The 57380-nt window shown below is 65.0% G+C and carries 51 protein-coding genes, 1 tRNA gene and 1 pseudogene (1 of these 53 running past the window's edge); 28 read left to right on the top strand and 25 right to left on the bottom strand.

Annotated elements, in window-relative coordinates; genetic code table 11:
- The 7 genes from QZ951_RS16630 to QZ951_RS16600 form a co-directional block, all read right to left on the bottom strand.
- A protein-coding gene (locus QZ951_RS16630; RefSeq protein ID WP_293002610.1) for a hypothetical protein crosses the window boundary here: on the bottom strand, positions 1-299 show its start. It extends 775 nt beyond the left edge of the window; 299 of the gene's 1074 nt are visible here — the first part of the coding sequence; it begins with the start codon at positions 297-299; its stop codon lies beyond the left edge, outside the window.
- 399 nt (positions 300-698) lie between these two features.
- Positions 699-1268, bottom strand: a complete 570-nt coding sequence (locus QZ951_RS16625) for a DUF3106 domain-containing protein (protein ID WP_293002608.1) — start codon at positions 1266-1268, stop codon at positions 699-701.
- Between the two features lie 274 nt (positions 1269-1542).
- Complete coding sequence (locus QZ951_RS16620; RefSeq protein WP_293002606.1) at positions 1543-1950, bottom strand: hypothetical protein; 408 nt, start codon at positions 1948-1950, stop codon at positions 1543-1545.
- Positions 1947-2501: an RNA polymerase sigma factor gene (locus tag QZ951_RS16615; protein WP_293002604.1), complete on the bottom strand. Its 555-nt coding sequence runs from the start codon at positions 2499-2501 to the stop codon at positions 1947-1949. The genes QZ951_RS16620 and QZ951_RS16615 overlap by 4 nt, the downstream gene beginning before the upstream one ends.
- Before the next feature lie 46 nt (positions 2502-2547).
- Positions 2548-3030 carry a hypothetical protein gene (locus tag QZ951_RS16610; RefSeq protein WP_366943965.1) on the bottom strand — a complete coding sequence of 161 codons (483 nt, stop codon included), beginning with the start codon at positions 3028-3030 and terminating at the stop codon, positions 2548-2550.
- A gap of 769 nt (positions 3031-3799) precedes the next feature.
- A complete protein-coding gene (locus tag QZ951_RS16605) occupies positions 3800-4633 on the bottom strand; it encodes a DNA methyltransferase (protein WP_293002600.1) in 834 nt (277 codons plus the stop codon).
- 329 nt (positions 4634-4962) lie between these two features.
- Entirely contained in the window at positions 4963-5169 is a 207-nt protein-coding gene (locus QZ951_RS16600; protein ID WP_293002598.1) for a helix-turn-helix transcriptional regulator, read from the bottom strand.
- Positions 5170-5365: 196 nt separating this feature from the next.
- On the opposite strand from QZ951_RS16600, the gene QZ951_RS16595 reads away from it, so the two are divergent.
- Entirely contained in the window at positions 5366-6313 is a 948-nt protein-coding gene (locus QZ951_RS16595) for an HD domain-containing protein (RefSeq protein ID WP_293002596.1), read from the top strand.
- On the opposite strand, the gene QZ951_RS16590 is transcribed toward QZ951_RS16595, so the two are convergent.
- Entirely contained in the window at positions 6301-6564 is a 264-nt protein-coding gene (locus QZ951_RS16590; protein ID WP_293002594.1) for a helix-turn-helix transcriptional regulator, read from the bottom strand. The genes QZ951_RS16595 and QZ951_RS16590 overlap by 13 nt on opposite strands.
- Positions 6565-6605: 41 nt before the next feature.
- On the opposite strand from QZ951_RS16590, the gene QZ951_RS16585 reads away from it, so the two are divergent.
- The 4 genes from QZ951_RS16585 (at position 6606) to QZ951_RS16570 (ending at position 9258) form a co-directional block, all read left to right on the top strand.
- Positions 6606-7418: a hypothetical protein gene (locus QZ951_RS16585; protein WP_293002592.1), complete on the top strand. Its 813-nt coding sequence runs from the start codon at positions 6606-6608 to the stop codon at positions 7416-7418.
- A 160-nt stretch (positions 7419-7578) separates the two neighbouring features.
- Positions 7579-8508 (top strand): hypothetical protein, encoded by a 930-nt coding sequence (locus tag QZ951_RS16580; protein ID WP_293002590.1) that lies wholly within the window; start codon positions 7579-7581, stop codon positions 8506-8508.
- A gap of 103 nt (positions 8509-8611) precedes the next feature.
- Complete coding sequence (locus QZ951_RS16575) at positions 8612-8962, top strand: hypothetical protein (RefSeq protein WP_293002588.1); 351 nt, start codon at positions 8612-8614, stop codon at positions 8960-8962.
- A complete protein-coding gene (locus QZ951_RS16570; protein WP_293002586.1) occupies positions 8959-9258 on the top strand; it encodes a hypothetical protein in 300 nt (99 codons plus the stop codon). Before QZ951_RS16575 ends, QZ951_RS16570 begins: the two co-directional genes overlap by 4 nt.
- Before the next feature lie 306 nt (positions 9259-9564).
- Here the strand turns inward: QZ951_RS16570 and QZ951_RS16565 are convergent, their stop codons facing one another.
- The gene (locus QZ951_RS16565) at positions 9565-10827 is read right to left on the bottom strand and encodes a hypothetical protein (protein ID WP_293002584.1); all 1263 of its coding nucleotides are present in this window, start codon (positions 10825-10827) and stop codon (positions 9565-9567) included.
- 1681 nt (positions 10828-12508) lie between these two features.
- On the opposite strand from QZ951_RS16565, the gene QZ951_RS16560 reads away from it, so the two are divergent.
- Genes QZ951_RS16560 through QZ951_RS16530 form a run of 7 tightly spaced genes read left to right on the top strand, consistent with a single transcriptional unit; the run spans position 12509 to position 21594 of the window.
- Positions 12509-13078, top strand: a complete 570-nt coding sequence (locus tag QZ951_RS16560; protein WP_293002582.1) for a restriction endonuclease subunit S — start codon at positions 12509-12511, stop codon at positions 13076-13078.
- Entirely contained in the window at positions 13075-14634 is a 1560-nt protein-coding gene (locus tag QZ951_RS16555; RefSeq protein WP_293002580.1) for a type I restriction-modification system subunit M, read from the top strand. Before QZ951_RS16560 ends, QZ951_RS16555 begins: the two co-directional genes overlap by 4 nt.
- Positions 14631-15644, top strand: coding sequence for a virulence RhuM family protein (locus tag QZ951_RS16550; RefSeq protein WP_293002578.1), 1014 nt, complete (start codon positions 14631-14633; stop codon positions 15642-15644). The genes QZ951_RS16555 and QZ951_RS16550 overlap by 4 nt, the downstream gene beginning before the upstream one ends.
- The gene (locus tag QZ951_RS16545) at positions 15641-16846 is read left to right on the top strand and encodes a restriction endonuclease subunit S (protein WP_293002576.1); all 1206 of its coding nucleotides are present in this window, start codon (positions 15641-15643) and stop codon (positions 16844-16846) included. Before QZ951_RS16550 ends, QZ951_RS16545 begins: the two co-directional genes overlap by 4 nt.
- Positions 16839-17669 (top strand): HAD family hydrolase, encoded by an 831-nt coding sequence (locus tag QZ951_RS16540; RefSeq protein ID WP_293002574.1) that lies wholly within the window; start codon positions 16839-16841, stop codon positions 17667-17669. Before QZ951_RS16545 ends, QZ951_RS16540 begins: the two co-directional genes overlap by 8 nt.
- A 2-nt stretch (positions 17670-17671) precedes the next feature.
- Positions 17672-20887 (top strand): type I restriction endonuclease subunit R, encoded by a 3216-nt coding sequence (locus tag QZ951_RS16535; RefSeq protein WP_293002572.1) that lies wholly within the window; start codon positions 17672-17674, stop codon positions 20885-20887.
- A 5-nt stretch (positions 20888-20892) separates the two neighbouring features.
- Complete coding sequence (locus QZ951_RS16530) at positions 20893-21594, top strand: SprT family zinc-dependent metalloprotease (protein WP_293002626.1); 702 nt, start codon at positions 20893-20895, stop codon at positions 21592-21594.
- Positions 21595-22111: 517 nt separating this feature from the next.
- On the opposite strand, the gene QZ951_RS16525 is transcribed toward QZ951_RS16530, so the two are convergent.
- The 5 genes and pseudogenes from QZ951_RS16525 to QZ951_RS16505 all read right to left on the bottom strand — a co-directional run bounded on the left by QZ951_RS16525 (position 22112) and on the right by QZ951_RS16505 (position 27697).
- Positions 22112-23458 (bottom strand): site-specific integrase, encoded by a 1347-nt coding sequence (locus tag QZ951_RS16525; protein ID WP_293002571.1) that lies wholly within the window; start codon positions 23456-23458, stop codon positions 22112-22114.
- A 151-nt stretch (positions 23459-23609) separates the two neighbouring features.
- A tRNA-Phe gene (locus tag QZ951_RS16520) sits at positions 23610-23685 on the bottom strand.
- A gap of 141 nt (positions 23686-23826) precedes the next feature.
- Entirely contained in the window at positions 23827-24102 is a 276-nt protein-coding gene (locus QZ951_RS16515; protein ID WP_293002569.1) for an oxidative damage protection protein, read from the bottom strand.
- An 86-nt stretch (positions 24103-24188) separates the two neighbouring features.
- Positions 24189-25217, bottom strand: a pseudogene (mutY, locus tag QZ951_RS16510) (A/G-specific adenine glycosylase); the annotation flags it as partial.
- A gap of 11 nt (positions 25218-25228) precedes the next feature.
- Positions 25229-27697, bottom strand: coding sequence for an AsmA family protein (locus QZ951_RS16505; protein ID WP_293002567.1), 2469 nt, complete (start codon positions 27695-27697; stop codon positions 25229-25231).
- A gap of 202 nt (positions 27698-27899) precedes the next feature.
- Here QZ951_RS16505 and rimO point away from each other — a divergent pair, with 202 nt between their 5' ends.
- The 10 genes from rimO (at position 27900) to QZ951_RS16455 (ending at position 37233) form a co-directional block, all read left to right on the top strand.
- A complete protein-coding gene (gene rimO, locus QZ951_RS16500; protein WP_293002565.1) occupies positions 27900-29309 on the top strand; it encodes a 30S ribosomal protein S12 methylthiotransferase RimO in 1410 nt (469 codons plus the stop codon).
- 12 nt (positions 29310-29321) lie between these two features.
- Entirely contained in the window at positions 29322-29600 is a 279-nt protein-coding gene (locus tag QZ951_RS16495; protein ID WP_293002563.1) for a hypothetical protein, read from the top strand.
- A gap of 67 nt (positions 29601-29667) precedes the next feature.
- Positions 29668-30369 carry a pseudouridine synthase gene (locus tag QZ951_RS16490; protein WP_293002561.1) on the top strand — a complete coding sequence of 234 codons (702 nt, stop codon included), beginning with the start codon at positions 29668-29670 and terminating at the stop codon, positions 30367-30369.
- Positions 30366-31553: an NAD(P)/FAD-dependent oxidoreductase gene (locus QZ951_RS16485; RefSeq protein WP_293002559.1), complete on the top strand. Its 1188-nt coding sequence runs from the start codon at positions 30366-30368 to the stop codon at positions 31551-31553. The genes QZ951_RS16490 and QZ951_RS16485 overlap by 4 nt, the downstream gene beginning before the upstream one ends.
- Before the next feature lie 94 nt (positions 31554-31647).
- Positions 31648-32535 carry an acyl-CoA thioesterase II gene (gene tesB / locus QZ951_RS16480; protein ID WP_293002557.1) on the top strand — a complete coding sequence of 296 codons (888 nt, stop codon included), beginning with the start codon at positions 31648-31650 and terminating at the stop codon, positions 32533-32535.
- A gap of 365 nt (positions 32536-32900) precedes the next feature.
- Positions 32901-33563, top strand: coding sequence for a TetR/AcrR family transcriptional regulator (locus QZ951_RS16475; RefSeq protein WP_293002555.1), 663 nt, complete (start codon positions 32901-32903; stop codon positions 33561-33563).
- Positions 33564-33661: 98 nt separating this feature from the next.
- A complete protein-coding gene (locus QZ951_RS16470; RefSeq protein ID WP_293002553.1) occupies positions 33662-33964 on the top strand; it encodes a hypothetical protein in 303 nt (100 codons plus the stop codon).
- A 1-nt stretch (position 33965) separates the two neighbouring features.
- Positions 33966-34931 (top strand): alpha/beta fold hydrolase, encoded by a 966-nt coding sequence (locus QZ951_RS16465; RefSeq protein ID WP_293002551.1) that lies wholly within the window; start codon positions 33966-33968, stop codon positions 34929-34931.
- 150 nt (positions 34932-35081) lie between these two features.
- Positions 35082-36170, top strand: a complete 1089-nt coding sequence (locus QZ951_RS16460) for a hypothetical protein (protein ID WP_293002549.1) — start codon at positions 35082-35084, stop codon at positions 36168-36170.
- 109 nt (positions 36171-36279) lie between these two features.
- Entirely contained in the window at positions 36280-37233 is a 954-nt protein-coding gene (locus QZ951_RS16455; RefSeq protein WP_293002546.1) for an alpha/beta fold hydrolase, read from the top strand.
- Between the two features lie 61 nt (positions 37234-37294).
- Here the strand turns inward: QZ951_RS16455 and QZ951_RS16450 are convergent, their stop codons facing one another.
- The 3 genes from QZ951_RS16450 to QZ951_RS16440 form a co-directional block, all read right to left on the bottom strand.
- On the bottom strand, positions 37295-37981 hold the full coding sequence (locus tag QZ951_RS16450; RefSeq protein WP_293002544.1) for a hypothetical protein: 687 nt from the start codon (positions 37979-37981) through the stop codon (positions 37295-37297).
- A gap of 121 nt (positions 37982-38102) precedes the next feature.
- Positions 38103-39335, bottom strand: a complete 1233-nt coding sequence (locus QZ951_RS16445; protein ID WP_293002542.1) for an FAD-binding domain-containing protein — start codon at positions 39333-39335, stop codon at positions 38103-38105.
- 85 nt (positions 39336-39420) lie between these two features.
- Positions 39421-40593: a benzoate/H(+) symporter BenE family transporter gene (locus tag QZ951_RS16440; RefSeq protein ID WP_293002540.1), complete on the bottom strand. Its 1173-nt coding sequence runs from the start codon at positions 40591-40593 to the stop codon at positions 39421-39423.
- Between the two features lie 216 nt (positions 40594-40809).
- On the opposite strand from QZ951_RS16440, the gene QZ951_RS16435 reads away from it, so the two are divergent.
- A complete protein-coding gene (locus QZ951_RS16435) occupies positions 40810-42639 on the top strand; it encodes an ABC transporter transmembrane domain-containing protein (RefSeq protein ID WP_293002538.1) in 1830 nt (609 codons plus the stop codon).
- A 110-nt stretch (positions 42640-42749) separates the two neighbouring features.
- Complete coding sequence (locus tag QZ951_RS16430) at positions 42750-43577, top strand: hypothetical protein (protein ID WP_293002536.1); 828 nt, start codon at positions 42750-42752, stop codon at positions 43575-43577.
- A 45-nt stretch (positions 43578-43622) separates the two neighbouring features.
- Here QZ951_RS16430 and QZ951_RS16425 read toward each other — a convergent pair whose 3' ends face one another.
- Together QZ951_RS16425 and QZ951_RS16420 are read right to left on the bottom strand one after the other, a co-directional pair.
- Entirely contained in the window at positions 43623-43958 is a 336-nt protein-coding gene (locus tag QZ951_RS16425; protein WP_293002534.1) for a YciI family protein, read from the bottom strand.
- Between the two features lie 155 nt (positions 43959-44113).
- Positions 44114-44503: a hypothetical protein gene (locus QZ951_RS16420; RefSeq protein ID WP_293002532.1), complete on the bottom strand. Its 390-nt coding sequence runs from the start codon at positions 44501-44503 to the stop codon at positions 44114-44116.
- A gap of 423 nt (positions 44504-44926) precedes the next feature.
- Here QZ951_RS16420 and QZ951_RS16415 point away from each other — a divergent pair, with 423 nt between their 5' ends.
- Entirely contained in the window at positions 44927-46129 is a 1203-nt protein-coding gene (locus tag QZ951_RS16415) for an ammonium transporter (protein ID WP_293002530.1), read from the top strand.
- A gap of 14 nt (positions 46130-46143) precedes the next feature.
- Here QZ951_RS16415 and QZ951_RS16410 read toward each other — a convergent pair whose 3' ends face one another.
- The 3 genes from QZ951_RS16410 to QZ951_RS16400 are packed head-to-tail and all read right to left on the bottom strand — an operon-like array spanning position 46144 to position 49461.
- Complete coding sequence (locus tag QZ951_RS16410; RefSeq protein WP_293002528.1) at positions 46144-46875, bottom strand: Crp/Fnr family transcriptional regulator; 732 nt, start codon at positions 46873-46875, stop codon at positions 46144-46146.
- A gap of 13 nt (positions 46876-46888) precedes the next feature.
- Complete coding sequence (locus QZ951_RS16405; protein WP_293002526.1) at positions 46889-47755, bottom strand: response regulator; 867 nt, start codon at positions 47753-47755, stop codon at positions 46889-46891.
- Positions 47752-49461, bottom strand: a complete 1710-nt coding sequence (locus QZ951_RS16400; RefSeq protein ID WP_293002524.1) for an ATP-binding protein — start codon at positions 49459-49461, stop codon at positions 47752-47754. The genes QZ951_RS16405 and QZ951_RS16400 overlap by 4 nt, the downstream gene beginning before the upstream one ends.
- 302 nt (positions 49462-49763) lie before the next feature.
- On the opposite strand from QZ951_RS16400, the gene QZ951_RS16395 reads away from it, so the two are divergent.
- Positions 49764-50240: a BLUF domain-containing protein gene (locus QZ951_RS16395; protein ID WP_293002522.1), complete on the top strand. Its 477-nt coding sequence runs from the start codon at positions 49764-49766 to the stop codon at positions 50238-50240.
- A 124-nt stretch (positions 50241-50364) separates the two neighbouring features.
- On the opposite strand, the gene QZ951_RS16390 is transcribed toward QZ951_RS16395, so the two are convergent.
- The gene (locus QZ951_RS16390) at positions 50365-52923 is read right to left on the bottom strand and encodes a TonB-dependent receptor (protein WP_293002520.1); all 2559 of its coding nucleotides are present in this window, start codon (positions 52921-52923) and stop codon (positions 50365-50367) included.
- 270 nt (positions 52924-53193) lie between these two features.
- On the opposite strand from QZ951_RS16390, the gene QZ951_RS16385 reads away from it, so the two are divergent.
- A complete protein-coding gene (locus QZ951_RS16385) occupies positions 53194-54615 on the top strand; it encodes a M20/M25/M40 family metallo-hydrolase (RefSeq protein ID WP_293002518.1) in 1422 nt (473 codons plus the stop codon).
- 12 nt (positions 54616-54627) lie between these two features.
- Here the strand turns inward: QZ951_RS16385 and QZ951_RS16380 are convergent, their stop codons facing one another.
- The gene (locus tag QZ951_RS16380) at positions 54628-55461 is read right to left on the bottom strand and encodes an ADYC domain-containing protein (protein WP_293002516.1); all 834 of its coding nucleotides are present in this window, start codon (positions 55459-55461) and stop codon (positions 54628-54630) included.
- A gap of 102 nt (positions 55462-55563) precedes the next feature.
- Complete coding sequence (locus QZ951_RS16375; protein WP_293002514.1) at positions 55564-55881, bottom strand: hypothetical protein; 318 nt, start codon at positions 55879-55881, stop codon at positions 55564-55566.
- A gap of 280 nt (positions 55882-56161) precedes the next feature.
- Here QZ951_RS16375 and QZ951_RS16370 point away from each other — a divergent pair.
- Positions 56162-57380, top strand: a 1219-nt coding sequence (locus tag QZ951_RS16370; protein ID WP_293002511.1) for a S8 family serine peptidase, incomplete at its 3' end; no start/stop codon positions are given.

Here is a 57380-nt window from a genome sequence, read left to right as displayed (position 1 = left end):
CTACAGGGATCCCGCGGCCCGCCGCCGTGTGAGAACACAATGATTGGACGGCGAGTCGACGACGCCTGCGGCACGCGTATCTGCACCGTGATTTCACGAGAACGCGTAGCGTCCAGGATTCGTCCGCAAGTGTCACCTGCCGACGAAGCCAGCGCAGCATTGAAGTGATTGCCCACGTAAAGGGCGGCAGCCTGTGCTGGTGGAGGCGTGGTGATTGTGGTTCCGCCTCCTCCACAAGCAGCCAGCAGTACAGCGGAAATGGCTGCTAGAACACCTCTAGCAATAGAAGTCAGTGACATGACGAATCTAGCTCTCGTAATTGACAAGTCAGTGCATGATCGAACTCGCGAGAGACATGGCTGCACGCTGCCATAAGCTCTTTCGCAGTTCATCGAATTGAAAAAATTCGCCACCGAATGGCGCAATATTCATGTCATCAGCGCCAGTTTCCATTGGTGCGGATAGAGTTGCCTTCACAACGGTCCCTCCGCTCGATTCATCGTCGTCCACTCCTGCAACCTAGTTGACATCATCTTTCTGACCTTCGGCCCTCAGCGATAGTGGCCTCTACCGGCCGCTCACGATGCAAACTGTTCTCTACAAAAGCCCAAACCTTTCTGGGAGTAGCAGTCAGCCCGCAGTGCACCGGTAGACATCACACGGATTGGAACTGCCATCGACCATGATTTAGTGGCGGCTTAGGGCGGCAGACAGGCAGCAGCCTGCTCAATCGGCTTGCCCTCGGCGCAGGCGCGGATGGCTTTTCTCTGCTCAGGGGGCAGCTCGCGCAGAGCCTTGAAGCGGCTTCGAATCGCCTCGCGCTCTTCAGGAGGCAAGGCCCGAAACTGTTCTCGCCTAGCCTTGAGCTTGGCCTTCTGTTCCGGTGTGAGGTCCCGGTAACGATGCTTGAGCTTTTCCTGCTGTTCCGGCGGCAGGTTCTGCCACTGGCTAAGGCGCGTCTTCGCGCGCTCACGTTCCTCTGGCGAGAGGTTCCTCCAACTTTCGGCCTTGGCACGCGCCTTGGCCTGCTGCTCGGGCGTCATCTGCTGCCAGCGCGCGGCACCTTGCATCAGCTTGTCGCGACGCGCCTGCGGTAGCGTCGGCCACTGGTTTTCGAAGGGCGCGAGCACCGCACGCTGTTCGGGGGTGAGGCTGGAGAAATCCTGCGCCAGCGCCAACCCGCAATAGAACAGAAAGCCGAGCGCGAGCAGCGTGCGGGCACGGGCGCGGCCAAGGCCTGTGGGTCTGGAGCGGAGGGCAGTCTTCATGGGCGTTTCCGGAGAGCGGGTCGAGGGTCGGCGGGGTTGGTCGTCACGGGCGCTTTGCCCCGAGGCGTGCTGTCCGCTGTTGGAGCATCGAGCAACTGCAGTAACGGGTCGTCGGCTGCGGGGTCATCCTCATCAGACGGCCAGTCCGCGAGGTACTCGAGCGTGGCGGCGTCCGGCGGCGCTGCGGGCTTCAGCAGTGGGCGGGCCTCAGCCTGAGACTGGGCATGGCCCACGCAGGCCAGTGCAATCAGACCCGCGGTGGCGTGGCGCAACTTCATGCCGCATCGGTCCCATCAAGCCAGAGATAAAGCTCCAGATCGCTATCGAGTCCCTCGTGCAGCAGTTCGTCGTCGGCATCGCCGAAGTCAGCCACGTATTCGGCAACGACCGGCGCAGCAAGCGAGGCAGCATCCGTCGGCCGGGCCGATGAGGGTCCGCGCTGCATGGCAGGCCAGAGGCTCACGCCGATGACGAGTGCCAGACTGGCCGCCACCGCACCGCCCGCCCAAACAGGCCAGGCGGTGGCCTGCTCAGGCGACAGCGCCCGTCGCCGGGCAGCCGCGAGGTGCGCGCGCTGAACGGTGTCCACATCGTCTTCCCACTGCTTGAGCGCAGTGACGGCGCGGCGGATGGCAGGGTCTTGCGTGACGGCGGTATCGTGATTGTCGGGTGAGTGGCTCATGGGCGGAGTCCTTGTTCGAGCATTAACGGTTGCAGGGCCGCACAGGCACGCGAGAGATGCGTCTTCACGCTGCCCTCGCTGCAGGCCATTGCCTGCGCGGTATCGGCGGTGGAGAGTCCCTCCCAGTGCCGCAGGACGAAGGCCTGGCGCTGGCGGGAAGGTAATTTTTCGAGCGCGCTCCGCACCCTGCTCAAGGTCTCGGCGCTTTCAGTGGCTTGATCGGGTCGGTCGCCGTCGGGCGCGGGCATAGCGTCAAATGGGTCATCGCCTTCGTTGTTGGCGGAAAGGCGCGAGCCCAGCCAGCGGCCGCGAAGCACCATCTTGAACCGCCACTTTCGCAGTCGGTTGTCGAGGATTCGATAGAACAGCGGCGGCCATTCGGCGGGGTCGCGCTGGGCATAGTGGCGGGCGAGCTGGATCATGGCGTCTTGCACACAGTCCATCGCCTCGTCGACGTCGGAGATACTGAGTTGAGCAATGCGCAGTGCCCTTCGCTCGACGCTGGCGAGAAAGCCGTCGAGCGAGGTGGCACCTTCGACAGGGCCGATCACGCAGATTCAGGCGCAGGCAGACGTGGAAACCGGTCCCGCGCGGCCCTTACTGCGCGCGGCGCGTCTGGCGACGCTCAGCGCGGTTGACCACCCTGTCGCCCTTTCGATCCAGCCGGTTCTCGCGGCGGTCACCCTTGTTGTCCAAGCTGTTGTCAACGCGATCACCCTTATTGTCCAGACGGTTGTTGATCCGGTCGCCCTTATTGTCGAGACGGGTCGCGGCACGCTCGCCGGCTTTCTCAACACGGTTGGCGCGGTTCTCGTGGCCGGCAGCTTCGAGACGATCGCTGCGATTCTCGGCGCGGTTTTCAATGCGCTCGCCCTTGTTGTCCAGACGGGTGTCGATGCGATCACCCTTGTTATCGAGCCGGGTATCGATGCGATCACCCCGGTTGTCGAGACGGGTGTCGATGCGTTCGCCTCGGTTATCGAGACGCTGATTGATGGCATCGGCCCGTGGCGTTTCCTGAGCCTGAGCGAAGGGGGAGGCGCTGATGCCGGAAATCAACAGGGCAACGGTGAAGGTCATCAGTTTCACGGCGAATCTCCTTGGGTGGTGGTTCGGCCTTGGTACAAGTCCGACCCATACACAAGTCGCGCAGGCGCCGTTCGGTTGACAGCGCAGAGGGCAGATCGCCAGCGGCGCTCCGGGAAGAAACCCGCGCATCAGGCGCAGTTGCGGATGACCCGACTCACGCAGATTGTAGTAATCGACCAGCACGTCTTGGTCCATCACCCGCGTCTTCGGATCGATACGGCGCTCCTCCGGAGCACCACTGGTGTGGGCGAGCCGTCTGCTGGGCTGATGGGGTTCCGTAACAAAAGGATACCGCTAAGACGATCCTCCCCACGATCGCCACGGTTCAAACCATGCGTCCGTCTTCCTTTGTGTTGCCCTTGCCTTCCCCGGCCGCTGTTCAGACCTCCGACATGCTGTTGGACGCGGAGCAGTTGGGCCGATTTTTCAACCTCGGAACTGCCAAGCCAGGCTCAGCCCGTGCGGCGATCAACATGCGTATTGGTCGCGGTCACCCCATGCCACCGTCTGTCATGTTGCCCGGAATGTCCGGGCGGCGATGGCTTTTGAGCTCGGTGATTACTTGGCTGAAGGCCTACGAGAAGTCGGACATCCGTGCGACGGTCGGCACTGGCTTGCCTGCCACGACGCCAGCGCCAACCGTTTTGGTCCCACGCCGTCGTCGAGGCCGGCCGACCAAGGCTGAGACCATCGCGCGACGCGCTGCAGCCCAAGCCGCTTTTGATTCCCCGCCCAGATTCGAAAGGCGGTGATGGGCCGGTCAATCGCGTAATCGCATTCGCGCGGTTTTCAGGGCGGTCGCGTTTCCGTCGGACAGGATCACAGCACAACCCAGCTTGATCGCCACAGCCCCGGTGGTGCCGCTGCCGGCGGTCGGGTCAATCACCAGATCGCCCGGCTTCGTCGTCATGCGCAGCAGTGGTGCTATCACCGATTCAGGTTTCTGCCAGCGGAATCCCGTCTGCTCGCTGCGCTTGATGAAGCCGCTGAGCAGCGCTTCCTCGAAGACGCTGTACGGAGTCATCTTGAACTCAAGTCGGTTGTGCCGTGCCGGTTCGCGATGCCGCTCGGCGTAGAAGTGCTCCGGGTACATCGGTGCTTTCGGGTGGCGCAGATGCAGACAGGCTTGCTGCGATGGTCGCCATGACTTCGATCGCGATGGTGCGTTCTTGAAGTACCAAGTCAGCCAGCCTTCGAGTTTCAGACTCGGTGGCGTGTGGTCGATCAGCCTGGCCACCGCTTCGGGAAATCCCCAGATGAATACGTGGCCTGCGACCCGGCTTGCCGCTTCGATCAATGGCACCGTTTCAGTGAGGTAGGCCACCCGGCCTCGAGCGTCCTTGTCGCGATACCAGGGGTCGAGCACGACAGTTGTCGCCTTGATGCCTTGGTCAGCCAGACGATTGAGCATCGAGACGGCGTTGATTGGTCCGACGATGGATGCAGTACCTGGCTGCGGGACTGCCAAGGACACATCCGAATCCTGTTTCCGGCCATCAAAAAGTCGCTTTTCGACCGCGGCGACGGCTGCAGCGCGCTGATGCTCGGCCAACAGTTCCGACACCTGACCGACCAGGCCAAGGGGAATATCCATTCGGCGCGTCGGTTCGCCAAAGCGCCCAGACCCGTGTGGCCTCCCCGCCCCTTCGCGTCTTCCCCCGCGCGGCATGTCGTTCTCCCTGAACCGTACCGCTCAAGACTTGAAGGCCAACAGACCTGGCATCTCTTCAACCGCGCCAGCTTTGATTGAAAGGGACCTGCCCTCGCGCTCCCGGCTGGCCTCGCCGGCCTGGCCGCCTTGCCGGCGGGGCTTTTCGGAACTGATGTTCCGAAAATGTTGAAGACGAGGACAAAAACGCATCGTTGAAATCTGACACAACAGCGGCAAAACAAAAGCTGCACACCGCTGGACGTTGCCCGGCCTTAGTCGGCCTTGGCGTCCCCGTCCGGGACGTAGACAAAAAGATCCTCGACCTTGCAGCCGAAGTATCGACAGAGCGCGTTGACCGATTCGAGGTCGATGCGCTGCGTGGTCTCGTAGTACATGGCCGTGAGCGTGCTGCGATTCAGCCCGGTGTCCCGAGATACATCTGCGATCTTCAGCTTTCTCTCCGCGAGGAGGAACGCCAAGCGACACCGAATCATGGGCTGCGCCTCACTGAAATGACGTGCAGCGTAGCAATATGCTTGACAAGCGATTATCTGCGTACCAATATGATGTAGTGCACGTCATTTCCTTGTCCCGCGCATCATTTTCTATGCGGAGACGCGTAAAGACGCTTTGGGCGGACCCGGTCGGCACAAACCGCGTCCTGTGAGGCTGAAGATGAACAAGCATCAACAGTTGCGCGTGGATCTCCACGACATCGACCGGCTGGTCAACCACGACTTCCGGATCATGTCGTCCCTTGTCGATGCGAAGGAGCCACCCTTCCTCGATCTGGTGATCGAAGACGCCTACGGCCCGTACAAGGCCCGGTTCATGCCGGAAGGGCCGATCAAGCCGTCGAGCCTGATTGGCAACGTCCATCAGATGTGGGGCTTCCCGATGGATCACGAGCATCCGGAATTCGGTTTGCTGATCGACTTCATGGAGCGGCCCGAAAACAAGGACCCCAACCTGCTGGTGGTCCCGCGGTCGGCCTGTGCCGATGAGGCCGTTCCGGCGCTGCACGGGCTGATCGACATCCTCGAGCAGATGCCGAGCCGGCCGATCGCCCGCTTCGTGCATCGGGTGCTGGGTTCAGACAACGTCTACCCGTACTTCTTCAAGGCTCGGGCATCTCGGGAAGCGCATCACGCCTTTCCCGGTGGGTTAGCGATCCACAGCCATGAGTGCGCGGTCATCGTGGCCGGACTGAGTGCCGCGACCTTCGCCAACCAGGAGTCGAAGGACACGGCGATTGCCGCAGCGATCCTGCATGACCTCGGCAAGATCGAATGGATACGCTCGGCCTACAACAACCCGCTGATCATGCACGAGACGCGATCGGTCATCGAAATCGCGACCGAGTTGCCGCGCCTGCGTGCCGAAACCCATGCCGCCTGCGCCGACATGCTGACCTACCTGATCAGCAAGGAAGCACGCTGCGAGCATGCCGCCTGTCCGGAAGCCGTGGCGGTGGCGATGGCGGACCGGCTCAGTGCCACGCGGGATGGGCAGATCGCGGCCTTCAAAGCCTCGCCCCGCCATTACGCGACGGCAGATCGTCGGCTCAACGGGCAGCTGAAGCGCTACATCCGGATTCAGGACCGGGACGGCTATCCGTCCTGACGGGGGCGGCGTTTACGGTCCTTCTGCAAGGTCGTCATTTCCGGGAACAGCTCGCCCACTTCCACACCAAGGGCCGCGGCAATCCGGATCAGGTTCAAGGCGGCGACGTTGCGCAGGCCACGCTCGATGGCGCCGTAGTAGCTCCTCGCGATGCCGGCTTCCAGAGCGAAGTTTTCCTGACTGAGGCCACGCGCTTCCCGCAGCGCCCGAAGGCGCTGCCCCACCAACAACAACTGCGGATGCGACGGCATTCACAGAACGTACGGAGACCTGCTTTATGAAGCCACGCTCTATGAGTAACAATCAGGACAGTTGCTGCGGTTTGATCAGAACCCTCCGCTGGGTCAGCCCCGTTGCTGCCCATCGGACTGCGGGCACTACCGAATCACCCACACGGAGAAACACTGCGATGGATCGACACAACATCACACTTCCCTTTCTGCCCCTCTTCATCACGCAGGCCCAATGGCTTTCGATGATCATCGTCGGCGTGCTGCTGTCCGGTTGTGCAGCGGTCGACACCGCGCAGTCCGCCATCGGCCTGTATGACTCGGCCCGCTCGGTCACGACCGGTTATCACGCGGTGACCTCGGTCAAGGATCTTCAGAACGCCAAGCCGCTGTTCCGGGAAATCGACAGCGTGCTGGTGCTGGCGGACATCCAGCCTCGGGATGCGGTGCCGGAACTGCCGGCGGCATTTGCCGAGAATCTCGCGAGTTACACGACCGCTGTTGCGGCATCGGTCAAGGCGCCGATTCAGGTCTGCCGGGTCATGGTGGAGTGTAGCGGACGGATTCTGATCCTGAACTTCGTCGAGGACGCCTATGACCGCAACCTGATCCAGCGCCTGACCGTCGGCGACAAGATTCGCGGCAAGCTGGTGTTTACCGATGCCGTCAGCGGCCAGATCCTCGACGAGAAGCGGGCCGAGATTGCCGAGGACTACGCCGGACTTGCGCGACAGGTGTCCGGCTTCGTGATGGGCAGCTTGTACAAGAGCTTCCCGCCCACCACGGACGCGGATGGCGAGCGCGTTGGCAAAGCCATCAGCCAGATTCCGGTCGTGGCGCCGGAGTACGAGCGCGTGCTGGGCAAAGCCCGATGAGCTGATCGCTCAGCCAGAAGCACCCCTCCCTCTTTCTTTATTGACGGCCTGACGGGCGCGGCTGCCCGTCGTTCTGGCTAACCCTGCGTCTCGGTACATCTGCCCTGCCGGGCGATGTGCCGTGTCGCTTCCTGACAGATGTCTGATTGGAGGTCACACCATGCAAACCCGCAACCTGTTGATCCTGCTGTTCACGCTGCTGCTCTCCGGCTGCGGCGGCGGTAGTGGCACCCCCGATCGTCGCTCGAATCTCGCCGATGTCGAAGCAGCCCGGTCGGCTGCAGTTTACCGCTACATGCAGGGACTCGGGTCGCTGATGCTTGCGAACCTGACGGAGGTCGACATCGGCGAGCGACGCGCTGGTGCGGTTACTTGCACTGGTGGTGGAACTGCCACCTATGCCGATACCACCCCCACGGCTGGTGCTGACCCGAGTGCTTCGATCCAGTTTTCCAACTGTGCCGAAGCCATCGGACGCGTCAATGGGACGATGCAGGTCCGCCAGTTCCTGATCCGGCTGAATGGCGACGGAACCGGGACGTTCAACATCAGCTGGTCTGCGGATGTCGTGATCGATGGCTATTCGATGCGCTATGAGAACAGCGCCGGGCTGACAACGCTGTCGCCGGGTGGGGCCGTTCAGGTCGAGTCGTTTGGCGGGAACGACGTCGCCTTGGTACTGACGGCGCCGAATGGTCAGAGCGTGCAGTTCTCGGATGCCCGGATCAATGTCGCTTTCGATCCGGCAACGGGTAATGCCAATTTCGGGGGCTCGAACGTCCGGTCGCGGGCTTTGTCGGATGGCAATCTTGGAGTGATGTTGTTGCCTTCAGATCTGAGGGCAGCAGTTGCTGCCGCGGTCGCAGTACGAAGCATCGGTGCACCAGTCAGCGGATCGTTTCGTTATGCCCGGAGCTTCGGACCGACCGCCACCGATGTCATCGGAACCGGGGTGACGAATGCAGGACTGCTAACCCTGACCATCGACCCGATCGGCGGGCAGATTAACTTCCCGGGGTCGGCGGGTCAGTACGCCTGGTCGTCGCTGCTGGCGGCACCGGACCTGTCGTTGCCGAACACGGCACCCTGAGCTGATCGGTTGATGTCAAGGGTGTGACTACCTGTGCTGCGGGCAGGTCGCTATACGCCTCGGCCACCGGCATCGGTGGCCGAGGCTCTTCAGGAGGAGCCGAATGAAGATCGTTCGATCAATGGCGGTCGTGAACCCCGTTGCGGTCGGGGTCGTATGCGACTGGTGCGGCGAGGTCAGCCTGCGCGATCCGTGGCCAAGACGGAAAAAAGTGGCTTTCCGGACGATGACGCTCGGCGGTGGCGATGGAAGCTCCATCTCTGGCGATATCTGCAGCGAATGCGCTGATCGACCGGTCGAAAGACCGAGGGCCTTACTTGCCAAGCTCGTTCGTGAAGCCCGGTCGGCGCGCGCCAAGCCTTATGCGGTCTACCGGTTCGCAGCCTTCGACATCGACACAAACCGGATCGTCCGCGTGCAGTCCCTGCTGCCCTTCTGCGAGCCGACCCCATGACCCCGCTAGAACGGAACATGAAGGTCATGCGTTTCATGCGGTGGAAACGCGAGTGCCTGCCGCGCGTGGTGATCTCGGCGATCTCGTTCGCTATCGCCGCAACGATACTGCTCGATGCGGCGAACGACCGGTTCCGACTGACGGGCTGGAGCGCTTTCTTGGCGTCCTTTTACCTAAACCAAAGCTTTCGGTTTTGGCGTACTGCGCGCGCACTAGAAAAACTTTATCGCCGCATGCAGGCAGAGCACTTCGCCGCGTACCTCCGAGAAAAGGAAGAACGCATGCGTCGCCAGTGAGCTTGCAGTGGTATGTGCTTCAATCTGAATCACGGAGGATTCTTCATGCTGATACTGAAGCGACACACCAGTGAAGCGGATGCGCAAGTTGACCAAGGGTGTGGACGTGCTCTTGGTGCGCGGCGTCGCTGCTCAATATGCCGCTACCGACAACCGACTGAGGACTTCGCAACAGCATCAATGCGATTTCCCTAGTAAATTATCCCGAGACCCCGCCAATCATTCCGCGAGATTTCACCGAATGAAAATGATTGATCGCGATTATTCGAAATATCGCAATATTTCATCGATTTTCTGCCAAGGCCGTCATCGACGATCTGGCTCCTCTGCGCCCTGATCTAATTCCATATCCCGGTCACCCAAACCGGAATCGACGTCATCACGAATGTCGTCATACACCGAGAGGCCGCCGGTGACACTTCGATAGGGATTCCAAAAGCTGAGCCAAGTAGCATTACTTATGCCTCCCGACCGATCACCTCCGGCGACATCACCAGTACTCGTTGTAAGGAACGGATTGGTGATCGGCAATACGAGCTTGTCGTATACCTGTACTGACCTGCTCGGGTACACCAAGGATGGCACTGTGGCGGTGATGCTCTTGGCGACCCGACTACCGACAATGTGATTGAATTCCTGGAGTGCTACCAGACTACCTGTGGCGTATCGGTGTGTCGTCAAAAAGCGATGTACGAACTTGGTGATTGCAGCGAACCTTCGGCGAGGATGGCTGTGCGCCTTATCGAGTTGCTTGATCTCACGCAACGCCGAGGTGATGACCTTGTGGTCAAGACGGATACGAAGGTGGTTATCCTTGTTGATCCACTCAATGACGTAATCTTGCCAAAGCAGCGGTGTGACGCGGATGTCATTCCACCGAAACCGTCCGGATGCACTCGCACGTGCAGTTTCTGCGTCCGCGATCAGTACTGCGCGTTCTCCCTTCCTGAGGTAACTGGCCACCCACCGCCCGCTTGCACGCAGTTTGCGCCGAATGGGTGAAGAAGCTCGGACATTGAAAAGGTCATCAATGGAAATATCGAGGGAAGCCGCAGCGAACGGATCAAGTACCTGTCGAGCTGCTTCGGATTTTCGCCCGCCGCTGCACGCAAGATTACACAGGGCTTCTACCGCGCCGTCGACAAACAAGGTGTCACGAATATGCACCACCTTGGTGAATTGATCATGCACCTGCTGAGGTGAACGATCAATCACCACATCGGGCATACACCAGTACCATTGCCCGGTGTGCTTTCCGAGACAGCGTCGAAACCAAGACAGTACCGTTCCGATGCCCCAGTCGGGGCGATAGACGCCAGGCAATCGGTATTCAAGCGGCGCGAGTACAAACGCATGCACCATGAGTTGTACAAGGTCGGAGACGTTCGCGGTGTTGCCGCGTTGAACCGCCTGTGGAAAGAAATGCTCGACGACAAGGTGTGCAACGTCTTCAAAAATTGGTCTGATCGGATACCGTGAAAGGTTTGCCAATATGTAATCCCGGGCGATGGCTTTCTGGCATCGACGGATGCTGGCAATACCGGGATGTGCGGTTACTGGATGAAGCATTGATGGAGTGCTCGTTGATGGAATCAACAGAGCGGTATCCGATGTTTCGCGAATCTGAGCGATTTACTTCTCGAAGCGGGTTTTCACTTTCTACGTCATGAGGTTAGCTCGTTTACATAGAAGTGGGGATAAGGCATTGCGGTAGCAATGACGCAATCCCAAGATCCCTCCGTGGATGGCCGAACAACGATTCGTGGCACGCCAGCCAATACGCGCTACGAAAGGGCCTCGCCAGGCCCGCGTTCTTTCACAATGTGACGAGCAGTACAACCTCGTGAGCCATGTCATTTGATGAGGGCGCCACCCTCTTTTCACGACTGCCAGTCGTGCTCCGTGCCTGCCAGCCGGAGGTCAATCAGATGATCGTGGTTCTTAAGCAGAGAGCCGGATGCGGCGGAAAACGCGCACGTCCGGTTTGGGGTCAAGCCAGGCAGGTAACTGCCGGCTTAGACCACAGCAATTCATGACCGCGAATGCGGCGATCCAGTCAAGGATCGAGTGGTGCGCCAGATAATAGTGAACAACGTGATTGCCGCAAATGCGGCCGGTGGGCTATCCGGGCAACCGGAAAATACGCTGAACAATCCCTCGCCAAAACATGTAGTGCCTTGCCAGGCTGGCAGCCAGCAATCGGTCCTGCCCGAAGTGACGTGAAACCCGCGGCCAGCAATGGATCGCGCGGGGGAATCTAACGACGGAAGGACAACCGAGAGGCACGAGGTGATGAGGTAGAGCAGAGGGGTCAGTTGATGGTGTGGTGACGATTAGGAACCTCCATCCGAACGTCTGTCCTGAGAGGAAAAGTACGGTGAACTGAGACACTTCATAACCGGAAATTTGATGCTGCGTGCGGCTATCAGCACGACCTCAAAGGCAGGCACAGGAGGCACCTAAAACCATCCGAAAGTCCGTTTTCACCAAGCTGGGATTCTGGCCGGTTTTCCATGGGCGGCACCCATGGCTACGCATCGAGAGGTGCGCTGAGAATCGGCTTGAACGGAGGCGTCGTAGTAGTGAACCTGTGAACCGGTAGTTAAAAGCTACGGCAGTGAAAGGGTCCTCTGGCAGAGGCACGATCGCGTAAGGCAAAGCAGGGTGCCGCAGTCGCAAGACTGCGGATCTCGAAGGGCGTCAGCAGAGGTTGCTCGTTCGTTGTTGATTCGGTCGGTCAGGTGGCTCCTGATCGAAAAACTTCATTCATCCACGCAGTAGTGGCACCGTGACGCGACGGTGCTGCGAACAGGAGGTAAAGCGTCAATCCGGCCCGGGGGTTCCCCGTCCTAGGGCTTTTAAATTCAGGGGAATTCAGGCCTCCCATCTCGCGAAAGCGAGATGGGAGGTGCTTCAGTTTCACCATCTGAAAGTGGACCGCTTACGGCAGACGGCATGCGTTTTCGCCGCCGTGACCTCGAGCCGACCGAGAGCAGATCCAGCCCATTGAGCACGTCCTCCCGCGTCGGCGAACACCCAGGTGCGGGCGGCAAACATTGCAGCGCTCCAAGCATTTCGCGTGAGGGCGTGGTTCCCGGCGATCGCAACCTACGGATGTTTCGCCCGCATCAAGGAAGCTGCCAGTCATTTTCTCTACATTGCAGAAATCGCGTTACGACATATTGACTAGGTCGTGCCGGTGATTTAAGCTGCACGCCATGACTTCTGTCGTAACAGCATTCCTGCAAAAATGAACATTGGCGACTTAGCTGACGTACAGATGGGCTACCCATTCCGGTCGCGCCTTGAGCACGACCCGCAGGGTGATGTGGCGGTGATCCAGATGAAGGACATCGACGACACCAACCTGCTGCATGCCGACGAGGCAATCAGGGTGGCGCTGCCTAAAGGGAAGGCGCACCACCTGCTGCGCGCGGGCGATCTGCTATTCCGCTCACGTGGCCGCAGCAATGGCGCGGCCGAGGTGCTGGACGGCATCGGTCCGGCAGTACTCTCGGCGCCGATGCTGCTGATCCGGCCCCACGGCGTGCTGCCCGCGTACCTCTGCTGGTACCTCAACGCACCGGCTACCCAAGACCAATTGGCTGCAATGGCCGAAGGCACCTCGGTGCGGATGATCAGCGCCGAAGCCTTGAAGGCGCTGCACGTACCTCTGCCCTCGCTGACGGCCCAGCAGCGCATCGTTCAAGCCGCCGCCCTGGCCGAACAAGAACGAGCACTGCTGGCCCAGATCGCCACCCTGCGGCAGCGCCTCAACACCCACATTCTGATGACATTCGCCCACGAGGCCACCGCATGAACGACCAGCTCACCCAACAAGACGTCAACAACACCGCCTGGGCCGCCTGCGACACCTTTCGAGGCGTCATCGATCCAGCACAGTACAAGGACTACATCCTGGTGATGCTGTTCCTCAAGTACATCAGCGACCAGTGGGCCGACCATTACGCCGAGTACCGGAAGGAGTACGGCGACAACGAGGAGCGCATCCGCCGCAAGCTGGAGCGCGAGCGCTTCATCCTGCCCTACGTCGAGTTCAAGGATGAAAAGACCGGCGAGGTCACCGACCGCTTCCTTGCCGACTTCCATGCCCTGTACGAACGGCGCAAAGCAGCCAACCTCGGCGATCTGGTCAACATCGTCCTCGACCACATCGAGGAAGCCAACAAAGCCAAGCTCGAAGGCGTGTTCCGCAACATCGACTTCAACTCCGAGGCCAACCTTGGCAAGACCAAGGATCGCAACCGCCGCCTGGAGAACCTGCTGGGTGATTTCGCCAAGCTCGACCTGCGCCCCTCGCGCGTGTCGGAAGACGTGATCGGTGACACCTACATCTATCTGATCGAGCGCTTTGCCTCAGACGCCGGAAAAAAAGCCGGCGAGTTCTACACGCCCAAGCAGGTGTCTAGACTGCTGGCACAACTGGCCGCGCCCAAACCCGGCGATCGCATCTGTGATCCCACTTGCGGAGCGGGCGGCCTGCTGGTCGAAGCCGCTGCACTGGTCGAGCAGCAAGGCAGCCGCGACTTCGCTCTGTTCGGCCAGGAGGTCAACGGCAGCACCTGGGCACTGGCGCGCATGAACATGTTCCTGCACGGCAAAGACGCTGCACGCATCGAATGGGGCGACACCATAAACAGCCCGGCGCTGGTGGAAGCCGACCGGCTGATGCGCTTCAACGTGGTGGTTGCCAACCCGCCGTTCAGCCTCGACAAATGGGGTGCGATCGAAGCCGAAGCTGACCGTTACAACCGCTTCTGGCGCGGCGTGCCGCCGAAGTCGAAGGGCGACTACGCCTTCATCTCCCACATGATCGAAACCGCGCTGCCGCAGGAGGGTCGCGTAGCGGTGGTCGTGCCTCACGGCGTCCTGTTCCGTGGCGGCGCGGAGGGCCGCATCCGCCGCGCCCTGATCGAGGAAAACCTGCTCGACGCCGTCATCGGCCTGCCGGGCAACCTGTTCCCTACCACTACCATTCCGGTTGCCATCCTCCTGTTTGACCGCGCCCGAGAGAAGGGCGGTGTCCGGGAAGGCTGCCGGGACGTGCTGTTCATCGATGCCAGCGACGACTACCAAAGCGGCAAGAACCAGAACGCGTTGCTTGACGAGCACATGGCCAAGGTTCTCGCGACCTTCCGCGCCCGGAAGTCAGCCGACAAGTACGCGCACGTCGCGAGCCTCAAGGAAATCGCCGACAACGACTTCAACCTCAACATCCCGCGCTATGTCGACACCTTCGAGGAAGAGCAGGAGATCGACGTGGCGGCCGTCGAGCAGGAGATCGAACGTCTGGAAGGCGAACTGACCGACGTGCGCAAGCGCATGAAGCAGTATCTGAAGGAACTGGGCGTATGAGCGGCGGCGAACTGATCCTTTACACGGCGGACGACGGTTCGATTGCGATCCAGCTTCGCGCACTCGATGGAACGGTCTGGCTCAGCCAGCTGGAAATGGCGGCCTTGTTCGATACCACCAAGCAGAACATCGCCAAGCACCTCAAGGCTGTATTTGCCGAAGGCGAGCTGGCCGAGCATTCAGTTGTCAACCAATGGTTGACAACTGCCACCGACGGCAAGAAGTACCGGGTAGCGCACTACAACCTGGACGCCATCCTGGCCGTCGGCTACCGCGTGCGCTCTCCGCGCGGCACCCAGTTTCGCCAGTGGGCCACCACCCACCTGCGCGAATACCTGGTCAAGGGCTTCGTGCTCGACGACACCAGGCTCAAGGAGCCCGGCGGCTGGGACTACTTCGACGAACTGCTGGCGCGCATCCGCGACATCCGCGCCTCGGAAAAGCGCTTCTACCAGAAGATCCGCGATATCTACACCACCGCCGTGGACTACGACGGCAAGTCCGAAGCTGCGCAGCTGTTCTTCAAGAAGGTGCAGAACAAGATGCTCTGGGCGGTCACCGGCCACACCGCGCCTGAACTCATCGCCGGCCGCGCCGACCCTGCGCTGCCCAACATGGGCCTCACCACCTGGCAGGGCGGCCGGGTGCGCAAGCAGGATGTCACCGTTGCCAAGAACTACCTGAGCCGCGAAGAAATCGGGGCGCTCGACCGCATCGTCGTCATGTACCTCGACTACGCCGAGGATCAGGCTCAGCGCCGCCGCACCCTGACCATGCGCGACTGGGAAGACAAGCTCGACGCCTTCCTGCAGTTCAACGAACGCGAGGTGCTAACCCATGCTGGCAAGCTGCGCGCCGACGTGGCGGAAAAACTGGCGCTGGAACGCTACGAGAGCTTCGATGCAGCGCGACGTGAAGCGGCGCGGCTGGCGGCGGATGCCGCGGACATGGCGACGCTGGAGCAGACCGAGCGGCGATTAGACGGAAAGAAGCGGGAGAAGAAGAAATGAAGCTGTCCGCCCAATGGCGCAAGGTCCCTCTACGCGACGTTGCCAATGTTCAAACCGGCTTGTCAAAAAGCCAAAATCGAACTGGCCCATCGGTACTGCGACCATATCTTCGCGTTGCAAACGTCCAAGATGGTCATTTTGACTTAACGGAGATCAAAACGATCGAAGTTCCGGCTACTCAAGTAGAGCGCTTCAGTCTGCGTAATGGAGATGTGCTTCTAACCGAAGGGGGCGACTTCGACAAACTTGGTCGTGGCTCAATTTGGAATGGCGACATACCAAATTGTGTTCATCAGAATCATGTGTTTGCTGTTCGGGTAATCGACAGCACAGTTCTTCTTCCTGAATTCCTCGCCTGCGAAATACAATCCATTCGCGCCAAGAATTATTTTTTGTCGTGCGCCAAGCAAACGACGAACCTTGCAAGTATCAATTCAAGCCAGCTGAAAGAGCTTCCAATACTGGTTCCTCCACTTTCTGAACAGCGGGTAATCGTCAATACCAATGCGGCCTGGGACACTGCTATCCAGAAAAACGAGCAACTGATTACGGCCAAAAGCCTTTACCTGAGCCGCTTTAGAGACCAACTACTGCGCAAACCCAAACGAGCTTCGACTACAAAGCTGTCGAACGTCACGAAAGAACTCACTGCGCGTAACGGCAAGATACTCGGACGCGAGGCAGTCATGGCCATCACCAAAAGTGTAGGCATGCGGCCAATGCGAGAAGAAACCATCGCCGGCAATATCGAACGCTACAAGCTGGTGCCGCCACAGGGGTTTGCGTATAACCCGATGCGACTGAATATCGGGTCGATTGCCAAGTCCCCGTTCGATCACGACGTTCTCGTCAGCCCCGACTACGTGGTCTTTGCCTGCGACGAATCGAAACTGCTTCCCTCATACCTGCATCACTTGCGTCATTCCCAGAAGTGGGTGAGCCATTTCGAGCTGGCTGGCAACGGCGGCGTGCGTGTGCGCATCTACTACGATGATCTCGGCAGGTTCACCTTTGCGCTTCCGCCTATCGACGTACAGGCGCGTCTGGTCCAGTTACTCGATGCCGCATCGCAAGAAATTGCCGTTCTGACGCGCTATGCCGATGCACTCCGTGCTCAGAAGCGCGGCCTGATGCAGAAGCTGCTAACAGGTCAGTGGCGGCTACCCATCCCCAAGCAAGCGCAGGAGATTGCTAGTGTCTAAAAAGCTCATTCCCATGGCGATTTCCTATGACTTCGATGGAACGCTCGCCCCCGGCAACATGCAGGAATATGACTTCATTCCTGCATTGAATATGGTTTCCACGGAATTCTGGAAGTCGGTGCATGAGCTTGCGCAGAAGCACGAGATGGACCAAATCCTTGCCTACATGTGGGCCATGTTGCGGCAAGCCGACAAGGCCGACATCCGTGTCCACAAATCCGACTTCAAAAACTTCGGGAAAAACATCACCTTGTTCCCAGGCGTGGCGGACTGGTTCAAGCGGATCAACGCCTATGCCAAGAGCAAGGGCGTTCGCCTGGAGCACTTCATCATCTCTTCCGGCATCCGCGAGATGGTCGAGGGTACGCCGATCTACAAGGAGTTCACCAAAGTCTATGCATCTGGCTTCATGTTCGATCACAACGGCGTCGCGTGTTGGCCCGCGCTTGCGGTCAACTACACGACCAAGACCCAGTACCTGTTCCGTATCAACAAGGGTAGTTTGGATGTTCACGACAACTCGGTGATCAACAAGTTCGTGCCCAAAGAGGAACGTCCGGTGCCGTTCGAGAACATGATCTTCATCGGGGATGGTGAAACGGACATCCCCTGCATGAGGCTGGTGAAAGAACAGGGCGGCCATTCCATTGCGGTCTACAACGGAAGCAAGCGAGGCGCGAGGAAGCACGCGGACCAGCTCGTCAACGATGGCCGCGCAACGCTGGGAGCGCCAGCGGACTACCAGGAAAATAGTGTTATCGATCAGGCGGTGAAAGCCATCATCGACAAGATTGAAGCGGTCGCCCGAATCAAAGGGCACTAGCCATGGAGAGTTTCCGCTTCGACGAAAAATACCTATCCCAGATTCCGGCCCTGCAGGTGCTGGTCAATCTGGGTTACCGGTATCTGACACCTGCCGAGACGCTTGGCGCACGTGGCGGCAAGGCCGGCAACGTGGTGCTGGAGGAGATCCTGCGCGAGCAGTTGAAGAAGTCGAATCGGATTCAGCACAAGGGCAGTGCTTACCTCTTCAGTGAGGAGAACATCCAGAGCGCCATCCAACGCCTGAAGAACGTGAAGTATGACGGCCTGCTCAAGACCAACGAGGCGGTGTATGACCTGCTGACCCTCGGCGTGGCGCTGGAGCAGTCTGTCGAGGGCGATCAGAAGAGCTTCACCCTCAACTACGTGGACTGGCGCAATCCACAGAACAACGTCTACCACGTGGCCGCCGAGTTCGCGGTGGAGCGCTCGCGCAGCGTGGAGACGTGCCGGCCGGATATCGTGCTGTTCGTCAACGGCATCCCCTTCGCGGTGATCGAGTGCAAGTCGCCCAGGATCGAGGTGGCTCAGGCCATCTCGCAGACCATCCGCAACCAGCGCGACGAGTACATACCGCGCCTGTTCACCTACGCGCAGATGGTGCTGGCGGTGAACAAGAACGAGGCCCGGTACGCCACCGCCGGCACGCCAGCCAAGTTCTGGTCGAAGTGGAAGGAAGAAGCGGCGGACGCGGAACTGATGCCGCTGCTGGAACGCCCATTGCCGGAATCGGTGAAAGCGTCGCTGTTCGATCTGGCCTTAACCGAACTTGGCGTGCGCGAGGAGACTGCCCCCTATCTGGTCGGCCGGCAGGTGACCGAGCAGGACCGCGCGCTCTACGCCCTGTGCCGACCTGAGCGCCTGCTGGAGATGGCTTGGGCCTACACGGTATTCGATGGCGGCGTCCGCAAGATCGCACGCTACCAGCAGGTGTTCGCCATCCGTGAGGTGCTCGCCCGGGTCCGGCAGACGGACGACGGCGGCAAGCGCCGGGGCGGAATCGTCTGGCATACCCAGGGCTCGGGCAAATCGCTGACCATGGTGATGCTTGCCCGTGCGCTTGCGCTTGAACCTTCCATCCGCAACCCGCGCATCGTGCTGGTGACCGACCGTGTGGATCTGGACAAGCAGCTCGGCAATACCTTCGCCGCCTGTGGCCTCTCGCCTGATCGCGCCGACAGTGGCCGCCACCTGGTGGAACTGGTGTCCGATGGCAAGGCGCATATCGTCACCACCCTGGTGCACAAGTTCGACAAGGCGCTGGCCTACAAGAAGTTCAGCGACGCCTCGCCGGACATCTTCGTGTTGGTGGACGAAACCCAGCGCACGCAACTCGGCAGCTATTCGGCGCGTATGCGGCAGATGTTCCCCAATGCCTGCTACATCGGCTTCACCGGTACGCCGCTGCTGACCCGCGAGAAGAGCGACGTCGCCAAGTTCGGCGGCGTGATCCACACCTACGCCATCGACCAAGCGGTGGCCGATGGCGCCATCGTGCCGCTGCTCTACGAAGGCCGGATGGTGGAACTGGAGCAGAACCAGGTTGCCATCGACATCTGGTTCGAGCGCCACACCCAGGGGCTGACGGACCAGCAGAAGGCCGATCTGAAGAAGAAGTACGCCCGTGCCGAGATGCTGAACAAGGCCGAGCAGGTGATCTACATGCGCGCTTTCGACATCAGCGAGCATTACCGCCAGAACTGGCAAGGCACCGGCTTCAAGGCCCAGCTGGTGGCTCCGAACAAAATGGCGGCGCTGCGCTACAAGGCGTTTCTGGATGAGCTTGGAGCGGTCAGCAGCGAGGTGATCATCTCGCCGCCCGACGAGCGCGAAGGCTTCGACGAAATCGACGCCGATGAGTCCGCCGACGCGGTGGTGGCTTTCTGGCAGCGAATGATGAAACGCTACGGATCGGAGGAGGACTACAACAAGCAGATCGTCAACGCCTTCAAGTTCGGCGACGAGCCCGAGATCCTGATCGTGGTCGACAAGCTGCTGACCGGCTTCGATGCACCGCGTAACACCGTGCTGTACCTGGCCCGCCGACTCAAGGACCATTCCCTGTTGCAGGCGATCGCTCGCGTGAACCGCCTTTATGAAGACGAATCCGGCAGCAAGGCGAAGGACTTCGGCTTCATCATCGACTACGTTGGTGTACTCGGCGAGTTAGATCAAGCACTGACCACTTACAGCGCGCTCGAAGGGTTCGAGGCTGTGGATCTCGAAGGTGCGCTCAGTTCGATCCTCGGGGAAATCAAGGCGCTGCCGCAGCGTCACGCCGAGCTGTGGGATCTGTTCAAAACGGTGAAGAACCGTCAGGACGAGGAAGCCTTCGAGCAGTTGCTGGGCGACGAGAAGTTGCGTGCCGAGTTCTACGAGAGGCTGTCCGCCTACGCCAAGACACTGGCCATCGCACTGTCCAGTGAAAGGTTCGTCACCGATACGCCCGAGCAGAAGCTGCGCGCCTACAAGAATGATCTGAAGCGCTTCGTCAATCTCAAGGCAGCCGTAAAGCTTCGCTATGCGGAGTCCGTGGACTACCGTGATTTCGAGCCGCGTATCCAGAAGCTGCTGGACACGCATATCTCGGCCTCCGAGGTGGTGCAGTTGAATGCGCCGGTGAACATCTTCGACGAGGCCGCGTTTCAGAAGGTCGTAGAGGATCAGGGTGCCGGGAGCGAAAGGAGCCTGGGTGCCAAAGCCGACACCATTGCCCACGCCACCAAGCGCGCCATCACCGAGCGGCTTGAACAGGACCCGGCCTTCTACGAGAAATTCTCCAAGCTGATCCAGCAGGCCATCGACGACTACCGCGCCAAGCGCCTGTCCGACCTGGAGTATCTGCAGCGAGTCAAGGAGATCAAGGATGCGGTGGTCTCGCGCAAGGGCGATGGCTTGCCACTTGAGCTGAAGGGTGACGCTGATGCGGCTGCCGTCTACGGTCTGCTGCGGCCTTTCGTAGCGAACCATTCGAGCGACACCGAGCAGGCCCAGATCGACGCCACTCAGGCGGCCCTAGCGGTATGGAATATCTTCCGGCGCAATCGCAAGGTGGGCTACTGGGATGACCTCGACGCGCAGCGCCGAACGATGAACGAGATCGACGATTACCTCTATGACGAGTTGAAGGGTGCACGAGGCATCGCACTCTCGACCGAAGAGATGGACGAGATCATCGATAAGGCCATGCAGCTCGCCCGGCACCGGATGGGGCGTTGAAGATCATGTTTGGCTCGATGACCTACGGCGGTGACTCGATCCCCTACGAGGTGCGCTTCCTGGCATCGCGGCAGACGCTGACGATCGAGGTTCACCCCGATAGCCGCGTGCTGGTGCGTGCGCCGCTGGGCTGCTCGGAGGCCGTGATAGCCGAGCGCGTACAGAAGCGCGCCGCCTGGATCAGTCGACAACTGGCCGAATTCGCGCGCTACCGCCCGCGCACCCCGGCACGGCAGTACGTCAGCGGCGAATCGCATCTGTATCTGGGTCGGCAGTACCGGCTCAAGCTGCTGCAAGGCGAATCGGCCAGCGTGAAACTCACACGCGGACAGCTCCTTGTCTGCTTACCCGACACCCCCGAGCCCGATCGTGTCAAAGCACTGCTGCACCGTTGGTACCTTGACCGCGCCGGGGCCGTGTTCAGTGAAGTGCTGAATGCCGCCTTGCCGCATTTCAAGGGCGTCGACGAGCCTCGCTTGATCGTGCGCACCATGCAGTCACGCTGGGGGAGTCTGTCGCTCATCGGAACGATGACATTGAACGTCAATCTGGTGCGCGCCCCGCGCCCCTGCATCGAGTACGTGGTGACCCACGAGCTGTGTCATGCCACACAGCGCGACCACGATGCACGTTTTTTCAAGCATCTGGCGCAGGTGATGCCCGACTGGGAACAGCGAAAGCGGCGGCTGGAGGCTGCATTGCTATAAGCCAGCTAGGCGTCGAAGCAATTTAGCGCGGTGGACTCGACGAAACCATCCCGATTCAAGTCGGTACGTTTCCCAACCTTACAATTGCTCGCTCGTTCTTCGTGGTCGGCACCAATCAAGCCATCGGAGACCAACTTCGCAGTGTCGCTGAACGAAGCCAAGCACGTTGATAGACCCAATAAAAGTGCGAGTACAAAGCAACCTTGCCATGAACGGTGGCCACGATGCGGGGCAGTCTCCCGCATCGTGGCATGGCGACCAATCGGGCGACCCGAAGCAGGGTCAAGCCCGTGCCGGCCGAGCCGGTGATCTCAGGCCGTCGAGCGGCATGGCTTTTGATGCCGATCGTCGGCTTGGGATCAGGCTTGACGCTGCTGAAGGCGTTGCACGAACCAAGGCAAGCGAAATTTACAAAGAATCACCCGGCTTTCACGAATCCAAAGGCCTGTGAAAGCTGCACAAATACGGGCAGCAGCGGTTGCACGGCTGATTTTTCGCAGTCAATCTTCCGCAAGCATCACGCGGCCTTCGCTCGTCTGCCTTCAAGCCAGAAACCACGGCGCTGCTTCTCAACTCCGAGCCGTTTGCAGGCCTTGTGAACGGCAACATCTGAAACCCCGAACTCCTTGGCAACCTCGGCAATCGGCTTTGACGAAATCAGCAATTTCAGTAACGTGGCATTGGTGGCTACGGCTTTCCATTGAGCCCGTATTGAAGGGTCGTCTGGCTGTCGATCGTCGCGCTCGCAGGCACCCATGGCGTGCAGATTCGCAACCGCGCCGCCTTCAAGCGCTGCCAGTTCCGAAGCGAGTGAGGCCGTCCTGAGGTGCGTGTATCGCGCGAGCATCGCGTCGGTCTTGTGTCCGGTCACGGCCCGGATGCGCGCATTGTCCCAGCCGGTACGCTCGATCAATCGCGATGTTGCTTCGTGACGAAGGTCATGAAAGCGTAGATCAAGCAGCCGTCCCGGCAGATCCGACAGCGCGACCCCAGCTGAAACCAGTTGCTGCGCCTCTGCGATCGCGACTCTCTTAAGTCGCTGCCACGCGCTGGAAATGGCCGATGTCGTTGCCCAGACGCAGCCAGACGCCCCGGGGCCCTGCTCGCGAACCAGTGCACGCATGGCGAGCCCCAGAGGCACGGTACGGGGGCTGCCGTTCTTCGTATCGGGAATCAGCACCGTTCCGCGATCAAGATTGACATTCCGCCAATCCACGCGGGCGATTTCCGACTTGCGCATCGCGGTGCCGAGCGCGAACCGGATGATGCTGCCGATGGGGGTGTGGGTCAGTGCTTCTACCGGATGCGCGAGGCGAAGGAGCAGTTCCTCTTCATCCGCAGCCAGCCGGTGGTCCCGCCCCTTCGCCTCCTTCAGCCGCGTCGTGGGCCCAATCGGATTGGTGAGCCCGACGCAGTGCATGCGCGACCGGGCACGATTGAACGCGTTGCTGATCAGCGACAGGTCCCGGTTGATGGTTCCGTTGGCAACCTGTTCCTCACGCTCCTCAATGAATCCGAGGATGTCGATCTCGTCGATCTCGTAAAGACGCTTGCCCGTCAGATCCGGAAACTTCTCGATGAGCCGCTGGGTCTGCCGCTCCTGTTCGACGTTGCTTTTCTGGTCCGCGCACATTTCAAGGCGGCGATTCAGCGCGTCCGCCAGCGTGAGATCGCGGGCGTCGATCGCCTTGGTCAACCGACCCTTGTCTTGGGCAGCTTTGATCCCTGCCAACCATTGTTCCGCCAGCGGGCGCGTCTCGAATGTCCGACTCTCTCGCCTGCCGTCGTGGCTGAACCGCGCGCAGAACTGATACGGCCCCCGCTCGATGATCGACCCGCTGTTCGGTCTTCCTTTCCTCGCCATTCGCCATCCCCTGCTTGTGGGGGACGGTATCCGTGTCGCTCGGAACCTGAATTTAGGCACAAATTTAGGCACAAAAATCCGAAACGGCTGCGGCGCTCAATTCAGCGGGCAAAAAAAAGCCCCTGTTTTCAGAGGCTTTCCCACCAATATATGGTGGCCGAGGACGGAATCGAACCGCCGACACGGGGATTTTCAATCCCCTGCTCTACCGACTGAGCTACTCGGCCAACGTGCAGCTTTTGCATGCCAGGTTGAGCTTCCGAGCGGGTCGGGCTGCAACGCGGAGCGCGATTAGACGCGACGGACGGGGGCGGCGTCAAGCAATCCGTGACGGCGCCGCATCGGCCTGCTTCGCGCTCGAACGCGGCTCAGGCGCGCTTCGGGGGGACGTAGCTGGTGTGGGTCAGATCGCCGCCGCCGAAGAAGTACTTTTCGAGCTCCGCCATCAGGAACTTGCGGGCTTCGGCGTCGGACAGCACCAGCCGGTATTCGTTGATCACGCGCGTCTGGTGCGCGAGCCAGCCGCTCCATGCCTGCTTGGAGACATGTTCGAAGATCCGCTTGCCGAGGTCGCCGGGGACGGGCGCGCGGTCGAGGCCTTCCGCTTCGGTGCCGAGCTTGATGCAGTGGACGGTTCGGGACATGGGTCTGGGTGTGCGTTCGGGGAAGTCGGGGATGGCGCGGGCGCAGCCGGAGCATCGACTGCCCGCTGGCGCAGCAGGAACTGCAGCACCGGGGCCGGGAGCCCGGGCAGCGGGTCGCGGCGCATGTTAAGCCAGCGCTGGTCGGGCTGCTCGTGCACTGCCGCGCCGACGTCGGTGACGAGGCGCAGGCGCTGCGGGGTCAGTTCCAGCTCGAAATGGGTGAAGGCATGGCGGAACGGCTGCAGGCCGCCGAGCTTCCGCACGGCCAGTCCGTAGCGATCGCGAACGGCAGCCGCGGGTTCGATGCCGGGATCGAGCACCGGCAGCGACCACAGGCCGCCCCAGATGCCGCTCGGCGGGCGACGCTCGATCAGCAGGTCGCCATCGGCGTTCTCGATCACCAGCAGTTGCGCCTGCCGGAACGGCCGCGCCTTGGCCGGTTTCGACGCCGGGAATTCGGCGACGCGTTCGTCGCGCCGTGCGACGCAATCATCGGCCACCGGGCAGCGCTCGCAGGCCGGCGCGCGCGCCGTGCACAGCGTCGCGCCCAGATCCATGATCGCCTGCGTGTAGTCGGCGAGCCGCGTCTGCGGCAGCAGACGCTCGGACACGGCCCACAGCCTCGCGGCGACCTTCGGCTCGCCCGGCCAGCCGGGCACCGCGGCATGGCGCGCCAGCACCCGCTTGACGTTGCCGTCGAGGATCGCGTGCCGCGCGCCATAGGCTTGGGCCAGGATCGCGGCAGCCGTGGATCGCCCGACGCCGGGCAGCGCCTGCACCGCTTCGAGGTCGTTCGGCATCTCGCCGCGATGCCGCGACGCCACCTGCTTCGCCGCGGCGTGCAGGTTGCGGGCACGGGCGTAGTAGCCGAGACCCGCCCACAGCGCGAGTACCTCGTCGATGTCGGCCGCGGCCAGCGCCGTGAAATCCGGAAAGCGCGCGAGGAAGCGTTCGAAATACGGGATGACGGTGGCGACCTGCGTCTGCTGCAGCATCACCTCCGACAGCCAGACGCGATAGGCCGACCGCGGCGACTGCCACGGCAGGTCGTGCCGGCCATGGACATCGAACCAGGCCAGCAGGCGGCCGGCGAAGTCGGGTTCGCCCGCCGCCACAGGCTTGCGGCTCAAGGCGTCGGAGCGGGCGTCGGGGCGGGTGCCGGCGCGGCAGGCGCGGGCGCCGGTGCTGGCGCAGCGGCCGGATCGGCCGGCGGCTTCTTCTTGCCGAACAGCGAGTTCAGGCCGTTGGTCAGCTTGTCCTTCAGCGCCGGGTTGGCATCGAGCGAGGTGCCGAGCTTCTTCTCGATCTGGGTATCGAGCTTCTCGCGCAGCTTGTCGCCCTTGTCGCCGACGAGCTGGTCGCGCAGGCCCTGCGTGGCCTTCTGGGTCAGCGCAGCCTTCAGGTCCAGCGCGTACTTCGGCTGGTCGAAGGTGCCGGTGACGCGGATCGGGATGACGATGCCGGTCAGGTCCGGCAGGTCCTTGCCGCCCTGCCCGCTCGCGGTGTTCACGATCGTCGGCTTGGCGGTGTAGTCGATGGTTTCACGCGCGAGATCGACCTTGCCGGCGCCGTCGACGCGGAACAGCGGGCTCTTCGCGTTCAGCGCATCGGACTGCAGCACGCCGTTGACGATCTTCGCGGCGGCACTCAGCTCGGTGAAGTCGGTCTGCACCGGCGCGCTGTCATTGAGCTGCTGGCCCTTCAGCAGCGCATCGCCCTTGCGCAGGATCTGGCCAAGGTTGAAGCCCTTGACCGCGCCGTTGACGAAGCTGAACGAGGCATCGCCGTTCAGCGCCTGCTTGATCGCGCCGACGGTCTTGCCGGTGGAGGTGACATCGAGCGCGAAATTGCCTTCGCCGGTCATCGATTCCTTGCCGGTGAAGTCTTTCAGCAGCGGGCCGGCGGAGATCGAGGTCAGTTGAAGCCGCTCGGCGTAGCGCGGCGTGCCGTCGGCGGTGATCTTCGTGGTCGACGCGATGCTGCCCCCGTAGAGCTGGGCGTTCAGGCCGATGACCTTGTCCTGACCCTGGGTCGCATTCAGCCGGAACTGCACGTTGTTCATGCTGACGTTCGAGACCTTGAGCTTGCCGATGTCGACCGTGCCGTTCGCGGTGAAGCCGTCCAGGCTCTGCACCGGCGGCTCCACCGCATTGGCGGCGGCCTTCTCCTCGGCAGTCAGCGGGCCTGGCTTGACCGGCGCGGGTGTCGGCAGATAGCGGTCGGCGTCGATGGCATCGAGCTTCAGCGCGAACTCCGCCGCTTTCGTGTCGAAGTTCGAGATGCCGAGGCTGCCGGTCGCGGTGCTCTGGTCGAGCTTCAAGGTCAGCTCGGCGATGCGCGCGCTCTTCGGCGTGGCGTCGATCTTGCCGCGCAGGCTCAGTTCCTTCAAAACGTTGGCGTCGGCCGTCTCGACCTTGATGTCCAGCAGCTTCATCAGGTCGCGCGGATTGAAGGTCTTGACCGAGATCGGACCGTAGAAGCGCGGGCTGTCGCCGTCCAGACCGATGCCGTCGAGCGCGATCGTCGCGTCGAGCCCGGCCACCTGCACGTCGCCACCGGCGAGCTTCATCGTGCCCTTGCTGCCGTCGTAGATGGCATCGCCGGTGAAATTCACGGTCTGCTTGCCGCCGGGCAGCGCCTTGCCTTCGGCGTCGATCTTCAGCGCGATCTTCTCGGCACGCACCTGCTGCTTGTCGATCACGGCCGAAATGCCGACGGCGAGCGCGACGTCCGCCTTCAGTTCCTTCTGCTCGGCCTTGACCTTGACGGTGAGCTTGTCGACGTTGGCGGTCTGCTTGGCAAGATCAGCCTTGACGTTGCCGGCCAGCTCGATGTCCGCCTTCTGGTCAGGCATCGTCGCCAGCACCTTCAACACCAGCTTGTCCGCCGCGTACTGCTGCTGCGCGAGGTCGTACTCGACGCGCGTCGCGAGCTTGACGTCGGCCTTCAGCGCAGGCGATTTCGCCGTGGTCGAGAAATCCAGCTTCAGGTCGAACGGCTCGCCCGGGGTGATCGAGCCCGTCGACAGATTCAGCCCGGACACGGCGTAGCTCTGCTTGGCCTTGGCATCGTCGTAGGCGATGTTGGCGTCGTTGATCGTGATGCCGCCGATGTTGATCGACTTGAGCCCCGGACCCTCGCTGGGCGCATCGGCCGGCGCGTCAGCGGCTGGATCGGGCTTCTTCTCGCCCGTCTTGGTCAGGTCGTCCCAGTTGCTGACGCCGTCGGCGTTCTTCGCAAGCCGCAGGTTCAGGCCGTTCAGCACGACCTTGCCGACCTTCAGCTCGCGCTGCAGCACCAGCGGCAGCAGCTTCAGGCCGACATCGGCCTCGGCGATCTGGGCCATCGGCTGGTCGCCGAAACCGGGCGCGTTGCTCACGCTGACCGCCTGCACGCGCGCGCCGAGCACCGGATAGATACTGAGCTTGATGTCGCCGACGGTCAGTTCGCGGCCGGTGGCGTCCTTCGTGGCCTTCGTGATCTGGCTGCGGAAATCGTTCGGATCGAAGAACAGCGCGAAGGCGCCGACCGCCAGCACGACCACCAGCAGCAGCGCGCCGACGATTCCGAACCCGATTTTCAGCAACTTGCCCATGACTGTGCTCCTGAGGGGGACGCTTTTGTTTGAACCTAGTCTAACGAGCGCCGATGAACGGCCGCTTGCCCGGCGTCATGCCGCCGGACAGCGCCGAGTGAGGCGACAACAACCTGCAGATTCGACCCCGCCGGTGGCGCGCGGTTCGGGTCGCCGCCCCAGCAGGTAAAATGCCGGCTCCCCGCTTCATTCCGGTGCCTTGATGCCCGCCGCTGCCGCCCGTTCCCGTCGCAAAACTCCCACTGCCGGGACGAAATCCGCCCCGAAAGTCGGCTTCGTGTCGCTCGGCTGCCCGAAGGCGCTGGTCGATTCCGAACGGATCCTGACCCAGCTTCGGGCCGAGGGCTATGAAACCGTCGGCAGCTACGACGCGGCCGATGTCGTCATCGTCAACACCTGCGGCTTCATCGATTCCGCCGTGGCCGAATCGCTCGACGCGATCGGCGATGCCATGGCCGAGAACGGCAAGGTGATCGTCACCGGCTGTCTCGGTGCCAAGCGCGACGTGATCACCGAGCGATTCCCGGACGTGCTGTCGATCACCGGTCCGCAGGATTACAAGGGCGTGATGAACGCCGTGCACGCGGCCGCACCGCCGCAGCACGACCCGTTCCTGGACCTGCTGCCGTCTCAGCGGCGTCCTGGCGGCGGCGCGGACGACATCGGCATCAAGCTGACGCCGCGCCACTACGCCTACGTCAAGATTTCCGAGGGCTGCAACCACAAGTGCAGCTTCTGCATCATCCCGTCGATGCGCGGCAAGCTGCGCTCGCGCCCCGTCGACGACGTGCTGATCGAAGCCCAGAAGCTGGCCCGCGCCGGCGTCCAGGAACTGCTGGTGATCTCGCAGGACACCAGCGCCTACGGTGCCGATCTCAAGTACGCCAAGCGCAGCTTCCGCGATGCCGAATACGAGACGCGGATGCTCGACCTGTGCCGCGGCCTCGCCAACCTCGACGCCCCGCACAAGCCGTGGGTGCGCCTGCACTACGTCTACCCGTATCCGCATGTCGACGGCGTGATCGAGCTGATGGCCGAGGGCCTGGTGCTGCCGTATCTCGACGTGCCGTTCCAGCACGCGAGTACCGCGGTGCTGAAGCGGATGAAGCGCCCGGCCGCCGCCGAGAACACCTTGCGCCGGCTCGAAGCCTGGCGCGCGATCTGCCCGGACATCACCGTGCGCTCGACCTTCATCGTCGGCTTCCCGGGCGAGACCGAGGCCGAGTTCCAGACGCTGCTCGACTGGCTCGACGAGGCGCAGCTGGACCGGGTCGGCGCCTTCACCTATTCGCCGGTCGATGGCGCCACCGCCAACGACCTGCCGAACGCCGTGCCGCAGGAGGTGATGGACGAGCGCCTCGACCGCTTCATGGCCAAGCAGGCCGAGATCAGCGCCGCCAAGCTGCAGAAGAAGATCGGCAAGACCATCGAAGTGCTGATCGACCATGTCGGCCCGGACGGCGTCATCGGCCGCAGCCAGGCCGATGCGCCGGAGATCGACGGGCAGGTGATCCTGAAGGGTGCCGCCAAGGCCACGCCCGGCCAGCGGGTGATGGCCAAGGTCACCGCCGCCGACACCCACGACCTGCACGCCACCGTGCTGAAGGCCTGACCGAGCATCGCCGTGGACCGCTATCTGAAGCCGTTCCTGTCTTGGGGCATGTTGCTGATTTCGCTGGCCTTGTTCGGGCCGCTGGCGGCGCTCTACTTCGTCTTCTGCTGGTTCGTGACGGCGCTGATCGACCGCAACATCCTGCGCAAGGAACGCGAGGAAACCTACGCCCATCAGGGCCTGCCCGAGGACGAGATCGACAGCCTGCTGCTGCCGCGTGACCGCATCGTGCGCATCGTCCGCAGCCTGTTCGCGTTCGGCGCGGCGGCGCTGTTCCATTTCTACGCATGAGCACGGCCGACCGGGCACCGACGACCCGCGTCTGAACCCGTGCGTCTGAACCCATGCGCCTGAACCCGTGCGTCTGAATAAATTCATCGCCGAAACCGGCATCAGCTCGCGCCGCGAGGCCGATGGCTGGATCGAGGCCGGCCGGGTCGCGGTCAATGGCGTGGTCGCGACGCTCGGCACGCAGGTCAACGACGGCGATCAGGTGACGGTCGACGGCAAGCCGATCGGCGCACCGAAATCGCATGTCTATCTGGCGCTGAACAAGCCGGTCGGCATCACCTGCACCACCGAGCGCCACATCGCCGGCAACATCGTCGACTTCATCAAGCACCGCGAACGCATCTTCCCGATCGGCCGGCTCGACAAGGATTCCGACGGCCTGATCCTGCTGACCAACAATGGCGACATCGTCAACGAGATCCTGCGCTCGGAAAACAACCACGAGAAGGAATACCGGGTGACGGTCAACCGCGTGGTGACGCCGGCCTTCATCAGTGCGATGAGCCGCGGTGTGCACCTGACCGAGCTCGATGTCCGCACCAAGCCGTGCAAGGTCGAAGCCCTCGGCGAGTTCAGCTTCCGGATCACGCTGACCCAGGGCCTGAACCGCCAGATTCGCCGGATGTGCGAATCGTTTGACTACAAGGTGGTGCGGCTGCAGCGCGTGCGCATCATCAACGTGCGGCTCGGCAATCTGAAGGTCGGCGCCTGGCGCGACCTGACGCCGGAAGAACTGCAGGGGCTGCTGCCGGAACGCAAGGTCTGGTGAGCGGCGCGACGGATGATGTGCTGATCCTCGGCGGCGGTGCGGCGGGGCTGTTCTGCGCATTCACCGCCGCGCGCCGAGGCCGGCGCGTGCGGGTGATCGAGCACGCGAATCGCGTCGGCAAGAAGATCCTGATGTCCGGCGGCGGTCGCTGCAATTTCACCAACACCGGCACCACGGCCGCGAACTACCTGTCGGCGAATCCGCATTTCTGCAAGTCGGCCCTCGCCCGCTACACGCCGTGGGATTTCATCGCGATGGTCGAGCGCCACGGCATCGCCTATCACGAGAAGGAACTGGGCCAGTTGTTCTGCGATGTCTCGTCGAAGCAGATCGTGCAGATGCTGGTCGACGAATGCGCCGCCGCCGGCGTCGTGATCGAGACCGACTGCACGATCAGCGACGTGCAGCAGCGCCTCGGCCGCTTCGAAGCGATCACCACGCGCGGCGTCTACACCGCTGCGTCACTGGTGGTTGCCACCGGCGGCCTGTCGATCCCGAAGATGGGCGCCACCGGCTTCGGCTACCAGATCGCCAAGCAGTTCGGCCACGCGGTGTTGCCGACGCGCGCCGGTCTGGTGCCGCTGACCCTGTCCGGCAAGCCGCTGGACGACTATGCCGATCTTGCCGGCGTCGCGCTGCCGGTGGCTGCCGCCGCCAACGATGCGAGCTTCCGCGGCGGCCTGCTGGTGACGCATCGCGGCCTGAGCGGCCCGGCGATCCTGCAGATCTCGTCGTACTGGCAGCCGGGCGACGCCTTGCATCTGAACCTGCTGCCGGACGACGACGCCGAACGCTGGCTCGTCTCGCAGCAGGCGGAGCGGCCGGCCTCCGAACTGAAGACGGTGCTGGCCGAGGTGCTGCCGAAGCGCTTTGCGCAGCGCCTGTGCGAACGCTGGCTGCCGGCGAACAAGCCGCTGCGCCAGTATCGAACCGCCGAGTTGAAGGCGCTGGCCGCGCAGCTGCAGGATTTTCCGGTCACCGCCAGCGGCACCGAGGGCTATCGCACCGCCGAAGTCACGCTCGGCGGCGTCGATACCGACGGCGTGTCGTCGAGCACGATGATGTCGAAGCGGGTGCCGGGCCTGTATTTCATCGGCGAAGTGATCGACGTCACCGGCTGGCTCGGCGGCTACAACTTCCAGTGGGCCTGGGCCTCCGGCCACGCGGCAGGACTGAGCGCCTGAGGCTGCCGGTGCCCGCGCGCGCCCGGCAGGTCCATTTGGCGCGCTGCAACATGACGGCTAAGCTGCCCGCCTTTCTTCGCGTTTGCCGACTGCCATGAATCGCTGCCTGACCGATCTCGTTCACCTGCTGGATCTCGAACCGCTGGAGGTCAACCTGTTCCGCGGCCAGTCGCGTGATCTCGGAGGCAAGAGCGTGTTCGGCGGTCAGGTCATCAGCCAGGCGCTGGTGGCGGCGGCACGCACCGTGGATGCCGTGCTGCCGCATTCGCTGCACGCGTATTTCCTGCGGCCAGGCGACATGGAAGCCCCGATCGTGTACGAGGTGGATCGCGTCCGCGACGGCCGCAGTTTCACCACCCGGCGGGTGCAGGCGATCCAGCACGGCCAGCCGATCCTGTCGCTGATCGCGTCGTTCCAGCGCGAGGAATCCGGCTTCGAACACCAGATGCCGATGCCCGAGGTGCCGGCGCCGGAAACCCTGACGGGCCAGCAGGCGCTGCGCGAACGCTGGCTGGCCGACGAGGTGGCGCGCAATCCGGGAATGCCGGAGCGCTTCCGCACGGCGTTCCTGCGCGAGCAGGCGTTCGAGTTCATGCACGTCAACCCGCTGAACCCGTTCCAGCCGGAGGCGCGCGAGCCGCGGCAGGCGTTCTGGTTCCGCGCCGCCGGTCGTCTGCCGGACGATCCGCTGCTGCACCGCTGCGTGCTGGCCTACGCCTCGGACTTCAACCTGGTGACAACGGCGCTGCTGCCGTACAAGCGCACCTGGTTCTCGCAGGACATGGTCGTGGCCTCGATCGACCACGCGCTGTGGTTCCACCGCGATGTCCGGGTCGACGACTGGCTGCTGTACTCGATGGACTCGCCGAGCGCGCAGTCGGTGCGCGGCATGACCCGCGGCCTGATCCACGACCGCAGCGGCCGTCTGGTCGCGAGCACCGCGCAGGAAGGCCTGATGCGCGAGATCACGCCCCGCAGCTAACGCGGGCGCGCACGGGCTGCCGCGGGGCAGCCACGCGGCGCAAAACAGGCTGTACGCATGATCCGCCCGACGCTCGCGATCGACGATCGGTTGCGTGTGGATGCTGGCGGGCGCACCTGACGGGCCAATCCGGACGAACAGCACGCAGACCTTGCCACTGGCTCGCAAGTGAGAACTGGCTCGCGAAACGACCCCGCTGCTCTTGCGATGATCCCATTCCGCAAAGTTGGCTTTCCTCTTGGAAGCGCCGACTGGCGGCAATCGCAACGGACTGCTCCGTCTGATCGACACCTCCGCCATGACCGGTGGGTTGCTCGGACCCTCTGCCGCGTTCGTTGCCAGGTTCCCGAGCATCGACGAGTTCCATGGCTCGCCCGAAACAGACCTCTGAAGTCGCTGACAGCATACGCGCCGAAATCTGCGCCGCAGCCGCACGCCTGTACGACCGCAACGGCTACGAGGCGGTGACGCTGCGGGCGATTGCCGCCGAGATGGGCCGCAGCCAGGCGCTGCCGTACCGCTACTTCAAGAACAAGGACCACATCTTCGCGGCACTCCGCGCGAACTGCTTCGATCGCCTGTCGGACCGGCTGCTGGCCGCGACCGCCGTCGTCGACGAACCGCTCGCGAAGCTGTACCGGATGGTGATGTCGTTCACCGAATTCGCGACTTCTCAGCCGGCCGAGTTCCGGCTGATGTACTCGCTGCGGCAGCCGAATCCCGCCCACTTTCCGGAGCTGCAGGCCGCACGGCTTCGGACCATCGCTGTCGTCCAGGATGCCTACCAGTTCGCCGCCAGTGCCGGACGGCTGCGGGGCGATGCCATCGTCGGCGCCCACATTACCTGGGCCTCGTTCCACGGCCTGTTGAGCCTGCATCTGGCCAGCCAGCTGAATGTCGGCCTGAGTCTCGATGACCTGATCGAGCCGATGCTCGACACGCTGTTCGGACCCGGCACCGTCGCCACCGCCAAGGCCGCCCGCGAACGCCCGCCCGTGGTGCCGGAAAGCCCCAGCGACCACGGCTGACCGGGTCGGCGGCGGCCCGCTCGCCGCGACGGGAAGAAATACCCAGTGGACACCTTGAAACGCTTTGTGCACACTTGTTCACATTGCGGAGGACGACCATGGCACGACACGAATCGCTGCAGCAGTTGCAGGGCGCTCTGGCCCTGCTGAAGACCGGGATCGACCGCGGCAGCGCCCGCATCGAGGAAATGCATCTGGCGATTGCCGACAAGCCGTTCCGCGCGCTTGCCCTGGTACCCGGCGTCGGCACGGTCAGCGATCAGGTCCGCGCCGTGCACGATGGCATCACCCGCGGCGTGCATCTGGCGATCCGTCTCGCCGCCCATCACGGTTTCGATGCACTGAGCAAGGCGCTGGACCCGCCGCCGGAACCGCAGCGCCGTCTGCCCGGCCCGCGCTGACATGGGCGCACTGGCCGCGGTCCTCGGCAAGGGCATCGGCGCCGTCAACGGCGTCTTCGGCGATTTCCTCGCCCAGAGCGGCAACGGGCTGGCGATCACGCTCGGCTTCCGTACCGCCGACGGCACGGCGGTGGCGACCGACCGCGCCGCGCTGACGCGACATTTCGGCACCGCGGGCGTCGATGTCGCGATCTACCTGCATGGCCTGTGCTGCGACGAGCAGGTCTGGCAGCTGTACCGCATGCCGGGCGTGCCGACGATGCCGGAAGCGCTGCAACAGGCACAGGGCTGGACGCCGGTCTATGTCCGCTACAACAGCGGCCGGCACATCGCCGACAACGGCGAAGCCCTCGCCGACGCGCTGGATCGGCTGGTCGCGAACTGGCCGGTGCCGGTGCGTCGCATCGCGCTGATTGGCCACAGCATGGGCGGACTGGTCGCGCGCAGCGCCGCGCACCACGCGCTCGAAGCGAATCGCGCCTGGCCGGATCGGGTCACGCATCTGGTCTGCCTCGGCAGCCCGCACCACGGCGCGCCGCTCGAGAAGTTCGGCCACGTCGCCACGACCCTGCTCGGCGCGCTCGACATCACCCGGCCGGTGGCGGTCGCGATCAACGCCCGCTCGGTCGGCATCAAGGATCTGCGTCACGGCGCGCTGCGCCGCGACGACTGGCAGTCGCGCCATCCGGACGAGCACGCCGACGACACCCGGCAGCCGGTGCGCGTGCTGCCGAAGGCACGGCATCACTACGTCGGCGCGCTGCTCGGTGCCACGGCCGAGTCGTTGCCGAGCTGGCTGATCGGCGATGGTCTGGTCCGTGCGCCGAGCGCCACCGGCCACCATGCCGACGACCGACGCCGCGTGCCGTTCGCGCCCGGCGACGGCGTGATGCTGCCCGGCCTGCACCATCTGAAGCTGGTCAACCATCCGGCGGTTGCCGCACACCTGCTGCGCTGGCTGGCCTGAGCCGGATCCGCCTCCCGCATTCCCGGGGCGTAGCCCGTCCCTGCATGTCGCGCGGACGGCAGCGAGAACTGGTTGGCACCGCCGCTTGGCGACCGGCTTGGAAAAAGCGCGGCGAGCGATAAGCTGACGGCGTTCCAGGGAGGGATCGTCATGAAAGTAGGGTTCGGCCGCTCATTCAAGCTGGCACCTCCGCAGTATCTGATCTACGCCGACCTCTGGGCCCTCGTGAACCAGGCGCGGCCGGTCGCGACCATGCCTGTCGGGCTTGGAACCTACGACCGGCCCTACATGCCGCTCGGCATTGCCGACTGGTTCTGGCTCTCGCAGCAGCCGGTCGGGCCGTCGACGGTCTACGTCAAGGTCGCCAATCGCCTGATCGCGAAATGGGGCGCGGACGCGGGCCATTTGAAAAGCTACACGTCGGATGTCACCGACGTGCCAAAGGAACTGCTGCACAACGACGTGAAAGGGGCGACCAGAAAGGTCGTCGACGACAACGAGAAAGCCGACGCGGACCGCGGCTACGACGTCAAGAAGGAGCCGGTCTACACCCGCAAGGCCCGACGGGTCGAGAAGGTCTACGCCTCGGCCGCCACGATGGCCCGGCAACTGCTGTGGGGCCACGACAGCGGCGACGACGATGCCGTCGAACTCGCGAACACGATGGCCGGCTTGCTGATCAGCGAAGGCGGGATCGATCGCGACGCGTCCAAGGGCGGCGTGTTCATGACCAGCTTCATGCTGCTCGACCTGATCGAACGGCAGGTGCCCTACGGCCAGAACGGACAGCGCTACACCTGGGCTTCGATGCTGATGCACGCCGGACGGCCTGATCAGCCGGCCCCCAACGAGATTCCGGGCCGCAAACCGAAGCCAGGCGATCAGCGCGTGGGCCGGGTCGCCAAGCACCCGATGGCAGGTCTGGGCACGGTCCAGATGGGCAAGACCATCTCGCAGAACACGGCGAACGAAGCGCGCAACCGCATCGTTTCGATCGCCACCGCGTGGCTTGCGAACTATCTTGCCGAGAAGGACGACGACAAGTCCTTCGAATACTTCTACGTCCGCAGCGTCAAGCGCGACATCACGCAGAAGACCGCTTCGGTGCTCAAGCCCTACGAGCATCTGCGTCAGCTCAGCCTGCTGGCGATGCAGACGCGCGCCGTGTCCACGGCCTGCCTGCTGCGTGGCGATCGCGGCGCGACACTGAAGTACCGCGACGTGGCGGTCTGGAAGTAGCTCACTGTCGCCGACGGCACGTCGACCGGGCCATCGCCGCGCTCGCGACCGCGCGTGACCCCGCTACCATGGCGCTCGAACTCTCCCCTTCGGTGCCGCCTTGCTGCTGATGATCCTCGTCAAAGCCTTCCTCGCGCTGCTGGCGCTGACCCTGCTGGTCTACGCCGGCCTGTACTTCTTCGCGCCGGTGAAGCTGGCCGACACCGCGCTGAGCCTCGAACGGATGCGCGCCGGCCTGCAGCGCTCGCAGACCGATATCCCCGGCTTCGGCATCGTCTATCTCGAAGGCGGCCCGGCCGACGCGCCGCCGGTGCTGCTGCTGCACGGCATCGGGGCCGACAAGGACAACTGGACCCGGGTCGCCGCGTTCCTGACGAAGCGCTATCGGGTCTACGCCGTCGATCTCCCCGGCTTCGGCGAAAGCGGCAAGCCGGCCGATGCCCGCTATCGCGTGGCCGATCAGGTCGAGCGCGTCGCGCAGATCGCGAAGGCGCTGAAGATCGAGCGTTTTCATCTCGGCGGCAATTCGATGGGCGGCTGGATCGCGGCGGCCTACGCGATCGCCCATCCGGAACAGGTGCGCAGCCTGTGGCTGCTCGATCCGGCCGGGGTTTTCGGGGCCGACGACAGCGAGATGGTGAAGCTGATGGCGGCCGGCCTGCCGGTGCCACTGTTCGCGCGCAGCGAAGCGGATTTCGGCCGCGTGCTGCACTTCGTGATGCAGAAGCCGCCGTTCATTCCAGCGCCGGTTCGCGCGGTGCTGGCGCGGCGGCAGATCGCGAACCTCACGCTCAACGAGTTCATCTTCACCGAGATCCGCGAGCAGTCCGGCGCGCTCGATGCCTCGCTCGCCGCGTTGCAGCCGCCGCTGCCCACCCCGACGCTGATCGTCTGGGGCGAGCAGGACCGCGTGCTGCATGTCAGCGGTGCCGCGATCCTGCAGCGCCTGCTGCCGAATTCGCAGCTGCAGCGGCTGCCGGCCATCGGGCATCTGCCGATGCTCGAAGCCCCGGGCGCGGTGACGCGGGCCTATCTCGCGTTTCTCGACACGCTGCCACCGTGACCCGCGACCGCCGTCCGCCGGCCCCGGCGGACGGTGATCCTCGACAAGCCGTGCGCGCGCTTCAGTGCACCCGCGCCCCGGCCATCTTCTCGATGCCGTCGCGGTAGTAATCGAAGCGCATCGCCAGCTGCGCGAACACCGGCTTCAGGCCGAAGGTGTCGGCCAGTTCGTGCTTCGCGGCCGATGCGTAATGCGTGCGGCTCATGTTGCAGTAGTAGTCGAGCCCGAGCGGCCGGTTGAAGAAGCGGCGGCGGTGCTCGATCCACGGCGCGCACCAGCCGGCGAGGAACAGCGCGTAGTTGCCGATCTGGCTCAGCACCAGAAAGCGCCGCTCGTGGCCGGCATTCGCCGCCTCCTGCACCAGATCGACCAGATAGTCGTAATCCTGCGCGTCGCCGTGCTGTACCCGGTGCAGGCGCTCGTTCGACGAGAACAGCGCCAGCAGGTTCGACAGGTAGTGGATCGTGCGGCGCTCGCCGGCGTCGCGACGGCCAGCCAGCGCCCGGCGCAGCATCACGTTGAAGTACAGCTTCGGCGAAACATCGACCCAGGCCGCCGCCGGGTCGAGCATCGCGTCCTGCACGTAACGGCTTTCAAGCAGCGATTCGAGCGTGCTCGGCTGCTCGATCACCCGGCGCGCGGCTTCCACCGCATCGGTCCCCGGCACCGGGAAATGCTCGAACAGGAACAGCAGGTCCTTCTGCTCCAGCGCGGATGTGCCGAACTGCGCGAAATCGGGAGATTGCATGACGTCCTCCGGAACAAGTGCCTGCCCGGAATCATGCAAATCCTGCGCCCGATTTCAACTGTCCTTCGTCAAAAACTCCTGTTAGCACAGTGACTTGGCGGCTGCTAACGGCGAGCGCCGGTCACGGTACCTGCAGCTCCGCCAGCACCGGCCGGATCTTCTCGCGCAGCTGGAAGAAGCCCTTCGCGGCATGCGGCCAGAACGCGCTGTCCCAGTCCCGGCGGACCTGTACCAGCGCGATGCCGTCGGCCTTGAGCTGCTTGCCGAAGGCGCGCAGCGCGTCGGCCGCGGGGCCGACCGGCGCGTAGGCTGTCACCACCTGCTGCACGCCGTGATCGGCCAGCCAGCGATGGCGATCCGCCGGACGGACGCGGCCGGCCGGCAAGGACCAGTGACTCGCCGCGCGGGCCATCCCGTCATCGAGCGCTGACTCGGTGTAGCGGATCACCGGCTCGGCGACCGGGTGCCACGAGCGGGTCTCCGGCGACACATCGCCGCCGATCGCGACAATGTCGGTCACCGGCGCGATCGGCCAGCTTTCGGCATGCAGGTCTTCCTCGGTCAGCCACAGCGCGGTGCGCAGGCCGGCCTTCGGCAGCGGCAGCTCGCCGATGCGGCCGGCGGCGGGAATCTCGTCCGGCGGCAGCGGCAGCGCATCCTCGTTCAGCGCGCCTTTCGGCCAGTAGCGGTTGCCGGTGTACTTCTGGATGTTGTCCGGCCGCGCCAGATAGTGCTTGCCGCGCGTCTGCAGTCCGGCCACCCAGCGCCAGCTCAGCGTGTTCGAGGCCGGATCGCCGTCGAGCAGGTGGCGATAGAAGAAGTCGGCACCGAGCTGCCACGGCAGGTTCAGCGTGAAGATCCAGATCGACGCGAACCACATCCGCACGTGGTTGTGCAGGTAGCCGGTCGCGATCAGCTCGCGCGTCCAGTCATCGAAGCAGGCGATGCCGGTGTTGCCGTCGACCGCCGCCTGCCAGCGCTTGCGGATCGGCCGGTCGACGCCATCGCCGTCGCCGACCTTCGCGTGCCAGCCGACCAGCGACGCCTGATAGTCGCGCCAGACCTGCGGCCGCAGTTCCAGCCAGCCCTTCCAGTACGTGCGCCAGCAGACTTCCTGCACGAACTTTTCGCTGGTCGAGAAGGCATAGCGGCCGAGCGTGGCGGCGACGATCTCCTGCTCGGTGATCAGGCGATGGCGGACCGCCGGCGACAGCATCGACACGTTGTCGCGCAGGCCGGTGGCCGGGTTCGGGCCGCGATCGGCGTTGCGTTCGTTGGCGTAGACGCTGCCGGTGCTCGGCAGGAAGTCGCGCAGGCGCGCGAGCGCGGCGGCGCGGGTCGGGGTGAAGGTCATGGCGGTGCGAAACCGGGCGAAAAGTGGGACCGCACTGTAATCGCTTGCGGCCCGCGCCGGTGCGGGCGCGGCGGTCGGGTCGCGATCAGCGCAGACGCCCGCGCAGCACGGCCATCGCCAGCGCGCCGGCCACCAGCCCCCAGAACGCCGAGCCGACGCCGACGTAGCTGACACCGCTCGCCGTCACCAGAAAGGTCACCAGCGCCGGCTCGCGGTGGCGCTCGTCGGCCACGGCCCCGGCCAGTCCGCTGCCGATGGTGCCGAGCAGCGCCAGCCCGGCAATCACCAGCACCAGCTCGCGCGGAAACGCGGCGAACACCGCGGCCACCGTCGCCCCGAACACGCCGACGACGCAGTAGATGACGCCGGCCGAGATCGACGCCGTGTAGCGCTTGGCCGGGTCCTCGTGCGCCTCGCGGCCCATGCAGATCGCCGCCGTGATCGCCGCCAGATTCAGCGCGAACGCGCCGAACGGCGCCAGCACCAGATTCACCGTGCCGATCCAGCCAATCACCGGCGACACCGGGGCCGAATAGCCGGACGCCCGCAGCACCGACAGCCCCGGAATGTTCTGCGAGGCCATCGTCACCACGAACAGCGGAATCGCGATGCTGACCAGCGCCTGCAGGCTGAACGCGGGCGTCGTCCAGGTGGGCATTGCCAGCGCCAGATGCAGGCCCTCGACCTTCAGCAAGCCTTCGTAACCGGCCACCGTGATGCCGACCGCCAGCGTCGCCACCACGGCGTAGCGCGGCTGCAGCCGGCGCATCGCCAGATACACCGCGAACATCGCGAAGCCCATCGCGAACTGCTGCTGCATCGCGGTGAACAGGTCGATGCCGAAGCGCAGCAGGATGCCGGCGAGCATCGCCGACGCCAGCGCCACCGGTATGCGGCTGATCACGCGCTCGAACGCGCCGGAAAAGCCGGCCAGCGCCATCAGCGCCGCCGACACGGTGAACGCCCCGATCGCCTCGTCCAGCCGCACCCCGGCCGCCGCGGTGACCAGCATCGCCGCACCGGGCGTCGACCACGCCGTGACCACCGGCACCCGGTAGCGCAGCGACAGGCCGATGCAGGTGATGCCCATGCCCCAGCCCAGTGCCCACATCCACGAGCCGATTTCCGCCGGCGAGGCCCCGAGCCCCTGCGCCGCCTGAAACACGACGACGGCCGAGCTCGTGAAGCCGACCAGCACCGTCACGAAGCCCGCGACGACCGCCGGCAGCGAAAAATCTTTCAGGAAGGACAAGGACATGGCGCAGTGTACGAAACCGGTAGCTGCGCAAAGCGGGATTCGTGCCGAGGCGAGTCCTGTCGTGGCTGGAGCGGCGCGACTCCCACCATTCGTTCATCAATCACGTTCGTCATTCCCGCGCAGGCGGGAATCCAGCGGTTCGCCCGCGCGCCTCGCCGCACAAACCCACATTTTGACCCGCCACTTACAATAGACGACCCCCGCCTGACGTCCCCGATGAACGCCTCCGTGTCCCCCACCTCCGGTTCGTCCTCCGCTGCCAGCGGCACGCCCGTCGATGACGCAGTCACCAGCCCGCCGCCGAAGCGGAAGCTGTCGTCGCTCGCCGGTCTGCGGCCGTTCCTGGCCCCGTATCGCGGACGCATCGCCATCGCGTTCGTGCTGCTGTGCATCAGCTCGGCCGCGCTGCTGATCGTGCCGATCGCGTTCCGCGACCTGATCGACAAGGGCTTCGTCACCCACGCCACCTCCGGCGACATCAACGGCCACTTCCTGGCCCTGGCCGGCATCGCGCTGTTCTGGGCGCTGTCGACCGCCGGCCGCTTCTACTTCGTCAGCTGGATCGGCGAACGGGTGACCGCCGACATCCGCAGCGCGGTCTACCGCTCGATGCTGTCGCAGTCCCCGGCGTACTTCGAAACCACCCGTACCGGCGAAGTGCTGTCGCGCCTGACCGGCGACACCACCGTGGTGCAGACCGTGGTCGGCTCGACCATCTCGATGGGCCTGCGCAGCGCGTTCCAGTTCGCCGGCGGCATGGTCATGCTCGCGGTCACGAGCCTGAAACTGTTCGCGATCACCGTGGCGATGCTGGTGGCCGTGGTGCTGCCGCTGGTGGCGATCGGCCGCGCAGTGAAGAAGCTGTCCCGCGAATCGCAGGACCGCATTGCCGATACCTCCGCCGTGGCCGGCGAAATCCTGAACGCGATCCCGACCGTGCAGGCCTTCACCCAGGAGCGCTGGGAAGCCCGCCGCTACGACGAAACGGTCGAAGGCAGCTTCACCGCCGCGATCCGCCGCACCCGCCTGCGCGCGACGATGACGGCGGCGCTCATCGGCGGCGTCTTCGGTGCCATCGTCTTCGTGCTGTGGCTCGGTGCGCAGTCGGTCGTCGCCGGCACGATGACCGCGGGCACCCTCGCCTCGTTCGTGCTGTACGCGGTGCTCACCGCCGGCTCGGTCGGCGTGATCGCCGAAGTCTGGGGCGATGTCATGCGCGCCGCCGGCGCCACCGAGCGCCTCGTCGAACTGCTGACCGCGGAACCGGAGATCCGCGCGCCGGCCAGCCCGGCGGCGCTGCCGCCGGCGCAGAAGGCCAGCGTCAGCTTCAGCCACCTGAACTTCCGCTACCCGTCGCGGCCGGAAACCCGGGCGCTGGACGACATCACGCTCGACATCGCCGAAGGCGAAACCGTGGCGCTGGTCGGCCCGAGTGGCGCCGGCAAGACCACGCTGTTCCAACTGCTGCTGCGCTTCTACGATGCCGAAAGCGGCAGCATCCGCTTCAACGGCGTGGACATCCGCACACTCGATCCGCAGACCTTGCGCGCCCGCATCGGCATCGTTCCGCAGGACGCGGTGATCTTCTCGGCCGATGCTTACGCCAACATCCGCTACGGCAACACCGACGCCACCGATGACGAAGTGCGCGCCGCCGCCCGCACCGCCCGCGCCGACGAATTCCTCGACCGCCTGCCGGATGGCTACCGGACCTTCCTCGGCGAGCGCGGCGTGCGCCTGTCCGGCGGCCAGCGCCAGCGCATCGCGATTGCCCGCGCCATCCTCAAGAACCCGCCGCTGCTGCTGCTCGACGAAGCCACGAGCGCGCTGGACGCCGAAAGCGAGCAGCACGTGCAGCGCGGGCTCGAAGCGGCGATGCAGAACCGCACGACCTTGATCATCGCGCATCGTCTGGCCACGGTTCAGCGTGCCGATCGCATCGTGGTGATGGACGCCGGCCGCATCGTCGAGATCGGCACGCCGGCCACCCTGATGCAGAGCGGCGGCCTGTATTCGCGGCTGGCGAGCCTGCAGCTGCTGGCCTGAAGCCGGGCGAGTGCGGCCTGTGCCGGCATTCCGGACTGGGACGGATTGACGACGTTCCGGCCATGCCCGGCATTCGCAAGACTGTCGGCATCCGGCTTTGGAGAACTCGAATGCCTGTCGCCGCTTGGAGGACCCGGCGCGCCACCGCCGTCGGCACTGTCGCGACGTGGACCGCGACGTGGATCGCGATCGTGCTGCTCACGCCCGCGGCCTGGGCTGTCGACCCCTGGGTTCATCTCGGCGCGACCAGCCCGGGACGGGAGGAAGCGGCGGTCGAGGCCTGGATTGCCGAAGCCACCGAGATCCTGAAATCGCCGGCCTTCGAACAGAACCTGCGCGCGCTGCCCTCGTCCATCCAGCGCATCTACCTCAGGGCCGGTGACTTGGGCTCGCGCGACGACCTCGCCAACATCGTCACGCTGAAGCGCGCCGGGCTGCGCGACGTGCCGAGCCCGCTCGCGCTGGTCGGCGGCACCTACGACGCGACCGCCACCGCTGGCTGGACCGGCGATCCGTTTGGAGACGGCGACTCGTCGACATCGGTGAGCCTCGGCCGTGCGCACCTGAAGCGCTGGCTGTCGGGCAATGCGGTGACGCGCTCCTGCGCGATCAACACGATGAGCCATGAGCTGTCGCACCTGATCAGCACCGACGCCGTGCAGCTTCATCACGCGCTGACGGACACCAAGCAGACCGCACCGGCCGGCGCGGTGCAGGCCATCGGCAGCTACCTCGTCGGCACCACCGCGCAATGCACGTGGCTGGCGAAGCACATGCGCATCAAGCCGCAGGACGTGACGGCCTGCGTTGCCGTGTTCGGTACGCTGAACTTCAACAGCGATCGCTGCGAACAGTTCGATGACAGCGAGCCGGTCGTCGAGCGCACCGGGCTGTACCCGCCCGCGCCGCCGGCGTGGAAGGATCAGGGCGGCCACTGATCCCGCTCGCCCGGCCAACGGCAGCGAGACCGCCCGACGGCGCCATCAGAAGAACGGCCTGACCTCCACCGGCGTCCGACAGGCCAACGCCGCTTTCCGTCCCCACGCCAGCGCGGCGTCGAGGTCGGCGACGTCGAGAATCCAGAAGCCGCCGACGTATTCCTGCGTCCGCAGATACGGACCATCGCTGACCCGCGCCTGCCCGTCGTCACCGGCTCGGATCGATCGTGCCGCCGCCGGCGGCCGCAGCCCGCCTGCAAACAGGCGCACGCCGGCCGCGACCATCTCGTCGTTCAGCGCATCAATGTCGCGCATCGTCGCGTCGTCCGCGACGGGCGGATCGAAGTCGAGCGGATGGTGGATGGCAATCCAGTACTGCATCGCGGAATCTCCGGTCGCGTGGCGGCCCGCAGGCCAGCCGATGGTCGTGTGGTCATGATGACGACGAATGGCGAACGCGGATTTCGACGCGACGCGGTCAGGCTTCCTGCCGGTCGAGCGTTACCGTCGGCCGCGACGCGGCGGGCGCCTTCGAGTCAATGCAGGCGTGTGGCGGCGGCAGCAGTGTCCAGACAGCCCTTCACCAGCGCCACCAGCACGATCGCGCCGATCAGCCGCCGCCAGGTCAGCCGCCGCCAGGTCAGCCACTGGCTGAGGCCGACGAACAGGTCGCTGATCAGCAGGATGATGTCGAACACCTGATCGGATGCGCCCTTGCGTTCCGACGGAGCCTTGGCGGCAGCCTGACGGGCATCTTGGTCTTTCAGCAGCCGCAACAGGTCTTGCGGTGCGTCTTCGGGTGGTGCGATGCCGCGCTCGGCGTCATCGAGCTTGCGGCCGTCGCGGTAGAACAGCGGTGGGGCTGGCGGGGCAACCGGGCGTTCCGGCGTCGGCGAGCGGCGGGATCGATCGATTGTGCGGGCCATGACGGAATGTTCGGCGGCGGTCGGTTCGGCCGTCAATCGGGCGGCAATCGGGCGGCTCGTGCAAGCGATGACGGCGACCGGTGCTGCGCCGGATGGTGCCCGATCCGGCTGGCCTGTCGTCGAGTCGCATCGACGGCGTCGGCGGCGCGGCGTGATCGCGATCTCGCGCCGCGATGGCAGGGCCCGCAGACCACCGGGCACTGGAACCCGCGGATCGAATGCCTGTCCCAGCGGCGCCGATGTCCGGCCGACGTGCCGCCGAAATCCGACGCGAACGCCTCGTTTCGGCGCATGACCTGCGGCATCCAACGCGTCGTCTGCACCGCGGTGGCGCGGGACATGCCGCATTCAGCGCGGTTTTGGCGATAATGCGCGCCGCGTGCACAGGGATGGCCGCTCCAGTCCACTCAAGAGACCATTTCAGTGCACGACATCAAGACGCCCGCAGACGTCCTGTTCATTCTGCTTGGCGCGATCATGATCCTCGCCATGCATGCCGGCTTCGCGTTCCTCGAACTGGGCACCGTGCGGCGCAAGAATCAGGTCAATGCGCTGGTCAAGATCCTGTGCGATTTCGGTGTGTCGACGCTCGCCTACTTCGTCATCGGCTACCTGATTGCCTACGGCGAAACCTTCTTCGTGCCGGCCGCGGAGCTGGCGGCGAACAGCGGCTTCGGGCTGACCAAGTTCTTCTTCCTGCTGACGTTCGCGGCTGCGGTGCCGGCGATCATTTCCGGCGGCATTGCCGAGCGCACGCGCTTCTACCCGCAGCTGGCCGGCACTTTCCTGATCGTCGCGCTGGTCTATCCGCTGTTCGAGCGCATCGCGTGGAACGGCGGCTTCGGCGTGCAGGACTGGCTGCTGGCGACGTTCGGCGCCAACTTCCATGACTTCGCCGGCTCGGTCGTGGTGCATGCGGTCGGCGGCTGGATCGCGCTGGCAGCGGTGCTGGTGCTCGGCGCGCGGCGGGGCCGCTACGGCAATTCCGGCGAGATTTCCGCGCATCCGCCTTCGAGCATTCCGTTCCTGGCGCTCGGGGCCTGGATCCTGATCGTCGGCTGGTTCGGCTTCAACGTGATGAGTGCGCAGACCCTGGACAAGATCAGCGGCCTCGTCGCGATGAACTCGCTGATGGCGATGGTCGGCGGCACGCTCGTCGCGCTGGTCATGGGCCGCAACGATCCGGGCTTCGTCCACAACGGGCCGCTCGCCGGGCTGGTCGCGGTCTGCGCGGGTTCGGACGTGATGCATCCGCTCGGCGCGCTGGCCACGGGGGCGGTCGCTGGCGGCCTGTTCGTCTACCTGTTCACCTTGACCCAGAACCGCTGGAAGATCGATGACGTGCTCGGCGTCTGGCCGCTGCATGGGCTGTGCGGCGCCTGGGGCGGCGTTGCTGCCGGCCTCTTCGGTGGCACGGCGCTGGGCGGGCTCGGCGGCGTCAGCCTCGGCGCGCAGTTGGTCGGCACCGCGCTCGGCATCGTCATCGCGCTGGCCGGCGGCTTCATCGTCTACGGCGGATTGAAGGCGGCGATGGGGCTGCGCCTGACGCCGGAAGAGGAATTCAACGGCGCCGACCTGAGCATCCACAAGATCGCGTCGACGCCGGATCGCGAGTCGTACTGGTAAGCGGCGGTCGCGCCTCAGCGTGCGCGGTAGCCCGCCAGCAGGCGCTTGACCTCGTCCTTGACCACGCCGTAGCACTCGCAGCTGCCGGTTTCGAGCCGTGCGCGGTCCTGCACCGAGATGTGGCCGCGGCGATAGCTGATGATGCCGGCGCGCTGCAGTCGGCCGGCGGCTTCGGTCACGCCTTCGCGGCGCACGCCAAGGGCGTTGGCGACCAGTTCCTGCGTCACCACCAGTTCGCCGGTGACGCCGCGATCGAGCATCGCCAGCAGCCACCGGCACAACTGCTGCTCGATGCTGTGGCCGCGGTTGCAGACCGCCGTCTGGGCCACCTGCGTGACCAGCACCTGGGTGTAGCGCAGAAGCAGTCGCTGGAACTCCGGCGACTCGACGAACATCTCCTTCAGCACGCGGCCCGGCACGCGGTAGGCGTGTCCGGCGGTCTGCACCACCGACGTGCTGACGGTGGTGTTGCCGCCCAGCAGCAGCGGCATGCCGACCAGTCCCTCGTTGCCGATGCTGGCCTGCTCGGCCGATGCGCCGGACGCGAGGATGTAGACCAGCGAGACGATCGCCGTCGTCGGGAAATAGCCGTAGCGCAGTTCGCGGCCGGGTTCATGAACGGTTTCGCCCAGCCGCATCGGCAGCCATTCCAGATGCGGCGCGAGGCGCGAGCAATCCTGCGCAGGCAGCAGGGCCAGCAGGCCGTTGTGCCGCGCCGGATCGCGGGGTTGATGGAGGTCGCGCACGAGTCGGCGGGGGCTAGCGGTGGCTGGTGAGTTCGACGCCAATGCCCCGGTAGCCGATGAACTGGCAGGCCCGGTTGAACATCGGCTCACCGCTGACCTGGTATTTGCGCAGCGCGCCGCTGGCGTCGTGCCGGCTGTAGACGAAATCGATGAACGGCTCGCGGGCGTCGATCTTTTCGCGCAGCTCCGAGCGCTCGGTCTCGTTCCAGCCCGCGCCGGCATCGACACCGGCCACCCCATCGGCTGGCTGCATCGGTGACGCGCCGGGCGGCGTGTCCGCGTCGACCAGTGCCGCAACCCGGATGCCGAGCATTTCCAGCACCGGGCCGGACACCTTGGTGAAGCGGCCCGCCGCGTCCTGCTCCCAGTACCAGTCGGAGGCCAGCTCGGTCAGGCTGCGGTAGCGCGCCTCGCTTTCGCGCAGCTCCGCGGTGCGCTCGGCCACCAGCAGTTCCAGCGTCGCGTTGTGCGCCTCCAGCTTCCGGTACAGCAGCCGCACCTCCAGCATGTTGCGGATGCGCGTTCGGACTTCCGCCAGATCGAACGGCTTGCTGATGAAATCCTTCGCGCCGCTCATCAGGGCCCGCAGCTTGTGCCCGGGCTGCGCGGTGAGCACGACCACCGGCAGGTAATCGTCGCCGAGGCTGGCCTTCAGGGCCGCCATCACCTGGAAGCCGTCCATGTCCGGCATCTGCAGATCGAGCAGGATCAGGTCGTAGCCGATGCGCCGGTGCAGTTCGCAGACATCGGACGGGCGGCTGGTGGCGGTCACGCGCGTGAACCCGGACTGGCCGAGCAATTCCTGCAGCAGGTCGATGTTCGACTTCTGATCGTCGACGATCAGGATGTTGGACTGCAGCAACTCGGCTTCGGTGATCATGGGCTGTCCATGACGGGCAACGTCGGGTGGAGACGCAGGGCGTTGCGCTGGATGCCGGCATCGAGTGCGTCCATGAAGGCGTCGATCCGGATCGGCTTGGCCAGAAAGCGGAAGAAGCCGGCTTGCAGCCCTTTCTCGATCGCCGCCGGAATGCTCTGCGTGGTCAGCGCGATCACCGGAACTCGGGCCGTGATCGGATCGTCCGCCAGCGCCCGCAGCGAGCGCAGGCCGCTGGCGGCGAGCCGGTCGATGTTCATCAGGATCAGGTCCGGACGATACGTACGGGCGATCTCGATGCCGCAGGTGCTGTCGGTGGCGGTGATCAGGCCGACGTCGGATCGGCGCGCCACCAGCTCGTGCACCAGCAGGACATCGGCGGCGATGTCTTCGATGTACAGCAGGGTGCAGCGCCGGGTTTCGATGAAGCGGTCGGACGCCGGGGAGACCGGCGGTGCCTGCCGCTGCGCGACAATCGTCGACGCCGTGGCCGGATCGGGCAGCGCATCCGGTTCCAGCGCGAGATCGATCGAGAAGCAGCTGCCGACGCCGACTTCGCTGTGCACGGTGATGGCGCCGCCCATCAGCTCGACCAGTCGCCTGCACAGCACCAGGCCGATGCCGGTGCCCTCCTCGCTGCCGCTTTCCTGGCCCAGCCGGTTGAACGGCTGGAACAGCTGATCGCGCTTCGACGGGCTCAGGCCTTCGCCGGTGTCCTGCACGCCGATGCGGATCAGCCGATCGTCGACGACGCAGCAGGTCACGGTCACCGTGCCGCCGTGGCGGTTGTACTTGATCGCGTTCGACAGCAGGTTGATCAGCACCTGCTTCAGGCGCGTGTGGTCGGCGCGGACCAGATGCGCCTTGTCGAACTTCGGGTAGAACACGCGCACGGCACGCTTGCGCGCATGCTGCTCGACGATGGCATGGCATTCGTACAGCACCTCGAACAGCGACACCGGCTCCAGGTTCAAGGTCACCGTGCCGGATTCGACCACGGCCAGATCCAGCACTTCGTTGATCAGCTTCAGCAGATACCAGCCGGCCTTCAGGATCTGGTCGATGCTGCGCCCCTGTGTCGCGCTCGGTGGCGGCTGGCCGGATTCCAGCAACTGCGCGAAGCCGAGGATGGCGCCGAGCGGCGTGCGCAGCTCGTGGCTCATGCTCGACAGGAATTCCGATTTCGCCAGGCTGGCGCGCTCGGCCAGCACGCGGGCGGCCACCAGTTCCGCTTCGGCGCGCTTGCGTTCGGTGTTGTCGGCGCCGATCAGCAGATAGCCGATGATCGTCTCGTCCTCGCCGCGCAGGGCAGTGATCGACACCAGCGCCGGAAACGGCAGGCCATCGCGGCCGATGTAGGTCAGCTCGTGGATGTCCTCGATGCCGCGCGAAGCCTTGTAGGCCAGCGCCTCGAAGCCCGGCGCGATCTCGGTGCCGTACTCGGCGCTCAACGCGATCGCGCGAGCTTTGGCCTCTTCCGGATCCTGGATTTCGCTCGGCGTGATCCGGTTGATGACTTCGCCGGCCGGATAGCCGAGCAGACGCTCGGCACCGACGTTGAACAACTGGATGATGCCGCGCTCGTCGGTCGCGATGATCGGGAACGTGGCGCTGGACAGGATCGCGCGCTGCAGGGCACCGGATTTCAGCAGGGCCGCTTCATGCTCGCCGGAAGTCCAGACCGGCGGGTCGATGCGGGGAGTCGTCATGGGAACTGGCATCGGCGGGGGCTTCGGATTCCGGTCGGCACGGCAACGCCCATCCGCGCACGATGGCATCGGCTTGCGTCGCCGGCTGGGCACTGGTTTGGCGGAAGCGGCGTACGAGACTAGCGGGGCGTGTCGCGCACTTCTGTACGGTATCGAACACAACGGGAATCATCGTCCGCGCCGCAAATCAGGCGTCTAATCGCTGCGAATGACGCTGTTCACGCAGGGCGTGGCGGCGCCATCGCGGAGACCGAGCCGGCGATCCGTTCGGCGATGGCAGCACAGACGACGAGGAGATGCCAATGCTTTCGCAACTAATCTACGCCAGTCAGGCGGTGCACCCGATGAACGAGGACGAACTGGCCGATCTGCTGATCGCGGCCCGCCGGCACAACGCCCACGCCGGGCTTTCCGGCATGCTGCTGTATGCCAACGGCAGCTTCCTCCAGATCCTCGAAGGAGAACGGGAAGCGCTCGATTCGCTCTATGCACGCATCGTTGGCGACTCGCGCCATACCCGCCTGCGCCTGCTCAGCCGGGCACCGATCGAACACCGCAAGTTCACGCAGTGGTCGATGGGTTTCGAGGCGCTGAGCGACACCCGCCTGACGCAGGTGTTGCCGGGCTTCGTGCCGGCCACGCCGTATCCACTGGTCAACCCGGATCTGATCCGCAACGGCACCGTCGCCGAAGTGCTGCTCGACCTGTATCAGCGCAACAGCGATGCACCGGGTGCCACCACGGGCGCGGCGGTCCCGGTGTCGACCGATGCCGCCTGAACGCCGTCAGCGCGCATCGGCACGCGCAGCGCGACCGGTGCAGCCGGATGCGCGGACGCCGGGCGGGCCCTGAACCGCCAGCCCTTCCGCGGGCCGGCCACGACGGCCGACCCGCGGGCGTGACTCAGCGCTTGCCGCCGAACGAGTAGCGCACGCCGGCGATCACGTAGCGCGGCGCGCCCGGCGCGTAGAACGTGGCATGGCGGACCGGACGATCGCCGTTGGCATCGGCCGGGAACGGTCGACCTTCGAGGTTGCCGGCGTCGTTGAAACCGGTGGCACCGAGCTGTGCCGCGGTGCTGTAGCGCTGGTCCAGCAGGTTGTTGACCTGCACGAACAGCTTGATGCCCGCGGCCGGCCGGAACTCGGTGTTCAGGTTGACCACGGCATAACCAGCGCTGCGGCCCGGGCCGAGGTAGTAGACGCCGTCCGCTTCGTGCTCGCCGTTCTCGTTGCCGCGGGCAAGCGAGCCACCGACGGCGGTGACATCGGCGCCGATCGACCACCAGCGGAACAGGTCGACATCGGTGAACACCTTCAGGATCTGCCGCGGCACCAGCGGGATGCGATCGCCGCGGCCGACCTCGATCGTGCCCTCGACGCCCGGAAAGCCGTCTTCGGCGGCTTCGTTGCTCGAATTCGACGAGCCATCGAGCACTTCGCTGCTGCGGTAGGTGGCGTCGAGGAAGGTGTAGTTGAAGCCGAGCGTCAGGCGATCGAAGAACTGGCCGCTGGCACCGGCTTCGACGCCCTGGCGGCGGGTCTTGCCGAAGTTGCGGAAGTAGCCGAAGCCGGCGGCATCGTCGGCGACGAACAGCAAGTCGTCCCGGTTGTCGGAGCGGAAGACGCCGGCGTTCCACTGGTAGCGGCCCGGCACCGAGCCGCGCACGCCGGCCTCGATCGTGGTGGTGACCACCTGATCCAGCGGCGGATCGCCGGCAAACGAGTTCGGCAGCCGGCACGGATTGGCCGGGTCGGCGCAACCGAGTTCGATCGACGACGGCGCACGGCTGCCCTGATTCCAGCCGGCGTACAGGTTCAGCGCGCGCAGCGGCGACCACGTGAGGCCGACGGCCGGATTGAAGCGGCTGAAGCTCTGCTTGCCATCGAGCGAGCCGGGCTCGCCGCCGGGAATGATGCCGTCGCGGTTGCGGATGCGGGTGTGGTTGTAGCGGCCCGAGGCTGTCAGATCGAGCCCTTCGGTCAGCGTCAGGATGGTGGTCAGGTAGGCGCTGTAGGTGTTCGAGCGGCCCGCCAGATCGACCCGGGTGTCGTACGGCTCGCCATCGACATCGCCGCCGGTCACGCCGTCGCCGAACGCGCCGACGCCGGTGATCGAGCGATCCGGATTGAGGTAGCCGAGTTCGGACGACTGATCGAACTGGCTGCGGCTCAGGTCCACCGCCACGCCGGCGACGCTCTGGTGGCGAATGCCGAACGCGGCGCCGTCGAGATTGAGCTGCGTCGCGAAGCCATAGTTGCTTTGCCTGGTCGCGGTCTGGTTGATGACGCCGGTGCATGTCTCGGCCGGCTCGTCGCGCAGCAGGGCATTGGCGATGCAGCGCCAGAACGGGAATGGCGCATTGCCGGCGTTCTCGCCGGCCAGCGGAAAGCCGGTGAAGCCGGCGGCGGCGAGCGCGGCGCGCTCGGCGGCGTTCGGCTGGTACAGCGCCTGATCGAACGAATCGTCGTTGATGTCGCCGTTGAAGGTCTTGGTCCTGATGTGCCGGTAATAGGCGTTGCCGGTCAGGCTCAGCCCCTCGCTCAGGCCCTGGCTGAACGCCTGGTTGACGAACCACGAACGGTTCTTGGTGTTGTCCGGCTTGGTGTAGACGCTGGCACGGTCGCGGGCCAGGAAGCGCTGCTCCTGCAGGCCGTTGCCGTTCAGATCGGTATCGGCATAGGCGACGGTCAGCGACAGGTCGGTGTCGTCCCGCTTCCAGCCGACCTTGCCGAAGAGCTGGCCGACGTCGGTCGGCGATTCTTCGCGCCAGCCGTCATCGTGGAAGACGTTGCCGGTCAGGAACCAGTTCAGGCCGCTGGCCTTGTCGCTGCCGCCGGCCTCCACTTCCAGCGAGGCGCGGCCGAAGGTGCCGCCCTGCAGCTGCACCGAGCTGCCGGGATCGCGCAGGCCGTTCTTGGTCTGCACCGACAGCGCGCCGCCGAGCGAATTGAGGCCGTACAGCGGGTTCGAGCCGGGAACCAGCGTGATCGCCGATATCGCCGATTTCGGGATCAGATCCCAGCTGACGACGTCGCCGAACGGCTGGTTCAGGCGCACGCCGTCGAGATAGACCGACAGGCCCTGCTGCGTGCCGAGCAGCGGCGACGCGGTGTAGCCGCGGTAGTTCACGTCCGGCTGGAACGGATTGTTCTGGATCTCGTTGACGAAAACGCTGCCGAGGCGGCGATTCAGGTATTCGGTCAGATCGATCGCATGGCTGTCGGCGATGTCCGTCGCGGTGGCCGACTGCACATTGCCGGGAATCCGGTCGCGATCGACCGCCAGCCCGGGCAGCGGCGTGATGCCGATGACGGTGACCGGTGCCAGCTGCGTCAGCGGCGCGAGGCTGCCGGCCTCGTCGTCCTGCGCGGCGTGCGCGAGCAGCGGGCCGGCGCCGAGCATCGGCAGGATCGCGAGCACGATCGGGCGCAGGCGCAGGCCCGTCGGGGTGGTGGACATCGGAACGTCTCCTCGTGTTGGTTCTTGTTTTTCGGCGGCGGTCTGACGCCGCTCGCCGCGGATACTGACCGGACGCGATGCAGGACGGAACATCGCGCCGCTCGGGACCACATCGGAAAGATAGACAAGTCGAATCGGGCTGCCATATGGGCAAAGTTCCCGATGCCGTCGCGACCGGCGCTGGCACGCCGGCTGCGTCGCCCGCTCGCCCGACGCTGGCCGCCCCGCGTTACGCTCGCGCCTCTCCCGCCCGTTCCGATGGAAGCTCCGATGACTCGCCTCGTTCGTCAAGCCGCGCTGCACTGCGCGCCGCTGCTGCTCGCCGTGCCCGCGCTGGCCGCCACCCCGACGCCGGACGAAACCGCCTTCCGCGGCCTGTACCGGGAACTGGTGGAGATCGACACGACCCTGTCGAACGGCAGCTGCACCCGCGCCGCGGAAGCGATGGCCGCGCGCCTGAAGGCGGCCGGCTTTGCCGAAGCCGACCTGCAGATCATCGCCCCACCGGAGCGGCCGAAGGATGGCGCGCTGATCGCCACGCTCCCCGGCAGCGACAAGGCCGCGTTGCCGATCCTGCTGCTAGCGCATATCGATGTGGTCGAAGCCCGGCGCGAGGACTGGCAGCGCGACCCGTTCACGCTGGTCGAGGAAGACGGCTTCTTCTACGCCCGCGGCGCCAGCGACGACAAGGCGATGGCGGCGGTGTTCACCGACAGCCTGATCCGCTTCAAGACCAGCGGCTTCAAGCCGCGCCGCGGCCTCAAGCTGGCGCTGACCTGCGGCGAGGAGACCGCGGAAACCTTCAACAGCGTGCGCTGGCTGCTGGACACGAAGCCCGAGGTGCTGAAGGCCGCCTTCGCGCTGAACGAGGGCGCCGGCGGCGAGCTCGATGCCAGCGGCAAGCCGGCGGTGCTGCAGATCCAGGCCGGCGAAAAGGTCTATCAGGACTTCACGCTGGAGATCACCAACGCCGGCGGTCACAGCTCGCGCCCGGTGCCGGACAACGCCATCTACCGCCTGAGTGCCGCGCTGACCCGGTTCTCCGGCTATCGCTTTCCGGCCGCATTCAACGCCGCGACGCGCGGCTATTTCGAAGCGCAGTCGAAGCTGGTGCCGGCCGACGCGGCGGCGGCGATGAAGGCGGTGCTGGCCAATCCGGCCGATCCGGCGGCGAGCGACACGCTGTGGAAGCTGAACCCGGGCTGGAACAGCATGCTGCGCACGACCTGCGTCGCGACCAAGGTCGACGCCGGCCATGCCCTGAACGCCCTGCCGCAGCGCGCCCGCGCCAACATCAACTGCCGCATCCTGCCGGGCACGCCGATCGACGCGGTGCGGAAGACCATCGAGCAGCAGCTCGGCGATGCCGGCATCACCGTCACTCCGGCGGGCGAGAAGGCCGTGGTCGGCCCGCCCCCGCCGCTGTCTGCGGCGATTCTCGATCCGGTGCGCAGCATCGGGGCCTCGATCTGGCCCGAGGCGGTGCTGGTGCCGACGATGTCGACCGGCGCCACCGACAGCCGCTTCCTGAACGCCGCCGGCATTCCGAGCTACGGCCTGTCCGGCATGTTCCACGACGCCGAAGGCAGCCACGCCCACGGGCTCGACGAGCGCATCCGGGTGAAGTCGCTGCTGGACGGCCGCCGCTTCCTGCACGACGTGGTCAAGGCCTACGCGCTGCAGAAGGGCTGAGTCCGCGCACGGCTACGGCGACGGCAATTCGCGCGAGTGGTTGAACATCCGCGCGCCGAGCGCGCGGGCCGTGTCTTCCGTGCACAGCGGCACGGCCGCCAGCCGCGGACAGCGCGCCTCGAGCTGCGCGGTGGTCGTGAGGTCCGACCATCGCGTGTGCGCCACGCAGACCGCGCCCGCAGCCGTCCAGCCGGCTTCGAAGGTGTGCCGGGGGTCGTCGCGCAGGCCGCGGGTCTGGATGCCGAGATCGTCGTAGTTGTCGATCACCGTGCCTTCCTTGGTCCACGGCGTGCCATCGCCGCAGTAGTCGGCGCGGACCATGCGCATGCAGGCCGCGTGCAGCGGCAGCAGGTCTTCGCCGTTCGGTCCGCGCCGCCACGGCGGGTAGCCGAAGCGCGCGCACTTGACCACGGCTCCGGACGCGCAGCTGATCGTGATCCGCCCTTCACGGCCGGGATGGCCTTCCGGCAGCGATACCGGAAAGCCCCAGCGCTCGCCGTAGGCATTCGGCGTGCAGGTCGGCCGCCAGCCGCCATGGTCGTCCGGGGACTGGAAATCGTGGCGCAGGATGTCCGGGTGATCCGGGTCCGGCGTGATCGATGCCAGCCGCACCGGCGCCACCTGCCCGTCTGCCAGCGCCAGTTCGAGCGTGGCGCCCGCCAGTTCGTTGCCGCGCAGCACGCGACCCTCCGGCAGCGTCAGGGCGAAGCCGCTGCCTTCGACCACCAGGTTCGACCGATCCGCCGCTGACGCAGCCGACGCCGGCGTGCGCTGATCGCGGCAGGCACCCAGCATCGTCAGGCCCATCGCGAGGCCGAGCCCCGCCACCATCCGGGTCGCGTTCATCGCGGGCGCTCCACGGTCAGGTTCGACGACACAGCCGGAGACGGCCGGCGCCACGCGCACTGCAACGCTGCCCGCACGACACGGCGCGAAAGCCGCGAGGTCTCAGCGCACCGGCACCGTGAGGCCGTTCGGCAGGGTCACCGACACGACCCGGCCCGTCTGGGTGCCATGTGCGGCCGCCCCCTGCAGTATCGGCCCCTGCAGCAGGGGGCCCTGGACGATGGGACCTTGGATGACGGGACCCTGCAGGATCGGGCCCTGAAGGATCGGGCCCTGAAAGATCGGACCGTTCAGGATCGGGCCATTGAGCTTGATGCCGCCGCAACCCACGCAGGCATTGGCAGACGTCGACAGCACGGCGACGCCGAGTGCCACGGCAGGGAACAGACGGGTACGGACGAAGGATGGGATCGTGGTCATGGCAGTACTCCGAGGCAGGCTCGATCGGCGTATCCGGTCGATGGAGACAGCCTGCGCGCCGCCGGTATCACGATGATGTCTTCGGGCTGACACATGATGTCAGCGCGGTTTTGCGTGCCGCTCGCACGTGCGCCGGCTCGGTGCCCGGTGCCGTTGCCGTGGTCCAGATTGTTCATTGCGACCGGCGGTAGCGCGAACCCCCGCAGGCGGTCGCGCCTGCGATCAAGCCACGCACGGCGCGGCCGATATCAAGGGATCACCCTGATTCCGGACTCGCGCGATGAAACTTCCTGGCCATCGTCTCGGACTGCTGTCGTCGGCCCTCGTGGCTGCCGCCAGCGTCACATTTCCGTCGCCATTCGCGCTGGCCGCATCAGGCCTTGACGGCTCGCCGTCATACGGCGTGCTGAAACGCGGCGCCGCGCGACCGTCGCAACTGATCGTCCGTTTCGAGGACGATGCCAGCGCTTCCGTTGCCAGCCTTCGTGCAGGTTCGGTGCCAGCACCCGATGCCCGCAGCCGCGTCAGTGCGCTTGCCGCACTCACCGCGCGTCCGCTGAGCCTGTTGCGCACGCTCGGCAGCGGTGCGCTGCTGGTCGACGCCGGTGGCGATCTCGACGACACCGCGCTCGAGGAGCTGGCCGCGCAGATTCGCCGCAACGCCCCGCCCGGCCTGCTGCGCATCGAACCGGATCGCGTGTTCCAGCCGGTGCTGACGCCGAACGATCCCCAGTTGCCGAATCTCTGGGGCCTGGCCGGGCCGGCGCAGAGCTACGGCATCGCCGGCATCAACGCGTTCACCGCATGGGACCGCAGCACCGGCAGCGGCGCGGTCGTCGGCATCATCGACACCGGCTACCGGCCGCATGCCGACCTTGCCGGTCAGGTCGTCGCGCAGTACGACTTCATCAGCGATGCCACCAGCGCCAACGACGGCAACGGCCGCGATGCCGATGCCAGCGATCCGGGCGATTTCCGCGTCTCCGGCTCCTGCGGCAACGCCGGCAGCTCGAACAGCAGCTGGCACGGCACGCACGTCGCCGGCACCATCGCCGCGCTCGGCAACAACGCGCTCGGCGTCACCGGTGCCGCGTTCGGCGCCAAGCTGGTGATCGCCCGTGTGCTCGGCCGCTGCGGCGGCATGACCTCGGACATCGCCGACGCGATCATCTGGGCCTCCGGCGGCACCGTGGCCAATGTGCCGGCCAATCCGCAGCCGGCACGGGTGCTGAACATGAGCCTCGGCGGCGGTTATCCGTGCTCGGCCTCGCCGGAGCTGCAGAACGCGATCAACAGCGCGCGCAGCCGCAACACCACGGTCGTGGTCGCGGCCGGCAACTCGAACAGCGATGCCGCGAACTTCTCGCCGGCCAGCTGCAGCGGCGTGATCTCGGTGGCGTCGATCGGCGATGGCGGCAGTCGCGCGCCGTACTCGAACTACGGCACCGGCGTCGACATCGCCGCACCCGGCGGCGACATGAGCCGCGGCAGCACGCTCG

The organism is Nevskia sp., assembly GCF_021732705.1.
Taxonomy (GTDB): Bacteria; Pseudomonadota; Gammaproteobacteria; order Nevskiales; family Nevskiaceae; genus Nevskia.
The sequence above is the reverse complement of the archived record's forward strand: the minus strand, read 5'-3'. Positions and strand labels throughout refer to the sequence as shown.

Bases quoted from the DNA above. Each gene is read 5' to 3' on its own strand.
- QZ951_RS16625 (WP_293002608.1), bottom strand. From the start codon at position 1,268: ATGAAGACTGCCCTCCGCTCCAGACCCACAGGCCTTGGCCGCGCCCGT.
- QZ951_RS16620 (WP_293002606.1), bottom strand. From the start codon at position 1,950: ATGAGCCACTCACCCGACAATCACGATACCGCCGTCACGCAAGACCCT.
- QZ951_RS16610 (WP_366943965.1), bottom strand. From the start codon at position 3,030: ATGACCTTCACCGTTGCCCTGTTGATTTCCGGCATCAGCGCCTCCCCC.
- QZ951_RS16605 (WP_293002600.1), bottom strand. From the start codon at position 4,633: ATGGATATTCCCCTTGGCCTGGTCGGTCAGGTGTCGGAACTGTTGGCC.
- QZ951_RS16595 (WP_293002596.1), top strand. From the start codon at position 5,366: ATGAACAAGCATCAACAGTTGCGCGTGGATCTCCACGACATCGACCGG.
- QZ951_RS16590 (WP_293002594.1), bottom strand. From the start codon at position 6,564: ATGCCGTCGCATCCGCAGTTGTTGTTGGTGGGGCAGCGCCTTCGGGCG.
- QZ951_RS16585 (WP_293002592.1), top strand. From the start codon at position 6,606: ATGAGTAACAATCAGGACAGTTGCTGCGGTTTGATCAGAACCCTCCGC.
- QZ951_RS16580 (WP_293002590.1), top strand. From the start codon at position 7,579: ATGCAAACCCGCAACCTGTTGATCCTGCTGTTCACGCTGCTGCTCTCC.
- QZ951_RS16575 (WP_293002588.1), top strand. From the start codon at position 8,612: ATGAAGATCGTTCGATCAATGGCGGTCGTGAACCCCGTTGCGGTCGGG.
- QZ951_RS16570 (WP_293002586.1), top strand. From the start codon at position 8,959: ATGACCCCGCTAGAACGGAACATGAAGGTCATGCGTTTCATGCGGTGG.
- QZ951_RS16565 (WP_293002584.1), bottom strand. From the start codon at position 10,827: ATGCTTCATCCAGTAACCGCACATCCCGGTATTGCCAGCATCCGTCGA.
- QZ951_RS16560 (WP_293002582.1), top strand. From the start codon at position 12,509: ATGAACATTGGCGACTTAGCTGACGTACAGATGGGCTACCCATTCCGG.
- QZ951_RS16555 (WP_293002580.1), top strand. From the start codon at position 13,075: ATGAACGACCAGCTCACCCAACAAGACGTCAACAACACCGCCTGGGCC.
- QZ951_RS16550 (WP_293002578.1), top strand. From the start codon at position 14,631: ATGAGCGGCGGCGAACTGATCCTTTACACGGCGGACGACGGTTCGATT.
- QZ951_RS16545 (WP_293002576.1), top strand. From the start codon at position 15,641: ATGAAGCTGTCCGCCCAATGGCGCAAGGTCCCTCTACGCGACGTTGCC.
- QZ951_RS16535 (WP_293002572.1), top strand. From the start codon at position 17,672: ATGGAGAGTTTCCGCTTCGACGAAAAATACCTATCCCAGATTCCGGCC.
- QZ951_RS16530 (WP_293002626.1), top strand. From the start codon at position 20,893: ATGTTTGGCTCGATGACCTACGGCGGTGACTCGATCCCCTACGAGGTG.
- QZ951_RS16525 (WP_293002571.1), bottom strand. From the start codon at position 23,458: ATGGCGAGGAAAGGAAGACCGAACAGCGGGTCGATCATCGAGCGGGGG.
- QZ951_RS16515 (WP_293002569.1), bottom strand. From the start codon at position 24,102: ATGTCCCGAACCGTCCACTGCATCAAGCTCGGCACCGAAGCGGAAGGC.
- QZ951_RS16505 (WP_293002567.1), bottom strand. From the start codon at position 27,697: ATGGGCAAGTTGCTGAAAATCGGGTTCGGAATCGTCGGCGCGCTGCTG.
- rimO (WP_293002565.1), top strand. From the start codon at position 27,900: ATGCCCGCCGCTGCCGCCCGTTCCCGTCGCAAAACTCCCACTGCCGGG.
- tesB (WP_293002557.1), top strand. From the start codon at position 31,648: ATGAATCGCTGCCTGACCGATCTCGTTCACCTGCTGGATCTCGAACCG.
- QZ951_RS16475 (WP_293002555.1), top strand. From the start codon at position 32,901: ATGGCTCGCCCGAAACAGACCTCTGAAGTCGCTGACAGCATACGCGCC.
- QZ951_RS16470 (WP_293002553.1), top strand. From the start codon at position 33,662: ATGGCACGACACGAATCGCTGCAGCAGTTGCAGGGCGCTCTGGCCCTG.
- QZ951_RS16465 (WP_293002551.1), top strand. From the start codon at position 33,966: ATGGGCGCACTGGCCGCGGTCCTCGGCAAGGGCATCGGCGCCGTCAAC.
- QZ951_RS16460 (WP_293002549.1), top strand. From the start codon at position 35,082: ATGAAAGTAGGGTTCGGCCGCTCATTCAAGCTGGCACCTCCGCAGTAT.
- QZ951_RS16455 (WP_293002546.1), top strand. From the start codon at position 36,280: ATGATCCTCGTCAAAGCCTTCCTCGCGCTGCTGGCGCTGACCCTGCTG.
- QZ951_RS16450 (WP_293002544.1), bottom strand. From the start codon at position 37,981: ATGCAATCTCCCGATTTCGCGCAGTTCGGCACATCCGCGCTGGAGCAG.
- QZ951_RS16445 (WP_293002542.1), bottom strand. From the start codon at position 39,335: ATGACCTTCACCCCGACCCGCGCCGCCGCGCTCGCGCGCCTGCGCGAC.
- QZ951_RS16440 (WP_293002540.1), bottom strand. From the start codon at position 40,593: ATGTCCTTGTCCTTCCTGAAAGATTTTTCGCTGCCGGCGGTCGTCGCG.
- QZ951_RS16435 (WP_293002538.1), top strand. From the start codon at position 40,810: ATGAACGCCTCCGTGTCCCCCACCTCCGGTTCGTCCTCCGCTGCCAGC.
- QZ951_RS16430 (WP_293002536.1), top strand. From the start codon at position 42,750: ATGCCTGTCGCCGCTTGGAGGACCCGGCGCGCCACCGCCGTCGGCACT.
- QZ951_RS16425 (WP_293002534.1), bottom strand. From the start codon at position 43,958: ATGCAGTACTGGATTGCCATCCACCATCCGCTCGACTTCGATCCGCCC.
- QZ951_RS16420 (WP_293002532.1), bottom strand. From the start codon at position 44,503: ATGGCCCGCACAATCGATCGATCCCGCCGCTCGCCGACGCCGGAACGC.
- QZ951_RS16405 (WP_293002526.1), bottom strand. From the start codon at position 47,755: ATGATCACCGAAGCCGAGTTGCTGCAGTCCAACATCCTGATCGTCGAC.
- QZ951_RS16400 (WP_293002524.1), bottom strand. From the start codon at position 49,461: ATGACGACTCCCCGCATCGACCCGCCGGTCTGGACTTCCGGCGAGCAT.
- QZ951_RS16395 (WP_293002522.1), top strand. From the start codon at position 49,764: ATGCTTTCGCAACTAATCTACGCCAGTCAGGCGGTGCACCCGATGAAC.
- QZ951_RS16390 (WP_293002520.1), bottom strand. From the start codon at position 52,923: ATGTCCACCACCCCGACGGGCCTGCGCCTGCGCCCGATCGTGCTCGCG.
- QZ951_RS16385 (WP_293002518.1), top strand. From the start codon at position 53,194: ATGACTCGCCTCGTTCGTCAAGCCGCGCTGCACTGCGCGCCGCTGCTG.
- QZ951_RS16380 (WP_293002516.1), bottom strand. From the start codon at position 55,461: ATGAACGCGACCCGGATGGTGGCGGGGCTCGGCCTCGCGATGGGCCTG.
- QZ951_RS16375 (WP_293002514.1), bottom strand. From the start codon at position 55,881: ATGACCACGATCCCATCCTTCGTCCGTACCCGTCTGTTCCCTGCCGTG.